Genomic DNA, 57671 nt, shown 5'->3' with positions numbered 1-57671 from the left:
GGTGAACCAAATCGTTGGCCGGATTGGGATACAACGCCAAAACGGAATCGGGTGTAAAGGTGTCGTTCCCCAATTGTGCTGTATTGTTGCGTGAAATAATTTCTCGTTTGGGATCGAATTGGACTCCTGTCACCAAAAAAGGAACGGGCACAATAAATTCTTCTCCGTCAAACGTATGCTCCAAAACAACCTCTAGTGATTGCCCTCCAGCACCCGTTAGACGAACCATCACAGGCATTTCAAAAAAGGAAACACTCGAATGCGATTGGGATTGGTTGATTGTAATTTTGGCTTGCCCACCGCCCCAGTTTTGAGCAATAACGCTGTAGGTTGGATACCCTTGATTATACACCCAATCGTTGAAAAATTCGGTCAAATCACTGCCGTGAACTGCCTCCAAATGACTTTTGAATTGCGCCGTTACAGCATAATTGAACGCCAAGGCGGGATCGGCCAAATAGTTGCGCAACGCCTGAAAATAATTGGCATCTCCCATGCGCCAACGCAACATGTGCAACACCATCGCGGCTTTGTTATAACTCAATCGACTGTTGAAAATACGACTCGAGTTGTTCGCTTCACTATCCGTAAGGTAAACAGCTCCTCCAGCTTGTGAGGTGATGTTATTGATTAATTGCGTTTTATTGGCAATAAAAGCGGTTTCGCCATCAAATTGTTCAATCACTAAGGACGACAAATACGTAGCAAATCCTTCATTCAACCAAATGTCTTTCCACGATCCACAGGTTACTTTGTTGCCAAACCATTGGTGCGCCAATTCGTGTGCAATGAGTCCCCGACTGAAATTATTCATAAACGACATCGTTGTATGCTCCATACCGCCACCCCAACCAAATTGGGCATGACCGTATTGCTCGTTACGGTACGGATAGGGTTCAAACAGCGTTTCGAAGTAATCCATGATGCTCAAGGTTTCCTCCATTTGGGCTTGAACCGTTGCATTGAAATTTTCGGGATATACATAGTTAATCACCGGGAAAGTATTGGGTGCAGTCCCCGCCGTTTGGGTATATACGGTGTAATTGGTTACGGCAAAACAAATCAAATACGCGGGGATCGGGTATCCGTGTTGAAAATGGGTTGTTTTGCTGCTCCCGTTAACAGTTTCCGATTGTTTCACACCATTGGCCACAGCAACATATTGCGAAGGCGCAGTAATAAAAATGTCAACATTGTTAATTTTGTCATTTAAATCTTGTTTACATGGCCACCAGTCGCGCGCTCCAAACGGTTGCGAAAGCGTCCACATTACAGGAACACCTGCATGTGTGCTCGCTTCAAAAGAGTCAAAACCGCTTACAGGTGGGGTTCCGGCATACGTAATTTCAACCGTTGCACTATTACCGGCCGTAACTTGTGATGGTAAGGTAATGACCAATTCTTCATTCGCATTTTGAGTAAAAGCCAAATTCTGCGTATTCATTTTTACCGAAGATACCGTCAATTCATTCATCAAATCAAAGGTAACGGTAGACATGTTTTGCAAGGCAGTAAACGTGGTGGTTACTTTTCCATTGACATTGGCTACTGAGGGATTAACGGTGAGCTCTATTTTATGATAAGTAACGTCGTAATTAGTAGTATTGGCATTAACTGTCACCGTCATCGTTGACGCAGCCGCTTTTCGTTCAGCTTGGCTAATGGATTCCAGTTCGTCAGCATTTTGTTGCGCATGACCCAAAAGCGCCATTCCTAGGCAAGAAAGTAGGTAGATTTTATTCATGGGAATCGTTGAATTTTTTGCGAATGTAAAAAAAAAATTCAGCATATTGTTGATAATCAATTGCTAAAATCTGTATAATTTATAAGATTTGCAATAGCCTGATGATGGGCATTTTGCCAGAAACGTATGGAGAATTATCGAAAGCATTTTGCTACCTTTGTCCACTGAATTTTAACACCCTACACCCATGTTACAGATTGCGGTTATTCGCGAAAATCCCGAACGAATTATTACAGCGTTGCAGCGCAAACATTTTGATGCTCGTGCTATTGTGATGGAGATTGTTGAATTGGATGAAAAACGGCGCAGTTCTCAAGCCGCGTTGGATAATGTATTGGCCGAATCAAATAAGCTTTCCAAAGACATTGGGATGTTGATGAAAAATGGTGAAAAAGCAAAAGCCGAAATCTTAAAGCAAAAGACAACAAATCTTCGCGATGAAAGCAAAGTGTTGTCAGAACAGTTGGAGGTTTTTGCCGCACAATTGACCGAAAAACTTTACCTGTTGCCCAACTTGCCTGCAGCTATAGTGCCCGAAGGAAAAACCGCCGATGAAAATTTAAATGAATTTCAAGAAGGTGATATTCCTGTGCTACACGAAGGCGCTTTACCACATTGGGAATTGGTTAAGAAATACGATATCATCGACTTCGAGTTGGGCGTAAAAATTACAGGCGCAGGATTTCCTGTTTACAAAGGAAAAGGCGCTCGATTGCAACGGGCGTTGATTTCTTATTTTTTGGATAAAAATACCGAAGCCGGCTATCAAGAATACCAAGTACCCCATTTGGTAAATGAAGCCTCTGGTTTTGGCACCGGGCAGTTGCCCGACAAAGAAGGGCAAATGTACCATGTAGGGTTGGATGACTTGTATTTGATTCCAACGGCGGAAGTACCGGTAACGAATTTATTCCGTGACGAATTGTTGAATGAAAATGAGTTGCCAATTTTGTGTACAGGCTACACCCCATGTTTCCGTCGTGAAGCGGGTTCGTATGGGGCGCATGTTCGAGGATTGAATCGTTTGCACCAATTTGATAAAGTCGAAATTGTGCGTATTGAGCATCCAGAAAAATCATATGAAGCTTTGGAAGGGATGGTCGAACATGTGAAAAATATCATGCGCGAACTAAAATTACCCTATCGAATTCTTCGTTTGTGTGGTGGCGATATGAGTTTTGCTTCGGCGCTAACCTATGATTTTGAAGTGTTTTCGACAGCGCAAGACCGTTGGTTGGAAATTTCTTCGGTGTCCAACTTCGAAACCTTCCAAGCCAATCGCTTAAAGTTGCGTTTCAAAGGAAAAGACGGGAAAACGCAATTGGCACATACCTTAAACGGGAGTTCATTAGCCTTACCTCGTGTGATGGCTGGAATCTTGGAAAATTACCAAACGCCCGAAGGAATTGTGATCCCTGAGGTATTGCGTCCCTACACCGGATTTGATATCATCAACTAATATTCGTTAAGAAACCCTAAACACATGTACTAGATAACCGCTATTTGTGTTATTTTAGTACATTGTTTTTTTATGATGAAGCGATTACTCTTTTTATTGTTCACCTGCATCGGAATGCTTGCCGCGGCTCAAAACGAGCAATTGGCACAGAATTACTTTGACCGTGGGGAATTTGAGAAAGCGTTAGTGAGCTATGAAGAATTGCTGAAATCGCAACCCCATAATTTCAATTTTTTTCAGCGAACGGTTGAATGTTACCAGCAATTGCAACAATTCGATAAGTCCGAAAAACTCATTCAAAATCGCTTAGACCAATACAAACAAGGGAGTTATTTGGTCGAGTTGGGGTACAATTTCCAGTTGCAAAAGGAGGCAGATAAAGCCAAAAAACACTACGAGCAAGCCTTGGATAAAATTCGAAAAAACCACAATGAAGTATACCAAATTGCCTATGGTTTTGATAAAAAAGGGCTTACAGATTATGCTATCCAAGCCTATGAATTGGCGGTGAGTATCGAACCCAAATACAACTTCAATTACCAAATGGCGTTACTCTACGGGCAAAAAGGGGATATGGATAACATGATCGAAAAGTTCTTGACCGAATCCTTCAACAATCCCCAAAGTTTAGTGATGATTCAAAACCAATTGTCGCGATTCATGAGCGAGGATGCTTCGGTAACTTTCAACGATGCTTTGCGCAAAGCCTTATTGGGACGCATTCAAAAAACCCAAGATTTGTTTTGGAATGATTATTTGAGTTGGTACTACGTACAACAAAAAGAGTACGGCAAGGCCTTTATACAACAAAAAGCAATTTACAAACGCAGTCCCGAGTCTTTTTCCAATATTGTCAATTTGGCGCAATTGGCCATGAGTGAAAACGACGAGGCGGCGGCCACCGAAATTCTCAACTTTATTCTTGAAAATACCCGTGATTTGGACTTACAAATCAAGGCCCATACCTACTTGATTGAATTGCAAATCAAAAAAGCACAACCTGCTGCTTATCCCGCCATTGCTGCCGAATTGGATACCCGTATCAAACAGTTTGGGGTGAGCCCGTATTCGTTGTCCTTACTGCAATTGAAAGCTAAATTTTCGGCTTTTCAGCAAAAAGACACCGAAACCGCAAAAATCATTTTAAAAAATGCCCTCGAAATGCCCTTGAAACGCGAGGAAATTGCCGAGGTAAAAATGGATTTGGCGGCCATATTGTTGTTGGAAGAAAAGTTCAATCAGGCCTTAATCTACTTCGCACAAGTTGAAAATGAAGGAGGGAACAATCCGTTGGGACAAGAAGCAAGTTTGCGGGTGGCAAAAACGAGTTATTACAAAGGCGATTTCAAATGGGCCGAACACCAATTGGGCGTCCTCAAGTCGGCCTCAACCCAATTAATCGCCAACGACGCTATGGATTTGTATTTGCTGATCAGCGACAATACGGTGGCCGATTCGACACAAACGGCCTTGAAAAAGTTTGCCCGCGCCGATTATTTACTGTACCAAAATAAAAAAGCCGAAGCCTTGCAAGCTTTTCAAGCCATTTTAAAAGAACACAAGGGGCAGGAAATCGAACCCGTAACGCTGTTGCGAATTGGGAAGTTGTGGGAAGAACAAAACAATTTTCCTGAAGCCATTGCCAGTTACCGCCAAATCATTGACCAACACAAAGAGTGCATCTATGTAGATGAGGCGACATATTTTGCGGCTGAATTATACCAAAAAACGGGGGAAGTGGAAAAGGCCAAAGCCCTGTATGAAGACATCATTCTTCATCGGGAAGACAGTATTTTTTATGTCGATGCGCAAAAGAAATTTCGACGTTTGCGCGGTGACAAAGAACTGTAATGAAATTATTATAAACGTTGAATTATAAATTTTAAATGGGAGTTTCCATTTAAGAATTTGAAAAGAATATATGATACTATACAATGTAACCATCAATATTCACGAAAGCGTCCACGATCAATGGATGCGTTGGATGCAAACCAAGCATATCAATGATGTCTTGGCTACCGGAAAGTTTTGTTCAGCCCGATTGGTAAAGGTCTTGGTCGAAGAAGAAATGGGCGGGGTAACCTATGCCGTACAATACACGACCGATAGCTTGGAAACCTTACAACGATATTACGATGAAGATGCCTCCCGCTTACGTGAAGAAGGTTATCAATTGTTTGGGGAGAAAATGTTGGCGTTTCGCACCGAACTGCAACTGATTTCAGAACATTTTCAAAATAACTAATACCATGGAAGTTCGTTTCACCACCAAAGAAGAAAGCAATGCCCGTCGACAAGCCGATTTTTTGAAGCTTTCCAAAACGGAGCGCGTACTGGCTTTTTTTGCCCTGTGTAGACGAATGAAATCCTTCCCAGTAAAACAAAATTCATCGCCAAAGAAAGATAATTTTTTAATTGTCATTACTGCCAAATGATTCGAAATTGGGAACATAATATCGATCAGTTTATAACCTCTGCAAAACGAAACGGGGTACGAATGCTCATGGTGGGCGGTGGAGCGGTAAATTTTCATGGTTACCAAAGGCATTCAGCTGATGTTGATTTTTGGATAGAAACCACACCAGAAAATTTCAATCGATTAGTCATTGTTTTCCAAGAACTTGGTTATGAAATCGATGCTTTTCCTCAATCGGTTTTGGATGGAAATCAAAATATTTCGATTAAGTTTTCACCCGAAGATTTAGATTTGGAATTGATTACTCGTTTTTCTGTCAATAAAACTTTTGAGGAAGCCTATCAATCTAGTGAGTTGGTGGTCGTTAATCAAAATGAATTTTTACAATGGAATGTGTTGTCACTTGATGATTTAATTACAAGCAAATTAAAAGCAGGGCGCCCAAAAGACTTACTCGATGTACATCAGTTACGTCAACTAAATCCTTGATATTTATTCTCATGAACCAAGTTAGAGCCAAAAAACATTTAGGGCAACATTTTTTAACCGACGAAACGATTGCCCGTCGTATTGGCGATACCTTGACGTTGGAAGGCTATGATACGGTATTGGAAATCGGACCCGGAATGGGGGTGTTGACCAAGTATTTGTTGGAAAAAGACATCGATACTCATGTGGTGGAAATTGACACCGAATCCGTAGCGTATTTGGAACAACATTATCCCAAATTGCACGGGAAAATCCTCTCCAAAGACTTTTTAAAACACGATTTTTACACCGAGTTTGAAGGAAAGCCTTTTGCCATAACGGGCAATTTTCCCTACAATATTTCGACACAAATTGTATTCAAAATGCTCGAAATGCGCGATCGTGTCCCTGAATTTTCTGGGATGTTTCAAAAAGAAGTAGCCGAACGTATTTGTGAAAAAAAAGGGAGTAAAACCTATGGTATTCTTTCGGTTTTGGTTCAAGCTTTTTATGAGGCTGAATACTTGTTTACCGTTGGCGAACACGTGTTTAATCCGCCACCAAAAGTGAAATCAGGCGTGCTGCGTTTGGTACGAAAATCCGATTATCGCTTAGCCTGTAATGAGAAAATGCTCTTCAATGTGGTAAAAACTGCCTTTAATCAACGCAGAAAAACGCTACGAAACAGTTTAAAATCCTTAAATTTGCCCGATCCTTTACGGGAAGATGCGGTATTTGATCTTCGTCCGGAACAATTGTCCACCGAAGATTTTATTGCATTGACCCAAAAAATCGAGGCGTATGCAGTTTAAAATCAGTAAAGAGTTACTGGATCAAATCAACAATTTGATTCTGCACAATAAGGAGCGTGAGTTACACGACCTCCTTAGCGAACTGCATTATGCTGATATCGCCGAGATCATGGAAGAACTCGACGATACACAAGCTTCCTATATCTTTAGCATTCTCGATTCTGAAAAAACAGCCGACGTGCTGATGGAGATCGATGAGGAACTTCGCGAAAAGATTCTGAAACGCATGTCGGCCAAAGAAATTGCCGAAGAAATTGACGAACTCGATACCGATGATGCGGCCGATATTATTGCCGAACTTCCCCAAAGCAAAAAAGAAGAGGTAATCTCTGAGCTGGAAGACGTTGAACACGCCAAAGACATTGTCGATTTGTTGCGCTACGACGAAGATACTGCCGGAGGTTTGATGGGGAAAGAATTGGTAAAAGTCAATGAAAATTGGAATGTATTGACTTGCGTCAAAGAAATGCGCTTGCAAGCCGAAAACGTTACCCGCGTGCATTCCATTTATGTAGTCGATGATGATAATCGGTTGAAAGGACGCTTGTCGTTGAAAGATTTATTGACCACTTCTACGAAAACGCCCATTAGTGAGGTATATATCAAAAAAGTAGATTACGTTCGTGTGAACACCTCCAATACCGAAGTGGCCCGAATCATGCAGAAATACGACTTGGAAGCCATTCCCGTCGTCGATGAAATGGGACGTTTGGTAGGACGAATTACGATTGACGATATCGTCGACGTGATTAAAGAAGAAGCCGACAAAGATTACCAGTTGGCGGCGGGGATCTCGCAAGACGTCGAGGCGGATGACAGTATTTTGGATTTGACCCGCGCGCGTCTGCCTTGGTTGGTTTTGGCTTTATTCGGCGGTTTTATCTCAGTAGAAATGCTGAGTTTGTTTGAAGGTGCCATGAAGGAACATTACAAATTATTCTTTTTTACGCCACTGATAGCAGCGATGGCTGGAAATGTAGGCGTACAATCTTCGGCGATTATCGTACAAGGTTTAGCCAATCAATCCATCAGTGGTTCCATTTTTAACCGCCTTCTCAAAGAAATTTCCCTTAGTTTACTCAACGGTATTATCCTAGCGGCGATATTGTTTTTGGGCAGTCATTTTTTATTGGGCGTTGAGATGAAAATAGGCGTAATTGTTACCATCGCCTTGATTTCTGTAATTATCACAGCCTCGCTCATTGGGACCTCTATCCCGTTAATCTTGGATAAATTTGGCATCGACCCAGCCCTAGCGACAGGTCCGTTTATCACCACTAGCAATGATATTTGTGGAATTTTGATCTACTTTACGATTGCCCGCATGATTTTGGGCTTCTAGTTCGTTTTCCCTTTTACTATCTTTGTTTTTCACCAATCTCAATTGTTTTGAAGACCAACGCCATTCGCATCCTTCATTTAGACACCAACCATCCGTTGCTTTGGGCGCAATTGGAAGCTGCCGGATTTATTAACGAAGCCGACTATACTTCTGATAAAGCTGCCGTTGAAGCCAAGATTAATCAGTATCACGGCATTGTAATCCGTAGTAGGTTTAACATTGACGCACAGTTTCTCGACGCCGCTACCCAATTGCAGTTTATAGCGCGTGTAGGAGCAGGTTTGGAAAGTATTGACGTTGAATATGCCGCTCAAAAAGGGGTGCAATTAATCGCAGCCCCCGAAGGCAATCGCAATGCAGTAGGCGAACACGCACTAGGCATGTTGTTGTCGCTCATGAATAACCTAAACCGTGCCGATCGTATGGTACGCCAAGGGCAATGGGTGCGTGAGGGCAATCGAGGCTATGAGTTGGAGGGAAAAACCATAGGAATCATTGGCTATGGCAATATGGGGAAGTCTTTTGCGCAAAAATTACGCGGATTTGAGGTGAATGTTCTATGCTATGATATTCAAGAAAATGTAGGAGATGCTTGCGCACGACAGGTCGATTTAGCGACACTGCAAGCCGAAGCCGATGTAGTGAGTTTGCATGTGCCTTGGACACCCGAGACGCATCAAATGGTCAATCGAGACTTCATTCAAGCTTTTGCCAAACCTTTTTGGTTGATTAATACCTCAAGAGGGAAAAATGTGGTAACAGCCGATTTGGTCGAAGCTTTGCAATCGGGAAAAGTTCTGGGCGCTGGATTGGATGTGTTGGAATATGAAAAATTGTCTTTTGAAAGCTTGTTTACCGACCAACGTCCTGAGGCGTTACAGTATTTATTGGATTCCGAAAAGGTGTTGTTAACCCCTCATATTGCTGGGTGGACGTATGAAAGTCATGAAAAATTAGCCCAAACCATTGTCGATAAAATCAAGCAGCAGTACGGTCTTTTCAATACAAATGAAAGTAGTATAAAAAAAGAGGCTGGCGTAACAGGTATTGGAGGGATATTTTTTAAATCAAAAGACCCAAAAGCACTGAAAACCTGGTATGCAACTCATTTGGACATTCCTGTCGATGACTACGGATGGTCGTTTTGGTGGAAAGACGCCAAAGGAAACGATGCGATGACCCAATGGGCACCGTTTGAGGCAGGCACCCGTTATTTTGAACCCAGCGATAAAGAATTTATGCTGAATTTTCGGGTACATAATCTCAAGCAACTCCTTACAGAATTAGCAGCACAAGGCGTTACAATTATTGGAGACCCAGAAACCTTTGACTATGGGACCTTTGCGTGGATTCTGGATCCTGAGGGAAATAAGATTGAACTTTGGGAGCCGATAGATACTGCATTTCAAGAAAAATAGTTATTTTTAAAACCAATAATTCAAAATCTAATCAACAAAAAAACAAAAATTATGGATTCACAAAAAGTAGACATGTTCATGATGGCCAATTCAAAATTCTTTGAAGCCCATCACTTACCCGCCATTCGCGAGCGTTTGTTAAGTTTGGATGAAGCAAAATGGGGAATGGTGCAAACCACACAATATAAAGACCCAACCACCAGTTTAATTATTTCTTTGTTGGCAGGTGGATTAGGAATCGATCGCTTTTATGTAGGCGATACTGGTTTAGGGATTGCAAAATTACTTACTTGTGGTGGATTAGGCATTTGGAATATCGTAGACTGGTTTTTGATCATGGGAGTTACTCGTGAGAAAAACATGGAAAATTTCCAAAACGCGATTTATTAATACGTACTGAAAAGTTATGACCCGAAACCGGCTATACACATGGGTGTTGCTGCTCTCCGTTTCGGGTTTTTTGTACCTAGTATATGCCCTTTTTGGCCCTTCGGATGCCCCTATACACGTTTGTGTTTTTAAGAACATTTCGGGTTATCCGTGTCCGTCATGTGGGACAACCCGGTCGATAATAGCCTTGTTTCACAGTAATTTTGCGGAAGCTATTTACTATAATCCTTTAGGCTATGTGATGGCTTTGGTCATCCTTACTGTTCCAATTTGGGTGCTCCGTGACATGATTACCCGAAAGACTGATTTTTTTATTTTTTATGGCAAAATAGAGGCTTTTTTTACCCAGCGTATACCGATGCTTTTGAGTATTGGCTTTATTTTTGCCTTGTGGATGTGGAATATTTATAAAGCATTATGATACAAACTGTTCAATTTCCCTACAAACCTTCTGAGCACGAGGCTGAAAAGGCTTCCAATAGTTATTTGATGTCTCTGGTGGCTTTGGTCGCCGGATTACCGCTGCCGATCATTAATTTAATTGCCACATTTTTCTTTTACATTGCCAATCGAAAAGGCACCTATTATGTGCGGTGGCATTGTACGCAAGCGTTATTTTCGCAAGCGGCGTTATTGTGTATGAATAGCTTTGGGTTCTGGTGGACCATCAATATTATTTTTTATAATCATCCGGTGAGTAGTACCTATTTTGCGTATTTATTTACGGTAATTATTTTTAACATCACCGAGTTTATTTCAACTATTTATTTGGCGGTCAACACCCGAAAAGGAAAGCATATCGAATTGTGGTTTTTTGGCCCATTAACCAATTTAATCTGTAGACCCGATGGCACAAAATAAAGTTATTTTACAAGGCGTATTATTACTCGCCCTCTTTTTTGGCCTCTTTTTTGGCTTGCGACAAATCGATTTTGTCAAGGTTTTTAATATTCGTCAAACGCAATTGAATACCGCGTCAAAGTTGGGAGACTTACTTTGGGAACAGGTCGAAGAAACCGAAGTTATCATTCATAACGATACGCTACAAAAAACGCTGGATTCATTGATGCAACCTTTATTGGAAGCCAACGACATTCCTAAAGATTCCATTCTTTTGCATTTTATCGAAAACGATGCTGTGAATGCATTTGCCATGCCCAACAACCATTTGGTGGTGTACACCGGTTTGATCAAAGCCTGTACCAAACAAGAGTCGGTGCAAGGCGTATTGGCGCATGAAGTGGCTCATATTCGTAAGAATCACGTAATGCAAAAGTTGTCGAAAGAAGTTGGATTGACAGTATTGCTCGGTGCCTCGGGTAATAATGGAGCGCTCATTCGCGAAATCATCAAAACCTTGTCCTCTACTGCCTATGATCGCGCTTTGGAAAAAGAAGCCGATTTGACCGCGGTTGATTATATGATCAAAGCGAAGATTAATCCACAGCCTCTGGCTGATTTTATGTACCAGTTAGCCCAAGAACGCTCCCTTCCCGACGGTTTTGGTTGGATCTCAACCCACCCCGAGTCGGAAGATCGTGCCGCCTACATCCTCGATTATGTGAAAGGAAAAAAACTAGGTAATCGCCAGGTGCTTAAACCCAACGATTGGGAGGCATTCAAACTTCATATAGAAGAAAATCATTAAAAAAAAACCTGATTTTTTTGGTCAGGTTTTTTTATTCAAGGTGCGGGATTCGGATGTAATTCTTGTATTTTCTGAATGCCTGTTAAAACATCATCAGTGAGTTCGACCGAAAAAGCATCAAGATTTTCCTTTAACTGGGTTAAACTTGTAGCCCCAACAATCGTTGAAGTTACAAAGGATTGTCGGTGTACAAACGCTTCCGCCATTTGAACTAAAGTCAGTCCGTGTGCTTCGGCTAATTCTTTATACAAACGTGTTGCCGTAAAACAGTTTTCGTTGGTGTAGCGCGTGAAATTGGGAAACAACTTCATTCGTGAATTTTCGGGATAGCCGTTTAAATATTTCCCTGATAAAAATCCGAAAGCCAAGGGTGAATAGGCCAATAAGCCCACCCCTTGACGGTAGCATAATTCGCTCAACCCTACTTCAAACAAACGATTCAATAAAGAATAGGGATTCTGGATGCTCACAATACGAGGTAATCCATGGCGCTCACTTTCTTGTAAAAAACGCATCACTCCAAATGGGTTTTCATTCGAAACACCGATATGCTTGATCTTCCCTTCTTTAATCAATCCATCAAAAACCTGCAATACTTCCCAAATATTGTCTTGCCATTGGAGGTCAAACTCTGTTAAACCCCGTTTCCCAAACATGTTCATCACACGTTCAGGCCAATGCATTTGGTACAAATCAATATAATCGGTTTGGAGGTTTTTCAAACTTAAATCAACTGCCTCATGCAAACTCTTTTTGGAAAAATCCAAGGGTTGACGAATGTATTCCATCCCGCGATTGGGTCCGGCAATTTTGGTCGCCAACACTAATTTTTCGCGTTCATTCGCTCCAATTTTCTTAATCCATGTCCCAATAAATCGTTCCGTACTTCCAAAAATTTCCGCATTTCCACCGATGGGATACATTTCTGCCGTATCGATAAAATTAATCCCATGTGCGATAGCGTAATCCAACTGATCGTGGGCTTCGGTTTCGGTATTTTGATTGCCAAACGTCATGGTGCCGAGGCAAACAGTACTAACATGTAAATCGGTATGGGGTAGTTGGGTGTAGGTCATCATGGGGGATTATAATTCTTCCAACATTTTAGAGATTTCATCCAATTTTGGGGTCAGGATGATTTCAATGCGTCGGTTTTTCGCTTTCCCTTCAGCGGTGGTATTAGGTTGCAAAGGCGCATACTCACCTCGACCGGCAGCGGTTAGATTTTGACGGTTAATGTCCTTATTTTCCGAAAGAATATTTACAATCGCTGTAGCACGTTTGGTCGATAAATCCCAGTTGTTTTCAATGCCGCCACCGAGATTACCCAAAATTTTATCATCATCCGTATGTCCTTCAATCAATACCGAAATTTCAGGGTTTTGTGCTAAAACTTTACCTAGCTCAACCACAGCTTTTTTTCCTTCAACCCCTACGGCCCAGCTTCCCGTTTGGAACAACAATTTGTTTTCCATGGACACATATACTTTACCGTTTTTCTGTTCAATAGTTAACCCTTTTCCCTCAAAGGCATTTAAGGCGCGGGAGAGGTTGTCTTTCAAGCGTTTCATATTGGCATCTTTGGCCGCAATGTAAGCCTCCAATTCATTGAGTCGTTTGGAGCTTGCTTCCAATTCAGCCCGTAATTTATTTAAACGTTCTTGCTCGGCAGCCATGGCTTTCTCCTTCGCTTCCAACTGCGCCAATAGCTCTCTGTTTTTATTGATATTGTTACTCAATGCCTCATTGCTGTCTTTTTCTAAAGCCGAATAAGCCGCTTGTAAATTCTTTAGGCTTTTTTCAGAGGCACTGAGTTCGCTTTGTAGTTTATCACGATCCGCTTTAAGTTTGTCATACTCTGCTTTCAGTTTGGCCGCGTCGGTTTCTAATTGCCCTTTTGCTTTTTGTAACTTTTCATTCTCATCTGAAATCTGACGATTTTCTTTTTTCAAATCGGCATATTTGCTCTCTAATTCGTTGTAAATTTTCTTAGAGACACAAGAGGTAGTTAAGGCAACTAAGGTAAAACCTAAAAACACTTTTTTTATCATAATCATTTATTTATGGAGTTTGTTTGTGTTCAATTTCGACAACAATGGGACAGTGGTCCGAGTGTTTGGCTTCGGGTAATATGACCGCACGTATTAAACGATCACGCAGCGGTTCACTCACCAAGTGATAGTCAATTCGCCATCCTTTGTTGTTATTACGGGCGTTGGCGCGGTAACTCCACCAACTGTATTGATGAGGTTCTTTGTTGAAATGGCGGAAACTATCGATAAATCCCGATTTCATAAAGGCATCTAGCCAAGCCCGTTCTTCGGGTAAAAATCCAGAAACGGTTGCATTTCGAATGGGATCATGGATATCAATGGCTTGGTGACAAATGTTGTAATCACCGCCAATCACTAAATTGGGAATAGTTTGTTTGAGCGTATTGATATAGGTTTGAAAATCGTCCATGTATTTGAACTTTTGGCCCAAACGTTCGCTATTGGTTCCCGAGGGCAAATACAAGCTCATCACCGAAAGATCGCCAAAATCGGCACGAAGGTTTCTTCCCTCAAAATCCATGTGGGCAATGCCTGTTCCATATACAACTGTATCGGGTTTGATTTTGGATAAAATTGCTACCCCACTATATCCCTTTTTTTGTGCTGGAAAATAGTATTGATACGGATAACCTGCCGCTGTAATGGCATCGATTGGAATTTGATCTTCAGTAGCTTTGATCTCCTGAAGGCAAATCACATCAGGGTTGGCGTGTTGCAACCAATCAAGAAATCCTTTGGTGATTGCTGCTCGAATTCCGTTGACGTTGTAAGAAATAATTTTCATGAATGGGTCAAAAATCGATTAGGAAAGTCGTTCCTTTTGTACTTTGTTCAAAAATAGACAATTCAAGGAAACTCTTTTAAGGGATGTGGAAAAATTATGATAAATGTTTAACCTTTTTGGGGAAAAGGGGATTTTTTAAAATGGGGATTCCGAAGAATTGTTATCTTTGTTTTTTTACAAAACAGATACAATAAAACAACTCCATGGGTTTAGTTACAGCGAAAGAAGTAGCCAAAGCAATTAATGCCGACAAATACGGAGTATTAGGGACATTTGCAGGATGGTTGTTGATGAAAGTTTTGAAAATTTCTACACTAAATAAAATCTACGATCGCAATAAACATTTAAGTGAGCTTGATTTTTTAAATGCGATTTTGGATGAGTTTGAAATCAAATTTGAAATTCCCGAAGAAGATTTAAAGCGATTGCCCAAAGACGGCGCTTACATAACCATTTCCAACCACCCACTGGGGGGGATTGACGGTATTTTGTTGTTGAAACTCATGCTGGAGCGTGAACCTAATTTCAAAATCATAGCCAACTTTTTATTGCACCGTATCGAACCGATGAAACCCTACATTATGCCGGTGAATCCGTTTGAAAATCATAAAGATGCCAAGTCGAGTGTGGTGGGAATCAAAGAAACGCTACGCCATTTAAGCGATGGAAAACCGTTGGGAATGTTTCCCGCAGGGGAAGTTTCAACCTACAAAGACGGGAAATTAGTGGTCGATAAAGAATGGGAGGAAGGCGCGATTAAAGTCATTCGAAAAGCCCAAGTGCCTGTGGTTCCTATTTATTTTCATGCACAAAACAGTAAGTTATTCTATTTACTTTCCAAAATTAGTGACACCTTACGAACCGCCAAATTGCCTTCGGAACTACTTACGCAAAAAGGACGTGTGATTAAAGTTCGTATCGGGAAACCCATTCCTGTAGCCGAGCAAAACGAACATGGGACAATAGAAGAATATTCCGAGTTTTTACGCCGAAAAACCTATATGTTGGCCAATTCTTTTGACGACGAAAGCAAGTTTCAATCCTTGCATGCCTTGAAGCCTGCCAAGAATGTCAAGCAAATTGCGCATCCAGCGAACCACGATAAAATTTTGGCTGAAATTGACGAGGTGCGTCGTGGCGATTACCGTTTGCTTCAAAGCAAAAACTATGAAGTCTTTTTGGTGTCAGCCGATAAGATTCCTAATATCCTTCATGAAATCGGGCGCCTTCGCGAGATTACTTTCCGTGAGGTGGGAGAAGGAACCAATGAATCCTTGGACTTAGATAAATTTGACAAGTATTACCAGCATATGTTTTTGTGGGATGAAGAAACCCAGCGCATTGCTGGAGCCTACCGAATGGGATTGGGAAGTGAAATATTTCCACAATACGGCATCGATGGGTTTTACTTAAACGATTTGTTTCGCTTTGAGCCCGAATTGTATCCAATGATGACCCAATCAATCGAAATGGGCCGCGCGTTTATCATCAAAGAGTACCAACAAAAGCCGATGCCTTTATTTTTATTGTGGAAAGGGATTGTGCATACTACTTTGCGTCACCCCGAGCATAGATATTTGATCGGCGGGGTGAGTATCAGTAATCAGTTTACCGAATTCTCGAAGTCGTTGATGATTGAGTTTATGAAGTCCCACTATTACGATCCGTATGTGGCGCAATACATTCATCCCAAAATGGAGTATAAGGTCAAATTGAAAGATGCCGATAAGGATTTTGTCTTCAATGAAGCGGAAGCCGACTTGAATAAATTTGATAAAATCATTGATGAAATCGAACCTGGGAATTTGCGCTTACCCGTTTTAATCAAAAAATACATCAAGCAAAATGCCCGCGTGATTGCGTTTAATGTCGATCCGCTGTTTAATAACGCCGTAGATGGGTTGATGTATATTCGTATCGCCGATTTGCCAGAGAGTACGGTCAAACCCGTGATGGAGGAATTCCAAGCGGAACTCGAACGAAAAATGGGGGAACGATAGTCCCCAAATTGTATAAAAAAAGCCCTTATTGAAAAGGGCTTTTTGATTTTTATTCGCGAATGATTTTCTCTGTATACCGTATACCATCTTTTTCTAGTTGCAAGAAATAGAGTCCAGGCGATAAGTTGCTGATGTCGATCGATTGAAGTGTGCTTTGCTCGGGTTGAATCGTTTGAATAATTTTCCCAGAAACATCCAAAAGCGTTAAAGCTTGAATCGCATATTGTTTTGGATTATTCAACACAACCATTCCGTGCGAAGGATTTGGCGCCACAGAAAGACCTAAAGCTGCAAAATTCTGCGAGCCCATCGAAGTATCCGTAATGCGGAACAACGACGATCCTCCTGTAATATATAATTCACCATTGACATCTTCGCCAAAAGAGGTAAAGAAGTTATTGCCATTGAAATATGGCGTATACGTAATAGCGCCTGTTGCAATATTGAGAATCCCCATACGATTTTGACATAAATCGGCAAAATAATATTTATTCAACATATTGGGATATAATGTTCCCGTGTATACATAACCACCCGTAATAGAACAACCCCCTGTGGCTGCATGACTGTATTCAGCAAAAGGGGCAATCATTCCCGAGGTATTGGTACAGGTAGAAAATACAGAAGTTCCTTCAAAGCATTTCCAGCCAAAATTCAAACCTGTATTGGGTAAAGGTGCTTGCACACGGTTGATTTCTTCCATAACATCTTGCCCCACATCGGCTATCCATAAATCGCCATTTAATCGGTTGAAGGAAAATTTCCAAGGATTACGTAATCCTAAGGCCCAAATTTCTTTTTTGCCGGATTCATTGATATAGGGGTTTGTTGGAGGGTAACCATAGTTTAACGAACCCGAAGTAGTATTTACATCGAGTCGTAACATTTTTCCCAGAAATACGCGAGAAGGATTGGCTAAATTAACGGTCATGTTTTGTGCAAAATTTTGGGGATCGCCACCACTACCGCCGTCACCCATACCAATATAGAGATAGCCGTCAGGACCAAACTTTAAGGTTCCGCCATTATGATTGTTGTACGGTTGATCAATAGTCAATAAAACAGTCCCCGTGGGATTGGCCACATTGGGGTTAGTACTGCTCACGGTATAGCGTGCAATAACTGTATCCCCCGAAAGATTGGTATAATTAATAAAAAACTGACCATTTGTTGCATAGTTTGGGTGAAAAGCAAGTCCGAGTAAACCTTGCTCGCCCGAACTAGTTGTCAAAGACGAAATGTTTAAAAAAGGCGTTGTCAGTAGCGCATTGTTTTGAATAATACGAATCAAGCCTCCTTGTTGTACCACAAATAATCGGTTATCCCCACAATGTGTAATTTCAACCGCACTATTAAGTCCGGTAACATAGGTTTGTAAGGCAATGGTTTGCGCTGAGGAGATACATCCCCATCCCATCAGCAGTGATAATAATATTTTTTTCATGGAGTATTTTATTTGCCGAAAGATACAAAAAAATGATAAGGGTATGATTGTCAATAAAAAATCCCGAGTTTCCCCGGGATTCTTGGCATAAAAATGTGTGTTTAGGTTAGGCTTATAAATTATCGATGATTTTATCTTTGGGATAGCGCACCTTGTAACTAATCCGTATTTTCTTGGACTCGTTGGGCGCCAATTTGAGTTCCCAGGTCATAAAGCCTGTTTCAGGATTGACCGATGCTTTTCCATCTTCCAACAATTCAATCGTAATGTCTTTGTCCGAACTCAATGGATATTGGTCTTTTAAAGTCAAATTGATTTCTTCTTTTTTGTTATTGCGAATCGTGATGTCATAGGTAAACGTTTGCTCTTTGTAGGAAGATAAAAACTTGGTGCCCGATTTATCGACGACTTTCTCGCGTTTGATGGAAATCTTTTTATCCCGACCCATACTCAAACTCAAGGTGTCGCCAGTTTGCTCGGGATTGATGAAGGTTTTACCCACATTCATTTCTTCAAAAACAATATTGGCTTCACCGGGTAACAAATTGTATTGGCCGTAGTTGTCAATTTTAGCCAACAAATAAGCTTCCTTCTCCAATCGCGGCGCACTATAGAATTTGTAGGTGGCCGGAATCTGAATTTCTTTCAACGATACACTGTGCATTTTTCCATTAGACAACACATCATACGGAATGTCAATGTCAAAAGTGACGTTGAGCTGCGATTCGGAGATTTCTACATAATCGTCGATACTATCATAACCATAATCAACATCTGTTGTGTCTACATTCTTATTTTCTTTTGATTTTGAAAACACATTACCTCTGTAGTAATTGAAATTATTTGAAGGAGTCTCATATAGAATATTTTTATCCCCATCTCTAAATTCTCGATACCTCAAAAACCACGCTTGTTGCAACGGCGCTTCATTGCTTTGATTGGGGTTGCCGCTCGACAAACTCATTTTGATTTTTTTCCAATCGATGCCGGTCGTTTGCCACACTTGGGCTTTGTATAGCAATTGAATGGGGTCTTTAATGCTGTTGGCGCGTAGGTCATACATCGGTTTCCAACCTGCGCTGTTGGTGATGTACGAAAAATTCAAGGTAACAGTACCAGCCACTTCGTTCAAGACTTGTAACACCAATTTCCCTTTCGACATTTTTTCCTCTTTGGCGGTATTCAATTGCAAACGCGCAGTTAAGTTGGCCAAGGTTTTATTCCACTTGGTTTCTTTTTCCTTAAAAGCTTCAATTTGATTGTCCAATTCGATGCGTTTCGCCTTATAATACTCCACCATTTTTATCAATTCGGCGGTGTTCATGCCCGAATTGGCGCCGCCTACTTGTTGATTGTTGTCTAGGAGTCCGATGGTTTGTTGGTGGGTGTAGATTTGAATTTGAACTTTCTTTATCTCTTTTTTTACCAGCTCAATACTGTCCCGCACCTTTTTAATGGCGGGATTGCTTTCGTCAATTTCGTATTCAGAAATATAATTTTTGGTAAACTGAACGGACATTACGGTGACTGATTTGGGGGCTTTGATTTGTAAGGTACTTTCGTTGATGTAGTCGGCTACATTTTTAATTACAACTTCGCTATTCCCCACAGGCAAATTCAATTGGGCCGAATGTTGAAGTTCTGCGCCGCTAAAGTATACCGTGGCGCCTTGTGTTTTGGCGTTGGTAAACAAGGGTTTTTGAGCGAGGAGGCTTGCAGGAACTAGGAGCAGCCAGAGAATATTTTTCATACTTGGTTTTCGGTTGGTTGTATTTATAAACGACGGTTTCATAGGGTCTATTGTTTAGAATCTTATCTTTTTAACTGGAAATAATACTCTTTTCGGTGGTACCAACTTGATTGATTACCATTCGGATAACTGTGCACATAGCGCAAACAGATGCGATTGTCGCGTAACGAAAAGACCACCCATTTGCCATTGTAAGGTGCGCCGCGGGCTTCCGAAAGCATGTTCGCTAGGAGCGGATTGTCACTGTAAGTTAACTCCGCTTGATAGGGTGATTTTGTAAAATCCAATAGGGTTTGACCCGCGATGGTGTTTCCAGGAGTGCCCACATAAATTTCTGAAATATCCATTCGTTGGTTGGGATGGTGTTCATGCCATCCCGAATGATAAAAATAGAGGAGTTCCCATTGGCTTTGGGGTGTGATTTTTTGATCGCTTTCTTTTTTAGGATTGGAATTCCAAACCGCAAGAGTCGCCAAATCCCGTTTGATGATTTCAGGGTCGGTAATACGGGTTAAATATTTCTCCAAAGGATTTTCGCTTTGGGTAAAACTCCAAAGGATAACACATACTGGCAGAAAGAGCATTTTTTTCATACAATGGCTTTTCAACAAAGAGGAGCCATTTAGGAAAAAGGTTGGAAAGATCTTTTATTTTTCTTTTTCCAACGAAATTCCAAGCGCAATAATGTTGGGGAAATACGGAAATTCAAAAGTGTTTTTTAGGGTAAATGTGTACGTTCCAGCTTCGAACGGTTTTCCTGTAAATAACGCTTGTTTGACATCGCAAACATCCCCGGTACAATCGCCCAATTCTTCCCCTTTTTCATTTTTCAGCGCCAGCGAAAGGGTGCCGTTTTCATTCCGGTTGGTTCCCGTCAGTTCCCATGTCATAGGCAAACTTGGAAATTGTGACCCATAAATGACACTTCCTTCAACAAAAGCAGAATAAGTTCCGGCTTCTTTGAGCGTTAGGGTTAGTTTTTTAGCATCATTTTGTACCCACTGACGGCTTTCAGGAAAATCAATCATTTCCCGAGCCCCTTTATTTTGTTGGCAAGCGGCAGTAATTAAAAGCAAAAAGGTGAGGAGTCCAAAGGTTGTTTTCATAGTGAAGCTATTTAGTATATTACTAACGCAAACGGCCTTGAAATCGTATAGTTTAGAATTCAAATTCATCCCACCGTAGACTGTCCATAACGACCGTGTCACGTATTTTGGATTGAAGGCGTTCTCTAGCGGGACCTATAACTTGTAGCGGTTGACGGTAGCCTAGCGTGTCGTTTGGGGTAATCAGTTGGCGGCGCAACATCAATCGGGTGAGGAAATCAAATTGTTGTTGGGCAAACTTTTTGGGCTGTTGTGCCCCATCAAAGCGATACATAAATCCTTTGGGTTTGGGAATAATAGTCGCCAAAAACAAGCATTCTTTAAACGTCAGCTCTGAAGGTTTTTTTTGAAAATAATACGATGCTGCTTCCCCAATTCCGTAAACATCGGGTCCCCATTCAATAATGTTGAAATAGACTTCAAGCATCCGTTCTTTGGTGGCAATGCGTTGGTTTTCTAAAATATACACCAAAAGAATTTCTTCCAATTTGCGTGAAAGCGTTTTCTCACGGGTAAGGAACACATTTTTCACTAATTGCATACTAATGGTACTTGCCCCACGAGCAAATTTTTTGGTACGAATGTTTTTGGCTATTGATTGTTTAAAGGCTTCATTGATGAATCCACGGTGCCGCATGAATGAAGGGTCTTCACTGGTCAAAACGCATTTTTGTAGATAGGGTGAAATTTCTAAAAGTGGGGTGTACAATGAATTGCCGCTTCCAATGAGAATCGGGCGTTGCGGGACGCCTTTTTCGATGGCTCTATACACAAATTCGGTATTTATTTTCCCTAAATCGGCCGCGCCATAGTGTGTGATTTGCAATTTTTCGGGTTGAAGTTTACTTTCAAAAACAAGGGCATTAGGATTTTTATCATTGAATCTAAAGTCCACTTGATAGCTAAAATTTCCAGTGGCAGTCATGCCTTCAAAATGCGAAAACAAGCCTTTGGGTAGGGCATTAATAAAGTCTTGTGCTTTGGTTTTGGGAATTTGTAATTTCAACGCATAGGTTTTCCCTTCTTCATTTTGATAAAAAAGATAAGGACGGCATTGGAGTTTGCCGAGGGTGAGTAACGAACTTGAATCGAGGGCGATGCTGCGTTCCCCGATTATCCAATGAAAGTCCACACGGGCTTGGGCTACTTCAACATCTTTAGAAGCAATTTTTGGGTGATTGAGCACCAATTTTTGAATGGAAGCAAACCCGTCGGCATGAAAATCGCCCCCGCTCAACCCCATAGCATCGATGTGAAAAGCCGCCGATTGAAAAGCCGTCTTTAGTCGAAATTTATGACGTAAATACGGCAAAACGAGGGTGTCATTTTTTTGGGATTTAAAAATCAAATCAGCTTTTCGGTTGCGTGGATCGGCAATACCCGAAAGCTGCCATTGCTGTTGTATTTTCCCTTCGGTTAATTGTATGGCTGTGGTGAGTTGCTGTTCCTGCAATGTTAATTGGGTAAAATCGAGTTGGACTTTATGGCCTTGATCATTGATTTTTAGTGCAAACCCTTTGACATTCATTTGCGTTGGAATCAGGTTGAGAAAACGAGAAGTCAACCGATTGGCGAGCTCGGCATAATCTACCGTTGTTCCTGTATTTTCTTTTTCTTTTTTTCGGAGGAAGGTGTCAAAATTGGAACCGTTTTTGGATTTTATCCCTTGAATATAACCGCCATTGATTTCTAAATCGGTGATTTGGAGCGTTCCAGTGATTAGTTTCCAAAAGTTAAAACCAGTTCGAACTTGTCCCAACTGTACCAGCGTGTCGGCATGATGTGGGGTGAGACTCATACCGTCGATTGCAATGTGTTCTAGTCCCTCAAAATGTGGATTTTCGACGACCAATTCGCATTGGTACTCGGATTTCATTTTCACGGCAGCTTTGGCGATAATTTGTTCTAAAATTGATTGACGAAAGGCAAAAATCAATACAATACCTAAGACCAGAAGTCCAAGGATCCAGAATCCAATGGTTTTGATTTTTTTGCGCGAAAAGTTCAATCGTTTCATCCAAATAATTCACTAACAACTTCTTCAATTTTGGACACCAAAACGACTCTAATATTGAGATTAGGTAAGGTTACTTTGTTGTATTTGGACACAAAAATGGTGGTAAAGCCTAATTTTTCAGCTTCTTGTATACGTTGTTCTATGCGGTTGACAGGACGAATTTCGCCCGACAAGCCTACTTCTCCCGCAAAACAAACTTCTTTTCCAACAGCAATATCTTCGTTGGACGAGAGAATAGCGCCCACCACGGCCAAATCTATGGCAGGATCGTCTACCGAAATGCCGCCTGTGACGTTTAAAAACACGTCTTTGGTGCCCAAACGGAATCCGGCCCGTTTTTCCAATACGGCCAAAATCATGTTTAATCGTTTGGCATTGTATCCGGTCGTGCTGCGCTGCGGTGTTCCGTAAACAGCTGTGGAAACCAGCGCTTGAATTTCAATCATCAACGGGCGCATCCCTTCTAAAGTTGAAGCAATGGCCGTGCCCGAGAGCTCTTCTTCGCGGTGAGAAATCAATATTTCGGAGGGATTGGTGACTTCGCGTAAACCTGAACCTTGCATTTCATAAATTCCCAATTCGGCCGTTGAACCAAAGCGGTTTTTTAAGGCGCGCAAAATGCGGTACACATGATTACGGTCGCCTTCAAATTGTAGTACCGTGTCCACCATGTGCTCGAGAATCTTGGGCCCAGCGATATTCCCGTCTTTGGTGATGTGGCCAATTAAAATGACGGGAACATTCGTTTCTTTGGCAAATTTGATCAATTCGGCAGTGCATTCTCGAATTTGAGAAATGCTCCCCGCAGTCGATTCGATGTAGTCGGTATGAAGTGTTTGGATCGAGTCTATGATTAAGATTTCAGGGTCGACCTCTTGAATTTGACGAAAGATGTTTTGCGTTTTGGTTTCGGTAAGTACAAAACAACTTTCATTATTCGGGTTGATACGTTCGGCACGCATTTTAATTTGCTTCTGACTTTCCTCACCCGACACATAAAGCGTTTTGTAGGGTAACATCAGCGAAAGTTGCAATAAGAGCGTACTTTTCCCGATGCCCGGTTCGCCTCCTAATAAAATAACCGATCCTGGTACGATACCACCTCCCAAGACTCGATTGAGTTCGCCGTCTCCCGTGTTCAAACGAATTTCTTGCGCGGAATCAATTTCTTTTATCTTTAAAGGTTTTGGCGCTTTTTTTACTTCAACAGTTCCTTTCCAAGCTACTTTTTCCTCTTTCTGAATGATTTCTTCAACAATGGTATTCCATGCTTTGCAAGCATTACATTGTCCTTGCCATTTGGCATATTGAGCGCCACAATTTTGACAGAAAAAAGTTGTTTTAAGTTTCGCCATTGGGGGTAAAGAGGGATTATTTTTTCTTGACTTGAGGTTTAAGTTCTTCCATTTTCTCCAACATCATTTCCTTGGTTAAGTCGCCAATTTCTTGCAGTTGTAAAGCATTTTGATAATGTTTCAATGCCATTCTTAAATCGTCATTGTTTTCATAGAAACGTGCCATATGGTAATCGAATAACATAGATCGGGGATAGGCTTTGCGGGATAACTGGGCGAGTTGTTCAAATTCGTTGAAGGCTTTGTTTTTGATAATGGCTGCTTCAATGGCTTTGAAGTCATTGAACCGAATATTCATTTTTATGCCCAATGCTTTTTCGACCATATCGTACTTGTTTTTCAAATATTCGACATAACCCGACTGTAAGACCACAATTTTTTCTTGAAATTCATTGGACGAAATGGGTTGGTATACCGAAAAAAACTGATACAAAGCACTAGGAATTGCAAAAGGAACCAATGAATAGTGGGAACACCCTTTGAACTCATCATAACGGTAGTTTACTTTGGTTAAGTTGGCCGCTTTCATTTGTGTATCCAAGGTTACTACTTTATCTTTTATCGATTTGATGTCGCCATCTGCAGACGCCAAATAATAAAACATGTTAGTTTGAAACGTCGCCAATCGTTCGGGAATCCGCGTTTCCATTTCCAAGGGCATCGCCGGACTCAAGGAGATATAGGCATTGAAAACCGGATTGTCTTTGTATAAGTAAAAATTCATAAACCCTGCGGTGACATCGTGTCCTGCGACAATTTTGAAAGGGGCAATACGCAGGTTTTTTTGCAAATAAGGGAGGAGTTCACCCCCTATAAACTCAAAAAACGATTCTCCCATGCCCTCGGGAAGTCCCGTGGTTTCATCGACTTTACACTCTTCGTCGCGTTCGGTATCGGTGGTGTGGTTCAATCCGACCAAAATGACTTCGGGCAAATCATCCCAATAATAAGCGTATTTTAAAGTGCCTTGAATAGGATCAAACAAATAATCTCCATCCAAAGCCAAAAGCAGCGGATAGGCACGTTTAGCGTCTTTTCCGTAAGAAGGGGGCAATGAAATGGAAAGGTAACGGTATTTGTCCAAGCGATTGGAAAAAATACTGTCTTTAATGACTTGTCCAAATCCGTTTAGACTCAGGGCAAGTACTAAAAGCAGGATTATTTTTTTCATGTTTTATATGGGTTAGGTTGCAGTAAGCGACTACCAATATAGGAATTATTTTCGATTTAGTAGGGGTAACAAAAGATAAGATAGCATACCTAAAAACAGGGTGAGAAGCGTTTGCGAAGTCCAAACCAACCAACCAAATGCAGTGGCTGTTTCATTGGGAATACCATACAATCCGAAGATTAAGGCGATTGAAAACGGATAGGCGCCGATGCCTCCATTGGTAAACCCGATGGCTAAACTGCCAAAGATAAAGCCCATAATAATGACGTCAAAACCGACGGCATGCGTTTCTTTTAGCGCAAAAATGGGAATATAAAACATGACCAGATAGCATCCCCAAATCAGAAAAGAATGCCCAATATAGTGCCATTTTTTTTCCATTTTATAAACGCTAAGCAAGCCTTCAGTAAGTCCAGAAAATTTAAGCTTAAGTTTTTGAATAATAGGCCACTCGGCATAAATCCAAATCAGGACAAAAAGCACCATCACTGCCAAAAACCCTACACTGATTAAAAGTAGAGATTGAAATCCGATATTTTGTTCCTGTAAAAAACCGTAGAGGGTGTCAAATTGTAAGGCAAATCCAATGATGACAAAAAGAAAAAACAGTGCTAAGTCCACAATCCTCTCGGCAACGATGGTGCCAAAAGCCTTGTCAAAAGGAACGTCCTCATATTTTTTAAGTAACACTGCACGGGTTACTTCTCCCGATCGAGGGATGGTCAAATTAACTAAATAGGAAACACTTACGGTTAAAAAGCTATTTTGCGTTTTTGGATAGTATCCCAAGTGATTCAAAGCATATTTCCATCGGTAGGCGCGTAGCCAATGCCCTAGAGTGGCCACTAATAGTGAGAGTGCCACATAGAAATAATTGGCCTTCCACAAGCTGGTTTTGATATTTTGAAGGGCTTCTGGAGAGAGCGATTGGTATTGGTAATAGATTATTCCACAACCTAAAAGTAATGGAATGATAATCAACAATACATTTTTGATTTGCTTGTTCACAAAGGTTATTTCAACAAGTTGGTGGTTTCATCGGGGAACACCAACCAAGGGGTAAACGATTTGGCCGCCTCAAATTCGAGGGTAGCATAAGCAATAATAATGATGATGTCGCCCGATTGAACTTTTCGAGCTGCGGGTCCGTTTAAGGTGATTTCACCCGATTGACGCGCTCCTTTAATCACGTAGGTTTCAAAGCGTTCGCCATTGTTGATATTTACAATGGATACTTTTTCACCTTCAATAATATTGGAGGCTTCCATCAACGCTTCGTCGATGGTGATACTACCGATGTAATTCAAATCGGCACCGGTAACTTTTACGCGGTGAATCTTGGATTTAACTACTTGAATTTGCATGGGGCAAAGGTAAATTAATTTAATGAAATGGTATCAATGAGTCGCACATTGTTTGCAAAAACAGCAATAAAAGCACGGTATTTTCTGTTTTTTTGTTTTCTCAGCGCTGGTTTTAACGTGGTTTCTTCGGCAATTTCAAAGTATTCCAGTTGAAAAAGCGGGGTTTTGGCAAAGATGTCTACGACCATTTGTCGGGTTTTTGCTATGGATTGTTTGGAGAATTGTCTGGCTGTTTTTTGTAAGGTAGCATAAATTATAGCGGCTTCTTTGCGTTCCGTTGTACTCAAACGTTCATTGCGCGAACTCATGGCTAGGCCATTGGCCTCTCTAAATACAGGGCAACCTACTATATCTACAGGAAGTTGCTCTTTGGTAACCAGTTTTTTGACGATTTGGAGTTGTTGAAAATCTTTCTCTCCAAAATAGGCTTTCGTAGGGGTTACAATTTCAAAAAGTTTTTTCACTACGGTTCCTACACCATCAAAGTGTCCTGGTCTATATTTCCCTTCCATTTGGTGTTCCAAGCCTTCAAAAGAATATGACTTGGATTCGGTTTTTCCGTTGTAAATATCCGAAACAGTAGGCGCGTAAATAAGAATGTCGGGTGAAATCGTTCCTACTTTTTGAATGTCGCTTTCCAATGTGCGGGGGTATTTTTCCAAATCTTCTGGATTATTAAATTGCGTTGGATTGACAAAAATACTAATCACCGTAATGTCATTTTCATCCACTGACTGTGCCAACAAAGAGAGATGGCCTTGATGTAACGCGCCCATCGTTGGTACAAAACCTAAAGTAGTTTTGGGTTGCCTAAGTGTGTCTAAATGATGCGAAAGTGCGTCTTTTTTGTCAAAAACCAACATGAAATTGTTTTGAAATTTGCGGTACAAACTTAGTTGGTTTCGTGTAAAACACCATATTTTTTTGTAATTTTGCCTGTTTTTTAAACAACAGTAAAACCAAAACCAATCAAGAATCAACCTATGGAAGACAAGAGGATATTATATGTGTCGTCTGAAGTGGTGCCTTATTTAGCCGAAAATGAGGTTTCGTTAATGTCGTATGACGTACCCAAAATGATAAACGATCAAGGCGGACAAATACGAATTTTTATGCCTCGTTATGGGAACATCAATGAACGAAGACACCAGTTACATGAAGTGATTCGTCTTTCGGGAATGAATTTAGTGGTGAATGATGTGGATATGCCTTTAATTATCAAGGTAGCTTCCATTCCTAAAGAGCGTATTCAGGTTTATTTTATTGATAATGACGAGTATTTCAAACGGAAATCAACGTTTACAGATGAAGAAGGTGTTTTATACCCTGATAACGATGAGCGTGCCATATTTTTTGCCAAAGGTGTTGTAGAAACAGTCAAAAAATTAAATTGGGTGCCAGATATTATTCATGTTCACGGCTGGTTAGCTTCGATGTTGCCCGTGTACATGAAGCACTTTTACAAGCACGAAGCTTTGTTTTCCGACACCAAAATTGTAACCTCAGTTTATAATTCCGGTTTCGAAGGGTTATTAGATAAAGAAGCTATTGAAAAAATTAAGTTTGACGGGGTTCCTGCTGAATCGTTGGCGCCACTTGCGGAACCCAATTATCAGAATTGGATGCAGGTTGCTATTGCGCATTCCGATGGAATTATCGTGGGCTCAGAAGATTTGGATGGAGGTTTAACAAAAATTATAGCATCATCCGGAAAACCTTTTTTACCTTTCACCCCAAAAGAAGCGTTTGCAGAAGCCTATACTTCTTTTTACAAGCAAATGTTATAATAAAGCATATGAATTTTTCAAGTTTTTTACGATTCTTAGGCGTAGTGTCTTTAGTGACTTTGGTTTCTTGTGACAAAGATTTTACCAATGTAGGAATCGATTTAGTAGGGGAAGATCACTATGGGTTAGACCAAACCTACTTTGATGTTATGGCTTACAACCAAAATACAGGCGCAGTGCAAGCCAACGATATGGCGGTAAATTCTTTAGGGTATTACAATAATCCCGTGTTTGGGAAAACCAAAGCCAGTATTGTTACTCAGTTGGAATTAGCCGCAACCAACCCCATTTTTTATGCCAACGATATTACCATTGACTCGGTATACATGCATGTACCTTACTTTGCTACATTGACTGATGTTGATGAAACTACAGGGGATCCGATTTATCGATTGGATTCCATTTTACCGGCCCACCAAGCGGGAGCCACTTTGCCTAAAATCAAATTGAGCGTCTACGAATCGGGCTATGCCATTCAAGATTTTGATCCGTCTTCAGGTTTGCAACAACCGCAATATTATTATTCCAATCAGTTGGCAGAATTTGAAGGGAATTTAGCCAATGGCGGTCAGCGAATCAATACCGATAATACCAATGCTGACACCCCTGCAACTACTGATTTTAGTCAAAACGACCAATTTGTATTTCGGGATAAGGAATTAAAAATAGTACGACCAAGTGGTACGGTTAAAGAGCGATTGGCGCCCGGTATTTATTTAAATTTAAATAAAACATTTTTCGAGAATAAAATTATCAATGCACCCTCAGGTGTACTTTTGAATAATAATACCTTTAGGAATTATTTCAGAGGCTTGTTGTTTAAAGCCGAAGCGGCTTCCGGTTTTGAAAATCAAGGAGCAATGGCACGATTGAATTTTTCAAGAGGCACGATTACAATCTTATACAAAGATTTTGCCTCCAGTTCAGGAACTGAAAAAGTTCGTAAAAAAATGGTGCTTAATTTTGGCCCCCGAACCATTAACTTCTTTGAAACGGATTATGTCAACCCAATTTCAACCCCCGATGTGGTCAACGGCGATCAACGTCTTTATTTGAAAGGTGGGCAAGGTTCAATGGCTGTGCTAAATTTATTCAATCCTACCGATAATATTAGTTTTGATGTCAATGGGAATGAAGTGAACACGCCCAATGGAATTTCCGATGAACTCGATCGATTACGCAACCCCGCCGATGGAAAAAAATGGTTGGTGAACGAAGCCAACCTTGTTTTTCATATTGACAAAGATCAAATGCAACTTCCTACAGACATTAATGGAAAAAAAGCGCCCGAGCCCAACCGCATTTTATTGTATGATTTGAACAATAATCGTCCCTTGGTGGATTATTCTGCCGATTTATCGACGAGTGCTTCAGTCAAAAACAATAAGTTTGTTCATGGTGGAATTATTTCCAAAGACAGCGATGGGCGTGGGGAATTTTACAAGATTCGTTTGACCCGTCATATCCAAAATCTTATCTACAACGATTCGACCAACGTACGGCTTGGATTGGTGGTGACCGAGAACATTAATAACGTGAATCGTGCCTTTTTACGCAACCCATTTTCTTTTGCCAATCGCATCAATAAATATATCCCGGCTATGGCTGTGGTAAATCCATTGGGAACTATCTTGTATGGAGGTCACCCCAATGTGCCTGAAAATAAAAGAATTCGTTTACAAGTATATTATACCAAACCCGATTAAACAAACAAAGTTATGTGTGGAATTGTAGGCTACATTGGGCATCGCGAAGCGTATCCTATTGTAATAAAAGGCTTAAAACGTCTAGAATACAGAGGGTACGATAGTGCCGGTGTGATGCTGTATGACGGTACGGATTTAAAAATCAGTAAAACTAAAGGAAAAGTTTCCGATTTGGAAGCGCGTTCCCAACATGAAATTACCACCAACGGAACCATTGGGATGGGACATACACGTTGGGCTACCCATGGAGTACCCAATGATGTCAACTCCCACCCCCATTTGTCCAATTCGGGTAATTTGGCGATTATACATAATGGGATTATTGAAAATTATGAGCCTTTAAAAAAAGAGCTTATTAAACGTGGATACACATTTACTTCTGATACGGATACTGAAGTCTTGGTCAATTTGATTGAAGATGTTCAGAAAAAAGATGGATTAAAATTAGGGAAAGCTGTGCAAGTAGCCTTAAACCAAGTGGTAGGGGCGTATGCCATTTGCGTGTTTGACAAAAATAAACCTGATGAGATTGTAGTAGCTCGTTTAGGGAGTCCTTTGGCCATTGGAGTGGGTGAAAACGAGTATTTTATTGCTTCTGATGCTTCGCCATTTATTGAATATACCTCTAATGCCATCTATCTTGAGGATGAAGAAATGGCGATAGTACGTTTACACAAGCCGTTAAAAATTCGCAAAATTAAAGATGATTCTCTGGTTGACCCGTATGTTCAAGAGTTGCAAATGAATTTGGAGCAAATTGAAAAAGGGGGTTACGATCACTTTATGTTAAAAGAAATTTACGAGCAGCCCAATGTTATCAAAGACACCTACCGCGGACGTCTTCATGCCTCTACAGGTTTGATTCAAATGGCAGGCGTGGAAGATAATTTAGAGAAATTTTTGAATGCCGATCGCATTTTGATTATAGCTTGTGGTACTTCTTGGCATGCTGGATTAGTAGCTGAATATGTTATTGAAGAATTTGCTCGAATTCCTGTTGAAGTCGAATACGCTTCCGAGTTCCGCTATCGCAATCCAATCATTACACCCAAAGATGTAGTGATTGCTATTTCTCAATCGGGGGAAACGGCCGATACCTTAGCAGCCATTAAATTGGCTAAAGAAAAAGGGGCATTCGTATTTGGGGTGTGTAATGTGGTAGGTTCGTCTATTTCTCGTGAAACAAATGGTGGTGCTTACACGCACGCTGGACCTGAAATTGGAGTGGCTTCTACCAAGGCTTTTACCACACAGATTACCGTACTTACGATGATTGCTTTGCGTTTGGCGAAAGCAAAAGGAACTCTTTCTAATTCGGATTATTTCCGTTATTTGCAAGAGTTGGAATTGATTCCTGAAAAAGTAGCCGAGGCACTAAATTCAAATACTATTTCTAAAGAAATTGCTGAAATCTATAAAGATGCCCCCAACTGTTTGTACTTAGGTCGTGGGTATAATTTCCCTGTCGCTTTAGAAGGTGCACTTAAGTTAAAAGAGATTTCATACATCCACGCTGAGGGGTATCCTGCTGCCGAAATGAAGCACGGGCCAATCGCTTTGATTGATGAAAAAATGCCCGTGGTAGTTATTGCCCCAAAACAAGGACATTACGACAAAATTGTAAGTAATATTCAAGAAATCAAATCCCGAAGTGGTAAGATTATTGCGATTGTAACCAAAGGAGATACTCAGGTCAAAGAATTGGCCGATCACGTAATCGAAATTCCAGAAACCTCCGATGCGCTATCACCGCTCATTACGACTATTCCATTGCAGTTATTATCCTATCATATCGCCGTTTTACGCGGATGCAATGTCGATCAACCGCGTAATTTAGCAAAGTCTGTGACCGTTGAGTAGCTAATTTTATACAAATAAAACAAATTTTAAAAGCAGGGCCTAAACCCTGCTTTTTTTGTTTTCATGATAAATCAAAGAAAACGTTGTAGATTCTTCATTCATTCGCAGATTAATGCTGCTAAAAATTAAAATTGCTTAACGACATTGGGTAAAAATGTCCCAATAAATTGAAGTTTTTTAAAAATTATGTATGCATAATTTATAATATCAAAATTATTCGTATTTTGGCTACTTAAACCAACAAAATATAATCAAATGAGGATTTATCATCTTTTTGTAACGCTGTTGTTCTGTGCGATGACTTTTGCACAAACAACCATTACAGGTTCGGTAAAAGACAGTAAAAACGAACCCATACCTGGGGCAAATGTTAAGGTGGCTGGAGAGTCAGCCGCTGCAGTAACAGATGCTGACGGTAAGTTTACCTTGAAAACGTCCAAAAAACCTCCTTTTACCCTTGAGATCTCTAGCATTGGTTTTGCCACGCAAAAGGTTCAAGTAACATCTGCTTCACAAAAAGTGGATGCTGTGTTGCAAAATGAGGATACAAGATTGGATGAAATTGTAATTTCTGCTTCGAGAACGCCTGAGCGTATTCGGGAATCGCCAGTGACTATTGAGCGTATGACCGTGAAAGACATCAAACGTTCGGCATCGCCCACTTTTTATGACGGTTTAGAAAACTTGAAAGAGGTGCATATGAATACGAGTAGTATGTCGTTTAAGTCAATCAACACACGTGGTTTTGCAACGGTAGCCAACACGCGTTTCATGCAATTAGTAGATGGAATGGACAACTCTTCTCCATTGTTGAACTTTGTATTAGGGAACTTGATTGGGATCTCTGAAATCGATGTGCAAAGCGTAGAATTACTTCCAGGTGCTTCTTCAGCATTGTATGGAGCTAACGCGTTCAACGGGATTTTATTTATGACCAGTAAAAGTCCTTTTACCAGTCAGGGTGTTTCAGCATATGTTAAGTATGGTCAAACCAGTCAACGTGCTGCAGGAACCAATGAATATGCGGACTATGGTGTACGCGTTGCGCATGCATTTAATAAGAATTTTGCTGCCAAAGCCAACTTTTCGTTTATGACAGGAACCGATTGGTTTGCAACAGACTACCGCGATAGAGATTTAGTAAACAATGTAGGTTTAGATCGTTCTTTTCACAACTACAATGGTATTAATGTTTACGGCGATGAGGCCTCTACTAATTTACGTGGTGTGGCTACTGGACTTTTAAATGCAGGAGCAATTACACCTGCCCAATTTGCGGTTTTCCAACAAATCTTACCAAATTATAATGTAAGTCGTACAGGGTACAACGAAGTTGATTTGACCGATAACAAAGTGAAAAATGCTAAAGTTGATTTCTCTTTGCATTTCAAACCTTGGGGCGATGATAACGAAATCATTTGGCAAAGTAAATTTGGTTTTGGAAATACAGTTTATCAAGGAGCGAATCGTTACTATTTGAATGGTTTCTTCATGCAACAACATAAATTAGAATTTAAAGGGAAAAACTATTTCGTGCGTGGATATTTCACAACGGAAGATGGTGGAAACTCTTATGATATGTTGTTTACTGGATTAAACGTAAACCGTCAGTGGAAACCAGATGCTACATGGTTTGGTCAATATGCTGGTGCTTATGTACAATCTACATTAGCGGGAGCGACACCTGCTCAAGCCCATGCTGCGGCACGCGGTGTAGCTGATACGGGGCGTTTGATTCCAGGTACACCTGAATTCCAAGCAGCATTTAACCGTGTTATTGCTGACCCAAATGTACTTACAGGGTCACGATTAGTGGATGACTCCAAATTATATCACTCTGACGCCAACTATAATTTCAAAGACGTAGTCAAGTTTGCAGAAATTCAAGTGGGTGGATCCTTCCGTATGTATGAATTGAACTCCTTGGGTCGTATTTATACCGATAAAGGAACGGATATTTTATACCGTGAATACGGAATTTATACGCAAGTACAAAAGAAATTTATGGATGACCGTTTGAAGTTTACAGGATCTATTCGTTATGATAAATCACAAAACTTTAATGGGGATTATTCACCACGTTTGTCTTTGGTGTACTCGGCGGGTGAGCAACGTAATCACAACTTCCGTGCTTCATTCCAAACGGGTTTCCGTAACCCAACTACCCAAGATCAATACATTGGGTTCAACGTAGGTAGTGCGGTTTTGTTAGGTTCTGCTCCTGACAACTTAGACCGATATACGGAAACATTACCGATTACTTCTGCTTCAGGGCAAGCCATCGTAGGTGGTACCTCTACAACAATCAACGGTAATAATGCATACTTCAATTCGTATACTGCTGCTTCAGCAGCTCAATTTGCAGCCTTAGCGGGAACCGATCCAATTGCAGCTTCCGCTTTGTTGCGAAGAGCTAACGTAAATTTGGTACAACCAGAAACGGTAAAAGCCTTTGAATTGGGTTACCGTGGTCAAATTAAGAATTTGTCGTATGATATTACAGGATACTATAACATCTATAACGACTTTATTGGAAACGTTAACGTTGTAACTCCATTGTACGGGGTGGCACAAGACGCTCCCAATCCATTAGCAGGGCCTACCAACACAGGAGCGCAGTCTATTGATGCATTGGTAACAGGTAATACACGTGTTTTCCAATTGTATACAAATACAGGTGTTGAAGTTCGTTCTCTAGGTTTTGGAGCAGGATTTAACTACCGTTTGCCTAAAAACTTTGAGTTTAGTGCCAACTACAACTTTGCAGAGTTTGATTATGATCAAGATCAAGATCCTGGATTTGAAGCGGGATTCAATACGCCGAAACACCGTGTAAAAGCAAGTATCAGCAATGATAATTTGTTTAAAAACTTCGGATTTAGCATCAGTGGACGTTGGAATACGGGTTACCGATGGGAATCAACTTTCGTGGACGGATGGATTGACGAAGCTACTGTGTTTGACGCACAAATCAACTACAATTTACCGAAGTTGAAATCGGTTCTAAAAATCGGAGCTACTAATATCTTAGGTAACGAATACCAACAAGTATTAGGTGCCGGATTTATCGGAAGTCAATATTTTGCTTCTTTAACCATCAATCCTTAATTTTAATAAAAACATTCGATCTCATGATAAAGAATTATAAATGGTTGTTTTTGGTAGCACTTACCTTGACAGCATGTAGTAGCGACGATGATCCAGTGGCCGATGCCAATTCATCGGATGGACTTCCTTTAACGGCTGGAACGGCTAATTTTTCAAAGTTTGTAGCTTTAGGAAATTCGCTCACAGCAGGATTTTCTGATAATGCCTTGTTTATCGAAGGGCAAAAAGGTTCTTATCCCAACTTGATGGCTCAAAAATTTGCTTTAGTGGGCGGTGGAGAGTTTAAAGTGCCTTATATGAATGATAATGTGGGTGGTCTTTTATTAGGCGGAACCCCCATTCAAGGAACACGTCTGTTCTTCAACGGTATGGCTCCAGTAAATGTATCTGGAGTGCCTTCTACAGAGGTTACCAATGTGTTAACAGGCCCATTCAACAACATGGGAGTTCCTGGCGCCAAAAGTTTCCATTTGTTAGCCAACGGTTACGGGAACGCAGCAGGCGTACTTTCAGGTCAAGCCAATCCTTATTATGTGCGTTTTGCAAGTAGTCCTTCTGCAAATCTTTTGGCGGATGCTGTAGCGCAAAGTCCAACATTTTTCTCATTATGGATTGGAAACAATGATGTCTTAGCTTATGCTACTTCTGGCGGTTCAGGAGTTAATCAAACAGGAAACTTAAATCCAGCTACCTATGGAAGTAACGACATTACAGATCCTACGGTTTTCAATAGTGTTTACACCACATTGGTTGATGGTCTTACCACAAGTGGTGCTAAAGGGGTTGTGGCCAATATTCCTGATGTTACTGCTGTACCCTTTTTCACAACTGTTCCCACCAATCCAATACCAGGATTACCCGCGGCTAGTGCTGGACAATTGAATTTGTTATTTGGAGCGGTGAATCAAATTACCACAGCTATCGGGCAACCCAACCGTTTCCAAACGTTAGTGGCAGATGACGGAAATGCATCAACCGTTGAAAATAATCCGTTGTTGATTCAAGATGAATCGCTTGTCGATTTGTCGGCAGCCATCACTAATGCTTTAACTCCAGTTCTTGGGCCAACGACAGCAACGTTTGTTGGAGGCTTGTATGGTAGAGCACGTCATGCTAGAAATACAACGGGTTCACGTGATTTTATTTTACTATCTGCTCGAGGTGTAATTGGTACCACTTCCACAAGTGCTCCAGCACCTTTCAATACGGTGGGGGTTTCTTTCCCAATGCAAGATAATACAACATTGACCGCTGCTGAAGCTGCTGAGGTAAAAACAGCTACTACTGCATTCAATAATTCGATTGCGGCTATTGCTTCTTCCAAAGGGTTAGCTTTTGTAGATGCCAATACACTGCTTAACCAAGTAGCAACTACTGGAATTTCACGAGACGGATTCACAGTGCGTTCAACTTACGTTACTGGGGGTGGATTTTCATTGGATGGCGTACACCCAAGTCCAAGAGGATATGGTTTAATTGCTAACGAATTTTTAAAAGCAATTAACACTACATATGGCTCCAATTTTAAGGGGTATAATCTCGGTGATTTCCGAATTTTATTCCCAGCGAGTTTGTAGTCTCAAACCCAAAACAAATCAAAACCATCGGTATTCCCGGTGGTTTTTTGTTTTCTGTTGAATTAATTATGGTTCGGGCAATGCACTTCGAAAAAATCAAAAAAGGGTTAAAAAAATCGCTTTTTTGTATTGATTTTCTATTTGTAAAACCTATCTTTGCACTCGAAAAAAAACCGACGTTTTTTCAAATCTAATTCGCTATTAAATAAATACATAAGCAATGTCAAACGCAATAGGAAAAGTTTCACAGATCATCGGTCCGGTTGTTGACGTGGTGTTCAATACAAAAGAACATGAGTTACCTAAAATTTATGATTCTTTGGAAATTGTAAAACAAGACGGCTCTAAGTTAATCCTTGAGGTTCAGTCACATATCGGAGAAGATTCCGTTCGAACCATCTCTATGGATTCAACTGACGGATTGAGCCGAGGAACAACAGTTCAAGCTACTGGGGCGCCGATTCAAATGCCTATTGGTTCTGATATTTATGGTCGTTTATTTAATGTAGTTGGGGATGCAATTGATGGTTTGGGAGATTTGCCAAAAGAAGGGGCAAATGGAATGCCAATCCACAAAGCAGCTCCTAAATTTGACGAACTATCTACTTCAACGGAAGTATTGTTCACAGGGATTAAAGTAATTGACTTGATTGAGCCGTACGCAAAAGGAGGTAAAATCGGTTTGTTCGGAGGTGCCGGTGTAGGTAAAACCGTATTGATCCAAGAATTGATTAACAACATCGCAAAAGGTCACGGAGGTCTATCTGTATTTGCTGGTGTAGGGGAACGTACCCGTGAAGGAAACGACTTATTACGTGAGATGTTGGAGTCGGGAATTATTAAATATGGTGACGATTTCATGCACTCTATGGAAAATGGAGGATGGGATTTGTCAAAAGTAGATAAAGCAGGAATGCGCGAATCCAAAGCGACATTCGTATTCGGTCAGATGAACGAACCACCAGGAGCCCGTGCTCGTGTGGCGTTGTCAGGTCTTTCTATCGCTGAGTATTTCCGTGATGGTGCCGGTTCTGATCAAGGAAAAGACGTATTGTTCTTCGTAGATAACATCTTCCGTTTTACACAAGCGGGTTCTGAGGTGTCTGCATTGTTAGGACGTATGCCTTCTGCGGTAGGGTACCAACCTACATTAGCTACTGAAATGGGTGTGATGCAAGAGCGTATTACCTCAACAAAAAAAGGTTCGATTACTTCCGTACAAGCGGTTTATGTTCCTGCGGATGACTTAACGGATCCAGCGCCTGCAACAACGTTTGCCCACTTGGATGCTACCACCGTATTGTCTCGTAAAATTGCTGAGTTAGGGATTTACCCTGCGGTAGACCCTCTAGATTCAACCTCACGTATTTTAACTCCACTAATCTTAGGTGATGAGCACTACAACTGTGCGCAACGCGTGAAAGAGATTCTTCAAAAATACAAACAATTGCAAGACATCATCGCTATCTTAGGTTTGGAGGAGTTGTCTGAAGATGATAAATTGGCGGTATCACGTGCACGTCGTGTACAACGTTTCTTGTCACAGCCGTTCCACGTAGCAGAGCAGTTTACCGGTATCCCAGGAGTATTGGTAGATATTAAGGATACCATCAAAGGATTTAACATGATTATTGACGGTGAATTAGACCACTTACCCGAAGCGGCTTTCAACTTGAAAGGAACTATCGAGGACGTGATCGAAGCGGGTCAAAAAATGTTAGCAGAAGCATAATTCAACTATTTTAAATTATAAATTTTGAATTATAAATTAATTTAAAATCTAAAATTTAAAAATTTAAAATAATATCTAATGATTTTAGAAATAGTATCACCCGAAGCTACGTTGTTTAAAGGAGAAGTTACTTCTGTATCGCTTCCTGGTGTAGATGGATCCTTCCAACTCTTAAATAACCACGCTCCTATCGTTTCTATTTTGAAAGACGGTGCTGTGAAAATTACAGCGAGTTCCTTCAATTTTGACGAAACTGTAAAAGGTCGCTTTACCAAAATTAACGACCAAAACTATAGTCTAGCCATTAACTCGGGAACGATCGAAATGAAAGACAATAAAGTCATAGTTTTAGCCGATTAATTCCGACTAATTCAAAATAAACAAAACCCGATGCATTCTTGTGTCGGGTTTTTTATTTGGAGTCCTTCCAGCCGCCAGGTATTCCGGCTCTCCGCTGTACTTCTCTACCTTGGGTAGGTCTCCCTTCTAACGTCGGGAGGATGCCGCTGCGACCTTACTGCCGAAATGAGGAAGTTCCGGGCTAAATCCCTTATATTTGAACGATGAAATTTCCAGAAAAGCTGCAGCATAAGTTACAACAACGCCAAGCCGAAAATGCCTTGCGCCTCTTGCCCGTTTATGCAAATAGGGAAGATTTTTCCTCCAACGATTACCTGGGATTTACGCGCAATGAAGCGCTTTTTGATGCCGTACATGATTTTCTTACCATACGGAATTTCAAGTTCAATGGCGCAACAGGTTCGCGCCTCATCTCTGGTAATCATGCCTTGTATACCGAAACGGAAACTCGAATCGCCCAATTTCATCAAGCCGAATCGGCCCTGATTTTTAATTCGGGCTATGATGCTAATGTCGGGTTTTTTAGCGCCGTGCCCCAACGCGGCGATGTTATTTTATATGACGAACTCTGTCATGCGTCTATACGGGACGGACTCCAATTGAGTAACGCCAAATCCTATAAATTTAACCATAACGATCCCGAAGATCTACAACAAGCTCTTGAAAAATGGAGTGAAAAACGAACCGCTGATCATAACTTCGAAATCTATGTAGCGCTTGAAACGGTCTATTCGATGGATGGCGACACACCACCGCTGGAAGAAATTGTACAATTGTGTGAATACTATAACGCCTTGCTAGTAGTTGATGAAGCGCATGCTCTAGGAATCATGGGTGAATATGGTGAAGGCGTCACTCAGTATTTACAATTGCATTCACGTATTTTTGCCCGAATCGTAACCTTTGGAAAAGGCTTGGGCTGTCATGGTGCTGCAGTATTGGGAAGTCACGATTTACAAACCTACTTGGTCAATTTCGCCCGAAGTTTTATTTATACTACCGGATTGTCACCGCATGCTGTGGCTACAATCTATGTGGCGTATCAGTTTTTGCAACAAGAAAAGGCCACTGTCAAAGCCTTGCAATCCCGCATTGTGCACATGAATCAGGAGATTAAGCGTCTCGGACTCCAACCGCTATTTGTGTATTCTAAGTCGGCGATTCACTGCGCTATTGTGCCAGGGAATGGAAAAGTTCGTCACTTAGCCCAAACGCTACAAGCGGCAGGTTTTGAGGTGAAACCCATTTTGTCACCTACCGTTCCTGAAGGACAAGAACGCCTGCGCTTTTGTTTGCATGTGTATACACCATTGGAATCCATTACTGCTGTGCTGGAGCTTTTGGCGAGCACACTGTTTCAGCAAGAGCAGGAATTGCGGTAGAGACCTACCTTTCGGCAGGCAGGTAGTAGCGAAGTGCCCTGCCAGACGCAAGGAAAGTCGGCACTGCGGATAGCCCGGGCCGAAGGTACCGCCCAAATTAATAAGCTTTCGTTAAAATTTGATGGGAATTTCCGTTCACTTCCCGAACTTTGCCAAAAATGAATGGAATGAAATTATTTATTACAGGTATTGGAACCGATGTAGGGAAAACTGTAGTGGCGGCCATTGTAACTGAAGCGTTGGAAGCCGATTATTGGAAGCCAGTTCAAGCGGGTGATTTGGAAGACAGTGACACACATAAAGTCAAACGACGTGTGTCCAACACCAAAACGCAATTTCACCCCAATGCCTATGCGTTACATACGCCTGCGAGTCCGCATCTAGCGGCAGCAATCGATCACATCACGATAGATATTGCGCAAATTCAAGAACCAAAAACCGAGAATCATTTGGTGATTGAAGGGGCGGGTGGCGTTTTTGTACCGTTAAATGCTAACGATTGTGTCATCGATTTGATTCGTCCCGATTATCAAGTGATTGTGGTTTCGCGCCATTATTTGGGTAGCATCAATCATACGTTGTTGACGATTGAAGCGTTGCACGCGCGAAAGGTAAAAATAGCAGGAATAATTTTTTCAGGGGATGAACATGAGCCGACGGAATCCATTATTTTACAAAAAACAGGAATTCCCTTTTTAGGAAGAATCAATAACGAACCGTATTTTGACCAAAACGTAGTACGCGATTATGCCGAGCAATTGCGCGAGTCCTTGTTGAAATTGGAATAAGTAAAGAAAAAAGAGGAAAGAAGCAAGAAGAAAGAGTGATGCCGATCAGTCTTTCCTGTTGTTGTTTTCTACTTTACGCTATAGTATATGAATTTATCCGAAAAAGACCAGCTCTATAACTGGCATCCGTATACACAACACCAAACGGTAGGTTTGTTACCCGCCATTGTCAAAGGACAAGGGGCTGTGCTGTGGGATGAACATGGAAAAGAATATTTGGATGCCATTGCTTCTTGGTGGGTGAATCCGTATGGGCATTCCAATCCGGTGATGGCGGAGGCGATTTACAAACAATTGACCACACTCGAACACGTTTTGTTTGGCGGTTTTACCAATAAACCTGCCGTAGAATTGGCCGAGAAGTTAATTTCACTTTTGCCTTCCAATCAAAAAAAGCTTTTCTTTTCCGATAACGGTTCGACCGCTGTGGAGGTAGCACTTAAAGCGGCTATGCAGTTTTTTTATAATAAAAAGGAGGTTAGACGCCGTATTCTCGCTTTTGACGATGCCTTTCATGGAGACACTTTTGGGGCAATGGCCTCGAGTGGAATCACTTTTTTTACCGAAGCATTTCAGGGTTCACTCGTTGATGTATACCGTATTCCCGTGCCGGTGGAAGGGCAAGAAGTTCATGCCTTACAAGTGTTGGAAGAGCAATTACAAACGGGTGAATATGCGGCATTTATCTTCGAACCCTTATGCCAAGGGGCTGCTGGGATGGTTATGTATTCAGCCCAAGTTTTGGATAAAATGATCCTGTTGTGTCGCAAATATGGTGTCTTTACGATTGCCGATGAAGTGATGACCGGTTTTGGGAAAACGGGTAAGAACTTTGCCTGTGATTATTTGACAGAACATCCCGATATGCTTTGTTTGTCTAAAGCCTTAACGGGAGGAACGATTCCGATGGCCATTACGTCGTTTACCCAAGAAATCTTCGACGGTTTTTTAGATACTGATGTGAATAAAGCCTTGTTTCACGGACATACGTTCACAGCGAATCCCACGGGTTGTGCGGCTGCATTAGCCAGTATCGAATTGCTAGAATCTGTGGAGATGCAAGCCAATATACAACGGATTCATCATAAACATATGGTTTTCGCTAAAAAAATGAACGCACATCCGCGGGTAAAAACGACACGCGTTTTGGGGGTGATTTTTGCGTTGGAAATTTTGCGTGAAGGCGTGGAAAGTTATTACGGTACTTTTCGAAACCGCTTGTATCAATTCTTTATTGCAAACGGGGTGATTTTGCGTCCCGTTGGAAATATCATCTATATTTTACCGCCGTATATTATGACGGATGCACAATTGGAAAAAGTGTATGAAGTAGTAGAAGCGGCTTTAGAAATCGACTAACTTTACAGCCTTAAAATTTTCATTTGAAACATCGCATTTCCATAAACGCTATAGCTACTGTTTCGCCCTTGGGGTCGAACCCCAATGCCATTCGTGAGGCCTATTCTTCAAAAGCCACGGCGATTCAAAAAAAGTGTTTTGGAACCCAAGAATACTGGGTTGCTCCTTTAATGGAAACCGATCAAACACGTTTAGCGGTCATTCGTCGTTCGGACTCCAAGTATAAAAACTTAGATCCTTCAGTGATTATGGGTTTGGATGTGAGTCGGAGGGTTCTAACTCAAGCGGGTTGGCAAAAAGGCGATGCGATAGGAATCAATATTGGTTCGTCACGTGGTGCCACGCATTTATGGGAGCAATTTCACCGCGAATTTATCGCGACTGGTAAAACGGCGACCTTGAGTTCGCCCACCACCACTTTGGGAAATCTCTCGAGTTGGGTTGCCCATGATTTAAAATCGGCCGGACCCGAAATTTCCCATTCCATCACCTGTTCCACAGCGTTGCACGCCCTTTTGAATGCGGTGGCATGGTTGGAAGCCGGTATGGCGGATAAATTTATTGTGGGTGGAAGCGAGGCGCCTTTGACCCCTTTTACATTAGCGCAAATGCAAGCGTTAAAAATCTATTCGCGCGAAACGAAAGGGTATCCGTGTAAGACCATGGATTTGGATAAACTTCGCAATACGATGGTGTTGGGTGAGGGAGCTGGGGTAGTGGCGTTGGGGCGAGACAAGGTCAATGCTTTGGCGTACATCACTGGAGTGGGCTACGCTACCGACGAATTGGAACATAACATTTCCATATCGGATGAGGCCATTTGTTTCCAAAAATCGATGAAAATGGCCATAGGGGATTTATCCTTGGCTGAAATTGACGCCATCGTGATGCATGCGCCTGGGACGGTCAAAGGCGATTTGTCCGAATATAAAGCGATTCAAAAAGTATTTGGTGAAAATGTACCGATGTTGACCACAAACAAGTGGAAAATGGGTCATACCTTTGGAGCTTCGGGAATTTTCAGCTTGGAATTGGCCCTTTTGATGCTTCAAGAGCAAACTTTTTTTGGCACTCCTTTCAGTAAAATTTTTACAGCAAAAAAACCCATACAACATATTCTGATTAATGCGGTTGGGTTTGGGGGTAATGCGGTGACGATTCGCATTTCTAAATAAAAAAACCGCCTCGCTAGAGACGGCTCTTTTTTGGTTAATAAAAAGCCCAATTTTTAATTAACGTATTATTTTTTCTGTGACTACACTTTCGTCAGATAAGGTAATGCGAACTATGTAAATCTGATTCGAAAAGGGAAGGAATTCCGACTGGAATGCAGTGCGGTTAATTCCCTTTTGGCTGAACACTTTTTTTCCTAATAAATCAAACATCTCAATGTTTGCAATGGATTCCCGTGAACTCGTAATGTGTAATTTTCCCTCTTTTATAAAGGCCATTACGGTATTGTCAAGCGTGAAATTTCCTGTTTGTAATGCATTTCCATTGGTAAAACGTAACTCAAAACGGTTGTTATTCGTTCCCGCTTGAGCGATGGTAAACGTAAAGGCACCCGCTTTTAAATCATGATAGGTTTGCGTGGTTGCGTCGTATAAGTATACATTTTGATTTTGAAACAAGCCGTCGAAATTGCTCAAACGAATTTGAAACGTTCCCGTAAGGGTCGATTGGAATCCTAGTAGCACTCGATCATCATCTTGGAAAGGAAGCGCTCGCCCCTGTATCGCCAACTCCGTAGCATTCAACAAGGAGTAAAACGAGATTACGTTCCCCGCAGGAAGGGTTCTTCCATCATATTTAGAGTCCATACCTTGGGTAGCCCCTGTGATATACCCTACTAAGAGTTCACTGTAAGCTCCTTGGGAATTGCTCAAGGTTAACCATACCCGGTGTTTTTCCAAAACGGTACTCTGTGTAGTTACTCCTGATGTTCTAAAAAACTGATTGTTTTCACCCTTGATACGCATGCTGTTGTTAAAGCGCGCAGTGTAGGTTCCAGCCGTTAGTACGTTATTGGCTTCGATAAAAAATCCTTGTCCTGAGGCAATTCTGCCATTTGGGGGAGTACCTCCAGTAATCGATGGATTTGCGGTTTGAACGCCACCGGTTAAGTTGTATTTAGCATAGTCGTCACTCGTATACACATAGATATTGGTTCCACTTACATTGGCAATAGCTGTGTTGTGTGTCCAAAGATAAATGGTTCCATTTACAATAGGGTCGTTGGCAGGATCCATCAAAAAGGCATCAATATCTATTGCTGAAGGGTAAGGATTTCCTATTAAGTTAAACGTTGTGCCCGTTCCTTTCACGATGGTCGTGGGAACAATTCCATTGGTGGGCGTTCCGTTGAGGGATACACCAAAAATTTGGGGGGTGTTGAAGTTAAGCGTGTTTGGAGCTCGGAAAATAAACCCTCTTCCTGAAGTCATTACTGTGTTTACATTTTCCAAATTCCAATTGTTAATGTTTGGATTAAAGGAGTAAAACATAGATTGGGGCGCCAGTTGCCCTAATGTTGTGCTTTGAATGGGACTCGAAAAGTAGGTGTAATCAAATTGTTTTAGCGGAGTGGTGTTTCGTTTGAAGGTAATCGAGCCTGAATTGATAGCGGCATCGTTTACTTGTACCAAGCTTCCATTGTTTTCTACGATAAGTCCGCCCGTAGCATTTACTTCAATTTCCTGTTGTGTTCGAAGTGTTCGTCCTGCGGGAATGGTCAAGGTGGCATTGGCACCTATTTGACAAGAGCAAGCCTCCAAATCGGAAGTCAACGTATAGTTTGAGGCAATGAGTATCGGTGTTTTTTCGGTTGGGGTTCCATTCCATGTGCCATTGTAAACAACGGTGTCTGGAACTACAATTGCAAGGGGAGCTGTGTTGGCTGCCAAACAATTTCCATTTTGAACCACGGCACGGAAATAGCGTGTGGTGGCGAATGTGCCAATTTGTGCAGTGGATAAACTAGTATTCGAGACTGCAATGTCGGTTACACCAGTAGTAAATGCGGCATCAAAGGCATATTGCCATTTGACTACCGAACCCGTGTTACCTGTTAAGGTAATTTCAGAAACAGTAGCGTTTTTACAAATGGTTGTTGTAGGAGACGAAAGATTTCCGGCTACCGTGGTGGAGTGGATTGTAACTGTGGTAGTGGCCGCAGTAGTAGTTACCCAACAAATGCTGTCGACTCTTCTAGTCCAGTACGTCGTAGTTGTTGTGGGCGAAATTGTGAGCGTGGCACTCGTTGCGCCTGCAATAATGTTTGAACCTACGATAGTTCCAGTTCCCCATTGAAAAGCACCCGTGGTTCCCATTATTCCTCCAGTAGCCGTTAGTGTAGTTGAAGTGCCTTCACAAAGAACAGTAGTTCCTGTAATGGCCGTTGGAGCTGTGGAGGGGATATTCGTATTGGTAAAGGTAACGCTGATGTTGGAGAGTCCCCCGTTTTCGCGGTTACGAATTTCAACCGTAGAGGTAGAGTCTAAGTAGTAGGTTCCAATAATTACATTAAAGTTTCCATTACCACTCCAGGAATTAGCCGACCAAACGAGCGTGTTATTGATGTATAATTGCGCTACATCATCCCAGTTTTGCATGGCTACCGTATAGTTTCCACAAGGAAATCCGCGGCGTTTTGCAGTAAAAGTGTGGTTTTCGGCGGGAATAGGACAGCCGTTCCAACCTGAAGCGCTAGAAGGCGAAGTATTGTTTGCCCAACTATTGGTTCCGGTTTGAGTGTTGAAATTTAATGTATTGGTGGTGTAAAATCCGAGGTAAGTAGTAGTTCCTAAAGTAATATCGGCGCCTGAGTAGCCATAGACATTCCATGTGTTGGCTCCAAAAAGAGCTGGATTTCCCGGTGCTACTGCTGTGGGAAGTGTGAATGTAATCCCTGCGGTAAAGGCATTACACGAAGGATCGAAGCGACGAACCCAGTAGGTTGTTGTAGTGCTAGGGCTTACGGTAATACTTGCGCCCGTTTGTCCACTGATAACATTTGACCCGATGGTTGTTCCCGTTCCCCACTGAAAGGTTGACCCCGAGAGGGCTGTTCCTCCTGAAGCGGTCAAGGTTACGCTGTTTCCGGGACAGATAGAAGTTGTTGAAGGAGTTATGGTTGTTGGTGCTGTCGAACTTGGATTAACATTAACCGTAGTTGTAATGTGTCCCGAGTTGTTTGCTGGACAAGGCGCTGGATCTACACGACGAACCCAATAGCCTGTTTGCGACGTTGGACTTACGGTGATTGAACTTCCTGTTGCGCCCGCGATGACATTGACACCAGCATTATACCCCGTCCCCCATTCATAAACGGCTCCCGTTCCATGGGTGCCCCCAGAAACAGTGAGCGTTGTGCTTTGTCCTGCACAAAGGGTTGTCGTGCCGCTGATAGTGGAGGGTATGGTTGAAGGAGTGTTTACGGAAATAGTGGTGCTAACACCAGAAGTGACTACAGCACAAGGCGCTGGATCGATGCGACGAACCCAATAGGTAGTAGTAGCTGTTGGATTCACATAAAGTGAGTTTCCGGAGGTGGTTGTAATGATGTTTGTGCCCACAGCGCCCGTACCCCATTGAAAAACGGCTCCAGATCCATGCGTTCCTCCTTGGGCAACCAATGCTGTTCCGCCTGCATTTTGACATAAGGCAGTTGGGGCATTAATAGCGGTTGGTGCTGTTGAGCTTGCGCAGGTGTTAAACGAATAACTTACTCTTGAAAGTCCAAATTTTTCATAATATTCTAAGACAATATTTACAGGACCATCCAAATAGACAACAGCACTTGTAGTTGTTCCATACGAGCGGTCACTCCAATGATTGATAATAAACGTTGTTCCACCATCCAAACTCAAACGGTATCCATCGTCGCCACCAACTGTGAAGGTATAGTTGCCAGGAGCGAAAGTCCGTTGCATACGCATGCGAATGGCGAAGGTGTCACTATAAATTCCACAAATGTTAGGTCCAGAAAGAGAACCACTGGCCAAATCATTATTAAAGGTTTCGGGTAAGGTAAAAAAACCACGGTACGTAGCAAACGGATTTGCGGGTGGATTTCCTATGTCAGTGTAAGAATACACATACGCTCTCCATGAACCTGAACCATATATGGCCGGATTTCCTGGAGGTGTTGGGCATTGAGCAACAAGATTAAAGTTTAAAAAAAGAGTTAAGAATAATGACCAAAGCGATAAGTCTGTTTGAATTCCTTTTGTTTTCATGAGTGTTTAAAGCATTTTTGATTTTGACGTACTTTTTAAAAAGTCGACCAAAACTAGACATAGTATCGACGAAATGCACAAAATAATCGACGAAATGCATACGTACTTCAAAACAACGAAAACGTTTTCGTGGTTATAAAATTGACGTAATGATTTGAAAATGAAATAAAAATAAACTTTAAGGCATAAAATTATTAAGGCATAAAAGCCAAGTAAAAACTTACAAGTGAAGTTGTAGGAAAATTAAACATTCTGCTCGTGAAGCCAATCCATAATTCGAGAATGTTCCCATCCTTTTCGTGCTAGGAAATCACAAAATTTCTTTTTTTTCTTCAATAAGTTTGTCTCACGGATAGATTCCCAATTTTGAGAAGCTAATTGTTCGAAAGTACTTTCGTAGGTTTCGGAGGGAATTGTTTTAAGTGCTTTTTGTATTAATAGTTCGTTTACTTGGCGACTTTTTAATTCATTTTTGATACGTATTTTTCCCCATTTTTTTTGGTGAAATTTACTTTGTGCAAAAACCAACGCAAAGCGTTCTTCATTCAAGAAGTTTTTTTGAATCAAGGCCACTATAATTTCGTCTTTTTCCTGTGATAAAAGGGTGAATTCTTGAAGCTTTTGCCATACCTCTGCGTGGCACCGTTCTTGATAGGCGCAGTAGTATTCGAGTTTGGCCAATACGTCTTGAACGGAAAGTCCTGATTTTGAGTGCAAAGCCACGTAAAGTAACAATTGATTTGTTGATAAATTAGTAATACAAAGCTATTGAAATCCTGTGAATTAGGCGTAGTTTTGTAAGTTGGAAAAAGATAAAAAAATGATTTGTCAAAAAGTGACTTTAAAGAGCTTTAAAATTTTATTGGTTTTGTTGTTTTTGAGTATGAATACTTGGGGGCAATCTCTATTTACTAATCCAATTACAGGTACAAATCCTAATACAACAAATCCCTATACAACTGGTCAAGTCATAGATCCAAATATAACTGTTAGTGGTATTGGCAGAGGTTCAGGTATAGCTGGTTCAAATGCTAATAATAGGTATAATGCATCTGGATTTAATTCAGCACTACTAGATTCGAATGATTATTTTGAATTTGTTTTAACTCCAGCTTCAAGTTATAGGATTGATTTTGTGAGTTTTGTTTATACTGGCCAGGCTTCAGGAACAGGTCCAATATCTTATTCATTCCGATCAAGTATTGACGGTTTTTCATCAGATATAGGGGTTGCAACTGTTGCTGGAACAACAATTTCACTTGCAGCCGCTGGGTTTCAAAATATTACTACTCCTATAACATTTAGGTTTTATGCTTGGGGCGCAAGTGCTGCGGGTGGTACATTTAGTATAAACGATTTCACTTTTAATGGTACAGTAACACTAGCTTGCACCCCACCCGCCAACCCAACAGGCTCTATTACAGGAACCACGCCTGCGTGTTCGACGACTACCTTAACCTACACAGGAACTGCTACGGCACCGGTAGTCAATTATTGGCAAACAACACCAACAGGCACTTCCACAGCAAACAATGCGGCAACACCTTTGAACGTAACCACTAGCGGAACGTATTATGTGCGTGCGTTTAATTCCGCTACATCTTGTTGGTCCACTGGAAATGTAGCTTCCGCTGCCATTACCATAGTTCCTGCGGTAAATATTACTACACAGCCCGCCAGTCAAACCGTTCAATCGTTAACCAATACGGTGTTTACGGTTGCTGCTTCCAATGCCGTTTCGTATCAATGGCAAGTGTCAACCGACGGGGGAACCACTTGGACGAATTTAACCAATGTGCTTCCCTATGCTAATGTGACCAATCCTACCCTGAATATTAATGCTACTCCATCTTCATTGAATGGGTATCGCTATCGTTGTGTGGTAACAGGAACGGCGCCCTGTGCTGCTGTTAATTCTAATGCAGCCATACTAACTGTAGCCACACCAATCGTAGCTTTAGCCAATATGGGAACACAAGTTCCGGCAGCCTTTGTTTCTCAAGGCACGGTGGATCATGTTTTACACCGTTTTCAACTTACCGTAAGCAGTTCCAATGCGACGCTTAACGGACTTCAAGCGATTCCTATTACAGGGACATACGCTGCTGCCGATATTGTGAATCTTAAAGTTCGCTACTCCTTGGATAACGTTTTGGATGCAGGCGATGCAACTTTATGTACCTTGACTGCTCCTGGAGTGGCAGGAAATAAAAACTTTACACCCTTTACGTCAACCGTAATCAATGCAGGAACAGTTGGCTATTTATTTATTACCGCTGATTTTTCAGCAACAGCTACTCTTGGGAATACCATTGGAGTGAATGGATTTACTAATGTGGGGGCGAACTTGATTTTCTTCGGAGGTGTCGCGCGAAGTGGCAATACAACCAATAGCGGTTTGCAAACCATTGCCCCTTCCGCACCCAATCTTCCTGCCACTTTTTCACGGGGTTGTTCAAGCAATACGACTCAAGTCTTGAATTGGTCAGCCCCGCTAACCGGTCCTTTCGATGGGTATATGATCGTTGCACGACAAGGGGGATTAAATCCCCACGCTGTGACTAGTTTAGTGGCCTCAACACAACCCTTCAACACCGATTTTTCGTTGGCACCCACCTATGGTAGCACGGCACCACTTTCGCGCGTCGTCTATATCGGCACTGGGACTACAGCCACGATTACTGGGTTGACACCGGGGGCTACGTATGTTTATGAAATTTATACGTACCGAAATAATGGACCAACCAACACTGTTTTTTCAACGAGTCCACGTTCGCTCACCCAAATAGCGGCTTTAAGTAATGTCAATAACGCTATCGCAACACCAGGAAACACCACGGGATTAATCGGTTGGGCCAATCCCAATGCGCTTTGTTTTGACCAAGTTTTGGTAGTGGTGACCGCTGCTTCTGGCATTACATTTGCCCCAAATGGCGATGGAAGTGCCTACACGGCCAACCCAGCTTTTGCAGCGTTCAATCAAGTAGTGTATGCCTCCAGCGGAAACAATGTAAACATTACAGGGTTAACTAATGGAGTGACGTATTATATCGAGATATTTGTGCGTAGTGGTGCCGATTGGAGTTCGGGTATTGAAGTCACTTGCACGCCCCAGAATATAGTGCCCACTGTTTTTAAAACAGGTGATTTATTGTTGATTGCCTACAATAACAATGCAGCAGGAGGTGACGATGATATTCGCTTAGTTACCTTGGTAGATGTTAACCCAGGGACAAGTTTTTTATGGACTAACGGAACGTATGAAACAGGCGGTTCTCCTGCAGCAAATGTTCGAACCAATAAATGGTTTGAATGTCGTGCGGATATTACACCTACTGGAAATGTACCCTATTTAGAATTTACTTATAATGGGTCAACTGCTATTCCAGCGGGTTCTGTTTTTTGTATTACTACTGACAATGGAGGTACAGCAACCACAATTTCCTGTGTTTCACCTTTAGGAGTTTCTTTATCTCCGTTTAGCGTTTCAGGTAAATCAGCGGATGGCAATAATTTACTAAGTCATACTTTTGTCAATGTTTCAACTTCAAATCCTGATTCCATGTTTTTGATGCAGGGCTATTTCAATTATAATGTTACAGGTTCTACATTTACCGGTACGGTACTTTCAGGAGTTCAAGATGGTGGGCTATGGTATTCTTTGGCCGATGATTTGAGTGGAGTAGTTTCGCCATCGGCTAATCTAAGAAGGTCGAGAAAACATCCGGCATTAGAGTGTGCATCATTACAAGCCAACACCAGTACTGGAACCTATGCACGAAGTTATACTGTTTCACCAGCAGCTACTTATACTATCGGAAATCGCGCTTATTTGATTGGAAATATTGTGAATTATACTGCCAATTGGACCAATACTTTTGGGACTTGTCCGTCTCCCTCTCCCTTTGTGATTACTGCTTCAGATCCTTTCAATAAATGGACAGGAGCATTGAATACCAACTGGTTTGACTGTAATAATTGGGCACTTTTGACGGTTCCCGATGAGTTAACCGATGTTGTGATTGATGCTACTGCAGGAAATGATGCTATTATTGATTATACTGCTCCCAATTCGGATACTTTTTCTGATATCGCCAAGTGTAAAGATTTGACCATTTCAGGGCGTCGTATCCAACTGCAAGGAAATGCTTTAAATCGACTAGAGGTTTATGGAAATCATAGTCTTTCAGGCGCTGGGATTTTGGATATGGATGACAGTAATTCGAGTACCACAGATGGGAATTTAATCCTTTATGGTAATTGGACCAATGCGGCTTCAGCGGCACAATTTCAAGAAGGAAACGGAACGGTTCGTTTTGTGGGAAGTGCTCCGCAAATTATCAACGGGAATGTACATGCCAATGTTGAACAGTTTTATAATGTAGTGTTGGACAATGATTTTAATACGAATACCTCCAATAATTTATTCGCCCAAGGAAACCTAGAAGTGAAGTTGAATAAAATTCTGACCATCGGTGCTAATGATTATGTTTTTGCGTTTAATAAACTAACGTTAGACGGAATTTTAAACCTCAACAATACAGGGCAACTGATTCAAATCAATGAGACAGATACCAACAATGGAGATTATTCAGGGACAAAATTCCGAATGGATCGTACCACTTTAGCCCGTAATTTTGATTATGTGTATTGGAGTGCTCCAACGGAGAATGTAGCCGTAAATTCCTTACCCAATGCGTTGCGTTACGAATGGAATCCAACCTTTGCAAATACCAATGGAACATTTGGAAATTGGGTAGGAGCTGCGGGAACGATGGTGCGTGGAAAAGGCTACATCGCTCGTGCGTCCAATGGTGCTGCAACGGCAGTTCCTTTAACGGCTACCTTTACCGGAAAACCACATAACGGACAGTTTATATCTCCTATTTCACGTGGAAACTATGATGGTGCCGATTTCGATGCAGATCTCACGAATCCCGATAATTTTGACACTACCCGTTTTGATGACAATTGGAATTTAGTTGGAAATCCATACCCTTCAGCGATTGATGCAGAAGAGTTTTTGGTCTTGAATCAGACGAAAATTGAGGGTTCAATTTGGGTTTGGAAACACGGTTTGGCGCCAACCTCGACAACCAGTCCGTTTTATAACAATTTCCAATACAATTATTGGGCTTCAGACTATATCAAGTATAACGGTTTGGGTTCGACCGAGCCCGATTCTTTTGCTGGAAAAATTGGAGCAGGGCAAGGATTTATGGTCAATATGTTGCATACAGCATCTACGCCGAATACCCTTGCTTTCGAAAATAGTCTTCGCGCCGATGCCTTGTTGATGCCGTATGACAACACTGATTTTTATCGAAATGCACAATGGTTTTCCAATCAGAAACACCGAATTTGGCTGGATATCGTCAATACAACCAACGGAAATTCAGAACGTACCTTGGTAGGGTATGCAAGTCAAGCCACCAACGGTCGGGACCATTTGTATGATTGTATTCACAAAATAACAGGCGAATTAAGTATCTACTCTATATTGCAAAATGAACCCTATTCTATTCAAGGAAAAGGGCTGCCTTTTACAGGAAATGACCGCATTCCACTTGGAGTTTACGTTAACACAGCTGGAACGTATGCGATTGCGTTATATAAAACGGATGGATTGTTTGCGGGGCAGCAACCTATTTATTTGGAAGATAAGGTTGCCGGGGTATTTCATAATTTGAAAAATAGTCCTTACACGGTAACATTACCTAAAGGGGAATTAAACACTCGTTTTGAATTACGTTATGCGATTCCAGGAAACCCTAATCTAAATATCGATTCTTTGGCGTATGAGGCGACAATAAAGGTAGTAGCGCAACAAAGAGTTGTTTCAGTGCAAGCCGAAGAGACTATTAAAGAGGTTATGGTTTATGATTTACAAGGGCGATTACTAACTCATTTAACAGCGGTTCATGATGTAAAAGCGCAAACCAGTCCAATTGAAGTCGAACAACAAGCGTTGATAGTCAAAGTCGTATTGGAAACCGGCGCTGTAATTACGCAAAAGGTAGTATTATAAATTTATACTATAGAAACAAAAAGTCCCGAGTTTATCGGGACTTTTTTTGTTATTTACCTTTGATAGAAGCTTTAACGTTGCGTTCTATATTATGTCCTGGACGCGACCATTTCGGTTTTTCACCCAGCGTTTGATATTGCGAATCTTCTGCTTCTACGGTCTGTGGTTGCATAAGTTTGATAAACGGTTTTTGGGGTTGTAATCCGAGGGTTTCAAACATTTTCATGTCCTCATTAACATCCGGATTGGGTGTAGTCAATAATTTATCTCCCGCGAAAATTGAGTTCGCACCCGCAAAGAAGCACATGGCCTGACCCTCACGTGACATTTCAGTTCGTCCCGCCGATAAGCGTACTTGCGTTTCAGGCATGACAATACGTGTAGTGGCTACCATACGAATCATTTCCCAAATTTCTACTGGTTTTTGATCTTCCAAAGGCGTTCCTTCTACAGCGACAAGCACATTGATTGGCACGGATTCAGGTTGCGGATTCAAACGAGCAAGTGCCACCAACATACCCGCTCGGTCTTCTACACTTTCGCCCATTCCAATAATACCGCCACTGCAAACCGTTACGTTGGTTTTTCGTACGTTTTCAATCGTTTTCAATCGGTCTTCAAAGCCTCGTGTCGAAATGACTTCTTTATAATATTCTTCAGAGGTGTCTAAATTATGGTTGTAGGCATAGAGTCCGGCTTCCGCCAAACGCAATGCTTGATTTTCCGTAAGCATTCCCAAGGTACAACACACTTCCATGTCCAATTTATTGATGGTACGCACCATTTCCAATACTTGGTCAAATTCGGCACCGTCTTTCACATTACGCCAAGCGGCTCCCATGCAAACACGAGAAGAGCCCGCGGCTTTTGCACGAAGGGCTTGCGCTTTTACTTGAGTGACGCTCATCAAATCATTTCCTTCAATATCGGTATGATACCGCGCTGCTTGGGGGCAATAGCCACAATCTTCAGGGCAACCACCCGTTTTTATGGATAATAAGGTTGAAACTTGAACCACATTAGGATCGTGATGTTTGCGATGCACGGTGGCCGCTTCATACATCAAATCCATGAAAGGTTTATGGTAAATGGCCAAAATTTCTTCTTTGGTCCAATTGTGTCTTATTTCACTCATAGCATGACGGAATTAGAATTCAAAAGTAACGATTTCCCTTCATTGGGCAATAGCTATTTCGGAAGGTTTTGGAAGTACGCAATAGCCTGCTCTTTGTCGTTGATAATCTGATTTTTAAGTGCGTCTAGCGATTCGAAACGTTGTTCTTCTCGGAGGAATTTTAGAAATTCCAACGAAAGTTTGGCATCGTATATTTCTTGGGAAAAATCAAAAAGATGTACTTCGATGGTACGAGTAGCGCCCGAAACGGTAGGTCGATTACCAATATTTAAAACGCCCGAATAGCAACGGTTGTCATAAGAGACGCGCACTACATAAACTCCATTTTTTGGAATAAGTTTTTCTTCACAACAAGGCTGTAAATTGGCTGTAGGAAATCCCAAGGTGCGACCTAACTGTTGACCTTTCACTACGGTGCCAGAAAGGGTGTATGGATGACCCAAGTAGTCTTGGGCAGCACTACAATTGCCAGTTTCCAATGCTTTGCGAATCTTGGTGGAGCTAATCGTAATTGCATTGACTTCTTCTGCTGTAATTTGGACTACTTCAAAACCGAATTCCGCTCCAAATCGAGTTAAATCATCAATATTTGCCGTTCGATTTTTTCCAAAACGATGGTCGTACCCGATGACAATTTTTTTGAGATTAAATTTTTTGACCAAAATATCAGTAACAAATTCCTCGGCAGTTAATTGTGAGAACGCTTTGTCAAAGGGATGAATAACGAGATGGTCTATCCCCGCATTACTAATCAAGTTCGACTTTTCATCGATGCAACTGAGTAAGTGCATGGGAGTATCTGTTTGTAACACCGATCGCGGATGCGGATGGAAGGTAAGTACGACACTCTCCAAATCCATAATTTTTGCAGCTTCTGTTATTTTATTTAGAATCTTAGTATGGCCCAAATGTACTCCATCAAAAGTACCCAGTGTAAGCACTGTGCCTATGGTTTTGGGAAAATCAGCGATGTTGGAATAGGTTTTCAAGTGCTATAAAATCGGGACAAAGGTAGTTGATTTTTACGTTTAACAACTAAAACCCGTTGAATTCACATTTGGAATATCAAATTCGCAAAAAATCGTTTATATTTGTTAGCTATTATAACCAATCTATTTAAAATGAAAAAAATTTTATTACTTTCTATTTTTTTCCTTGGCTTAGCGGGAATGAATGCGCAAACTGGTCGTTATTGGTCAGCAGCGGAACCCCGTAAGGATTTAGAACGAGCTAAAGGAACATTCAGAAGTACATTTCCTACGCAGTATGATTTGTATACGCTGAATTTTGACCAATTAAAAAACAGATTGATGACGATTGTCGATCAACCTGGTGCCACTTGTGTAATTACACTTCCTAATTCACAAGGGAAATTAGAAGATTTTGTGGTGAATGAAGCGTCCAACTTTGAGGCTGATTTGCAAGCACAATTTCCAGATATCCGTGCTTTTTCAGGTAAAAGTACCGTTGACCCAACAGCCTACATGAAATTGAGTATTGGTATAAGAGGTATAAAAACGGTTGTATTTAGAGCAGGAACAACCAGTGAATTTATGGAGCCTTTTTCAGCCGATGGAACGATTTATGTTGTTTATAATAAAGCCAATAACGGTCCGAAACCCGCTTGGAAATGTGATGTGTTGGAAGATGAATTTGGTGGTTTAGCCAATCCTTCCAATAGAAATTCTGGAGGGAATGTTGTGTTGGCCAGCAATGGTGTTTTGAAAACAATGCGATTGGCACAATCGTGTACAGCAGAGTACTCCAATTATTTTGGAGCGACTAGTGCGGCTCAAGTTAACTTGGTTATTGACGCCTTTAATGAAACCATGTCGCGCGCCAACGGATGTTATGAAAAAGATTTAGGCGTTCACCTTAATATTATTACTGAATCAACAAATGTAATTTTCTACAACGCCGCTACCGATCCTTATTCTGCAGCAGCAGCAGGTTCTGCAGGGGCTTGGAATGCTGAATTACAAAACACGTTGAGTACGCGATTGACAGGTACGGGTACGACATTGGCAGCCAACAATGCGGCGTATGATATCGGACACTTATTCGGAGCTTCCGGAGGTGGAGGGAATGCAGGCTGTATTGGTTGCGTTTGTACCGATGACACTGCGAGTACTACCGACCGAAACAAAGGAAGTGGATATACGTCTCCAGGTGATGGTATTCCAGAAGGAGATACATTTGATATCGACTATGTAGTACACGAAGTAGGTCACCAATTAGGCGCAAACCACACCTTTACGCATGCGAATGAAGGTTCTGGAGTAAATGTTGAAGTGGGTTCTGGTGTTACCATCATGGGTTATGCTGGAATCACGAATTTTAATGCGGCAACCAATTCTATAGATTCCTATCACGCACTATCTATTTCACAGATTCAAAGCAATTTGAATAACAAAACTTGTCCAGTGTCTGTCCCTCTTGCAGGAGTTAATGCAACACCAACTGCCAATTCTGGCGGTAATTTTACAATCCCAAGAAGTACTCCTTTTATGTTAATCGGTTCAGGAACTGATGCCGATGGGGATGCATTAACGTACAGTTGGGAGCAGGTTAATGTGGATACCGCAGGAGCTTTTACGAATGCAAATAGTGTTGCTTCAGTTGGTAAGACAGGAGGGCCAAATTGGATTTCCTATTCTCCTTCTACTTCACCCATCCGTTATTGTCCTGTACTTCCCACAGTTTTTGCGGGTGCTCAAACTACTGCTGGAAGTGCAGGTATCAATGTTGAAGCATTGAGTTCTGTTGGTCGAAACTTAGTTTTTCGTTTAACAGTAAGAGATAATGCCACTTATGTTCCAAATGTAAAAGTTGGTCAAACAAACATTGCCAATGCAACTATTACCGTGGAT

Annotated in this window: 43 protein-coding genes and 1 pseudogene (1 of these 44 running past the window's edge); 26 read left to right on the top strand and 18 right to left on the bottom strand. The window is 41.5% G+C overall.

All coding sequences use genetic code 11. The features are described 5' to 3' along the window. Positions 1-1744, bottom strand: the 5' portion of a protein-coding gene (locus Q0037_RS03085) for a M1 family aminopeptidase (protein WP_297515293.1). It extends 182 nt beyond the left edge of the window; only the first 1744 of its 1926 coding nucleotides appear in the window; its start codon is at positions 1742-1744; its stop codon lies beyond the left edge, outside the window. A 187-nt stretch (positions 1745-1931) separates the two neighbouring features. Here Q0037_RS03085 and serS point away from each other — a divergent pair, with 187 nt between their 5' ends. The 12 genes and pseudogenes from serS (at position 1932) to Q0037_RS03025 (ending at position 11697) form a co-directional block, all read left to right on the top strand. Next, positions 1932-3203 (top strand): serine--tRNA ligase, encoded by a 1272-nt coding sequence (serS, locus tag Q0037_RS03080; RefSeq protein ID WP_297515290.1) that lies wholly within the window; start codon positions 1932-1934, stop codon positions 3201-3203. Positions 3204-3275: 72 nt separating this feature from the next. Beyond that, on the top strand, positions 3276-5054 hold the full coding sequence (locus tag Q0037_RS03075) for a tetratricopeptide repeat protein (RefSeq protein ID WP_367274074.1): 1779 nt from the start codon (positions 3276-3278) through the stop codon (positions 5052-5054). A gap of 70 nt (positions 5055-5124) precedes the next feature. Then, complete coding sequence (locus Q0037_RS03070) at positions 5125-5448, top strand: DUF4286 family protein (RefSeq protein WP_297515287.1); 324 nt, start codon at positions 5125-5127, stop codon at positions 5446-5448. 4 nt (positions 5449-5452) lie between these two features. Continuing rightward, positions 5453-5638: a hypothetical protein gene (locus Q0037_RS03065; RefSeq protein ID WP_287781682.1), complete on the top strand. Its 186-nt coding sequence runs from the start codon at positions 5453-5455 to the stop codon at positions 5636-5638. Continuing rightward, positions 5635-6108: a nucleotidyltransferase gene (locus Q0037_RS03060; RefSeq protein ID WP_297515282.1), complete on the top strand. Its 474-nt coding sequence runs from the start codon at positions 5635-5637 to the stop codon at positions 6106-6108. Before Q0037_RS03065 ends, Q0037_RS03060 begins: the two co-directional genes overlap by 4 nt. An 11-nt stretch (positions 6109-6119) precedes the next feature. Beyond that, positions 6120-6899, top strand: coding sequence for a 16S rRNA (adenine(1518)-N(6)/adenine(1519)-N(6))-dimethyltransferase RsmA (gene rsmA / locus Q0037_RS03055; protein ID WP_073360649.1), 780 nt, complete (start codon positions 6120-6122; stop codon positions 6897-6899). Beyond that, the gene (mgtE, locus tag Q0037_RS03050; RefSeq protein ID WP_297515274.1) at positions 6889-8241 is read left to right on the top strand and encodes a magnesium transporter; all 1353 of its coding nucleotides are present in this window, start codon (positions 6889-6891) and stop codon (positions 8239-8241) included. Before rsmA ends, mgtE begins: the two co-directional genes overlap by 11 nt. 47 nt (positions 8242-8288) lie before the next feature. Continuing rightward, positions 8289-9233, top strand: a pseudogene (locus Q0037_RS03045) (2-hydroxyacid dehydrogenase); the annotation flags it as partial. A gap of 477 nt (positions 9234-9710) precedes the next feature. Further along, positions 9711-10049 carry a TM2 domain-containing protein gene (locus Q0037_RS03040; protein ID WP_297515271.1) on the top strand — a complete coding sequence of 113 codons (339 nt, stop codon included), beginning with the start codon at positions 9711-9713 and terminating at the stop codon, positions 10047-10049. A 16-nt stretch (positions 10050-10065) separates the two neighbouring features. Then, complete coding sequence (locus Q0037_RS03035; protein ID WP_297515269.1) at positions 10066-10470, top strand: DUF2752 domain-containing protein; 405 nt, start codon at positions 10066-10068, stop codon at positions 10468-10470. Then, positions 10467-10910, top strand: a complete 444-nt coding sequence (locus Q0037_RS03030) for a hypothetical protein (protein ID WP_297515266.1) — start codon at positions 10467-10469, stop codon at positions 10908-10910. The genes Q0037_RS03035 and Q0037_RS03030 overlap by 4 nt, the downstream gene beginning before the upstream one ends. After that, complete coding sequence (locus Q0037_RS03025; protein ID WP_297515264.1) at positions 10897-11697, top strand: M48 family metallopeptidase; 801 nt, start codon at positions 10897-10899, stop codon at positions 11695-11697. Before Q0037_RS03030 ends, Q0037_RS03025 begins: the two co-directional genes overlap by 14 nt. A 35-nt stretch (positions 11698-11732) precedes the next feature. Here the strand turns inward: Q0037_RS03025 and Q0037_RS03020 are convergent, their stop codons facing one another. From Q0037_RS03020 to Q0037_RS03010, 3 genes are read right to left on the bottom strand one after another with little or no spacing between them, the layout of a single operon-like run. Then, positions 11733-12773 carry an aldo/keto reductase gene (locus Q0037_RS03020; protein ID WP_297515400.1) on the bottom strand — a complete coding sequence of 347 codons (1041 nt, stop codon included), beginning with the start codon at positions 12771-12773 and terminating at the stop codon, positions 11733-11735. A 9-nt stretch (positions 12774-12782) separates the two neighbouring features. Beyond that, positions 12783-13748 (bottom strand): OmpA family protein, encoded by a 966-nt coding sequence (locus tag Q0037_RS03015; RefSeq protein ID WP_297515262.1) that lies wholly within the window; start codon positions 13746-13748, stop codon positions 12783-12785. Between the two features lie 10 nt (positions 13749-13758). After that, positions 13759-14535, bottom strand: a complete 777-nt coding sequence (locus Q0037_RS03010; protein WP_297515259.1) for an exodeoxyribonuclease III — start codon at positions 14533-14535, stop codon at positions 13759-13761. 203 nt (positions 14536-14738) lie between these two features. Here Q0037_RS03010 and Q0037_RS03005 point away from each other — a divergent pair, with 203 nt between their 5' ends. Next, the gene (locus Q0037_RS03005) at positions 14739-16535 is read left to right on the top strand and encodes a lysophospholipid acyltransferase family protein (protein ID WP_297515256.1); all 1797 of its coding nucleotides are present in this window, start codon (positions 14739-14741) and stop codon (positions 16533-16535) included. Positions 16536-16584: 49 nt separating this feature from the next. On the opposite strand, the gene Q0037_RS03000 is transcribed toward Q0037_RS03005, so the two are convergent. From Q0037_RS03000 to panC, 10 genes are all read right to left on the bottom strand, one after another. Next, positions 16585-17979 (bottom strand): PQQ-dependent sugar dehydrogenase, encoded by a 1395-nt coding sequence (locus tag Q0037_RS03000; RefSeq protein ID WP_297515253.1) that lies wholly within the window; start codon positions 17977-17979, stop codon positions 16585-16587. A 112-nt stretch (positions 17980-18091) separates the two neighbouring features. Beyond that, entirely contained in the window at positions 18092-19729 is a 1638-nt protein-coding gene (locus Q0037_RS02995; protein ID WP_297515251.1) for a DUF4139 domain-containing protein, read from the bottom strand. A 62-nt stretch (positions 19730-19791) separates the two neighbouring features. Continuing rightward, on the bottom strand, positions 19792-20322 hold the full coding sequence (locus Q0037_RS02990; protein WP_297515248.1) for a hypothetical protein: 531 nt from the start codon (positions 20320-20322) through the stop codon (positions 19792-19794). Positions 20323-20376: 54 nt separating this feature from the next. After that, positions 20377-20835 (bottom strand): hypothetical protein, encoded by a 459-nt coding sequence (locus tag Q0037_RS02985; RefSeq protein ID WP_297515245.1) that lies wholly within the window; start codon positions 20833-20835, stop codon positions 20377-20379. Positions 20836-20887: 52 nt separating this feature from the next. Next, on the bottom strand, positions 20888-22852 hold the full coding sequence (locus Q0037_RS02980) for a transglycosylase domain-containing protein (protein WP_297515242.1): 1965 nt from the start codon (positions 22850-22852) through the stop codon (positions 20888-20890). Further along, positions 22849-24207, bottom strand: coding sequence for a DNA repair protein RadA (gene radA / locus Q0037_RS02975; protein ID WP_297515238.1), 1359 nt, complete (start codon positions 24205-24207; stop codon positions 22849-22851). Before radA ends, Q0037_RS02980 begins: the two co-directional genes overlap by 4 nt. Before the next feature lie 16 nt (positions 24208-24223). Then, positions 24224-25378 carry an alpha/beta hydrolase-fold protein gene (locus Q0037_RS02970; RefSeq protein ID WP_297515235.1) on the bottom strand — a complete coding sequence of 385 codons (1155 nt, stop codon included), beginning with the start codon at positions 25376-25378 and terminating at the stop codon, positions 24224-24226. A gap of 45 nt (positions 25379-25423) precedes the next feature. After that, positions 25424-26386, bottom strand: a complete 963-nt coding sequence (locus Q0037_RS02965; RefSeq protein WP_297515232.1) for a lysylphosphatidylglycerol synthase transmembrane domain-containing protein — start codon at positions 26384-26386, stop codon at positions 25424-25426. 5 nt (positions 26387-26391) lie between these two features. Continuing rightward, positions 26392-26742, bottom strand: coding sequence for an aspartate 1-decarboxylase (panD, locus tag Q0037_RS02960; protein WP_297515230.1), 351 nt, complete (start codon positions 26740-26742; stop codon positions 26392-26394). Between the two features lie 14 nt (positions 26743-26756). Further along, on the bottom strand, positions 26757-27605 hold the full coding sequence (gene panC, locus Q0037_RS02955) for a pantoate--beta-alanine ligase (RefSeq protein ID WP_297515227.1): 849 nt from the start codon (positions 27603-27605) through the stop codon (positions 26757-26759). A 120-nt stretch (positions 27606-27725) separates the two neighbouring features. On the opposite strand from panC, the gene Q0037_RS02950 reads away from it, so the two are divergent. The 11 genes from Q0037_RS02950 to Q0037_RS02900 all read left to right on the top strand — a co-directional run bounded on the left by Q0037_RS02950 (position 27726) and on the right by Q0037_RS02900 (position 43576). Then, on the top strand, positions 27726-28529 hold the full coding sequence (locus Q0037_RS02950) for a glycogen/starch synthase (protein WP_297515224.1): 804 nt from the start codon (positions 27726-27728) through the stop codon (positions 28527-28529). A gap of 8 nt (positions 28530-28537) precedes the next feature. Continuing rightward, the gene (locus Q0037_RS02945) at positions 28538-30235 is read left to right on the top strand and encodes a DUF4270 domain-containing protein (RefSeq protein WP_297515221.1); all 1698 of its coding nucleotides are present in this window, start codon (positions 28538-28540) and stop codon (positions 30233-30235) included. 12 nt (positions 30236-30247) lie between these two features. After that, entirely contained in the window at positions 30248-32095 is a 1848-nt protein-coding gene (gene glmS, locus Q0037_RS02940) for a glutamine--fructose-6-phosphate transaminase (isomerizing) (RefSeq protein WP_297515218.1), read from the top strand. Positions 32096-32350: 255 nt separating this feature from the next. Continuing rightward, a complete protein-coding gene (locus Q0037_RS02935; RefSeq protein ID WP_297515216.1) occupies positions 32351-35203 on the top strand; it encodes a TonB-dependent receptor in 2853 nt (950 codons plus the stop codon). Between the two features lie 23 nt (positions 35204-35226). Further along, complete coding sequence (locus tag Q0037_RS02930; protein ID WP_297515213.1) at positions 35227-36780, top strand: G-D-S-L family lipolytic protein; 1554 nt, start codon at positions 35227-35229, stop codon at positions 36778-36780. A gap of 220 nt (positions 36781-37000) precedes the next feature. Beyond that, positions 37001-38512: a F0F1 ATP synthase subunit beta gene (atpD, locus tag Q0037_RS02925; protein WP_297515210.1), complete on the top strand. Its 1512-nt coding sequence runs from the start codon at positions 37001-37003 to the stop codon at positions 38510-38512. Positions 38513-38590: 78 nt separating this feature from the next. Continuing rightward, entirely contained in the window at positions 38591-38872 is a 282-nt protein-coding gene (locus Q0037_RS02920) for a F0F1 ATP synthase subunit epsilon (protein WP_297515207.1), read from the top strand. A gap of 203 nt (positions 38873-39075) precedes the next feature. Further along, complete coding sequence (locus tag Q0037_RS02915; protein WP_297515204.1) at positions 39076-40254, top strand: 8-amino-7-oxononanoate synthase; 1179 nt, start codon at positions 39076-39078, stop codon at positions 40252-40254. Positions 40255-40421: 167 nt separating this feature from the next. Next, positions 40422-41042, top strand: coding sequence for a dethiobiotin synthase (bioD, locus tag Q0037_RS02910; RefSeq protein WP_297515201.1), 621 nt, complete (start codon positions 40422-40424; stop codon positions 41040-41042). Positions 41043-41129: 87 nt separating this feature from the next. Then, positions 41130-42401 (top strand): adenosylmethionine--8-amino-7-oxononanoate transaminase, encoded by a 1272-nt coding sequence (gene bioA / locus Q0037_RS02905; protein WP_297515198.1) that lies wholly within the window; start codon positions 41130-41132, stop codon positions 42399-42401. A gap of 23 nt (positions 42402-42424) precedes the next feature. Continuing rightward, complete coding sequence (locus Q0037_RS02900) at positions 42425-43576, top strand: beta-ketoacyl synthase N-terminal-like domain-containing protein (RefSeq protein ID WP_297515195.1); 1152 nt, start codon at positions 42425-42427, stop codon at positions 43574-43576. Between the two features lie 57 nt (positions 43577-43633). Here the strand turns inward: Q0037_RS02900 and Q0037_RS02895 are convergent, their stop codons facing one another. Together Q0037_RS02895 and Q0037_RS02890 are read right to left on the bottom strand one after the other, a co-directional pair. After that, on the bottom strand, positions 43634-47638 hold the full coding sequence (locus Q0037_RS02895) for a hypothetical protein (protein WP_297515191.1): 4005 nt from the start codon (positions 47636-47638) through the stop codon (positions 43634-43636). A gap of 243 nt (positions 47639-47881) precedes the next feature. Then, a complete protein-coding gene (locus tag Q0037_RS02890) occupies positions 47882-48361 on the bottom strand; it encodes a RecX family transcriptional regulator (protein WP_297515187.1) in 480 nt (159 codons plus the stop codon). Between the two features lie 97 nt (positions 48362-48458). On the opposite strand from Q0037_RS02890, the gene Q0037_RS02885 reads away from it, so the two are divergent. Continuing rightward, on the top strand, positions 48459-53666 hold the full coding sequence (locus tag Q0037_RS02885; protein WP_297515184.1) for a hypothetical protein: 5208 nt from the start codon (positions 48459-48461) through the stop codon (positions 53664-53666). A 49-nt stretch (positions 53667-53715) separates the two neighbouring features. Here Q0037_RS02885 and bioB read toward each other — a convergent pair whose 3' ends face one another. Beyond that, positions 53716-54801, bottom strand: coding sequence for a biotin synthase BioB (gene bioB, locus Q0037_RS02880; protein WP_297515180.1), 1086 nt, complete (start codon positions 54799-54801; stop codon positions 53716-53718). A 53-nt stretch (positions 54802-54854) separates the two neighbouring features. Next, positions 54855-55790 (bottom strand): bifunctional riboflavin kinase/FAD synthetase, encoded by a 936-nt coding sequence (locus Q0037_RS02875; RefSeq protein ID WP_297515176.1) that lies wholly within the window; start codon positions 55788-55790, stop codon positions 54855-54857. Positions 55791-55922: 132 nt separating this feature from the next. Between Q0037_RS02875 and Q0037_RS02870 the strand changes: the two genes are divergently transcribed. Beyond that, positions 55923-57671, top strand: a 1749-nt coding sequence (locus tag Q0037_RS02870; protein WP_297515173.1) for a reprolysin-like metallopeptidase, incomplete at its 3' end; no start/stop codon positions are given.

This window comes from Flavobacterium sp. (genome assembly GCF_027482425.1).
GTDB lineage: Bacteria > Bacteroidota > Bacteroidia > Flavobacteriales > Flavobacteriaceae > Flavobacterium.
The sequence above is the reverse complement of the archived record's forward strand: the minus strand, read 5'-3'. Positions and strand labels throughout refer to the sequence as shown.

What these genes read in the sequence shown, in the direction of transcription:
- Q0037_RS02930 (WP_297515213.1), top strand. Translation starts at nt 35,227, where the DNA reads ATGATAAAGAATTATAAATGGTTGTTTTTGGTAGCACTTACCTTGACA.
- mgtE (WP_297515274.1), top strand. Translation starts at nt 6,889, where the DNA reads ATGCAGTTTAAAATCAGTAAAGAGTTACTGGATCAAATCAACAATTTG.
- Q0037_RS02950 (WP_297515224.1), top strand. Translation starts at nt 27,726, where the DNA reads ATGGAAGACAAGAGGATATTATATGTGTCGTCTGAAGTGGTGCCTTAT.
- Q0037_RS02990 (WP_297515248.1), bottom strand. Translation starts at nt 20,322, where the DNA reads ATGAAAAAAATGCTCTTTCTGCCAGTATGTGTTATCCTTTGGAGTTTT.
- Q0037_RS02970 (WP_297515235.1), bottom strand. Translation starts at nt 25,378, where the DNA reads ATGAAAAAAATAATCCTGCTTTTAGTACTTGCCCTGAGTCTAAACGGA.
- bioB (WP_297515180.1), bottom strand. Translation starts at nt 54,801, where the DNA reads ATGAGTGAAATAAGACACAATTGGACCAAAGAAGAAATTTTGGCCATT.
- Q0037_RS03005 (WP_297515256.1), top strand. Translation starts at nt 14,739, where the DNA reads ATGGGTTTAGTTACAGCGAAAGAAGTAGCCAAAGCAATTAATGCCGAC.
- Q0037_RS03025 (WP_297515264.1), top strand. Translation starts at nt 10,897, where the DNA reads ATGGCACAAAATAAAGTTATTTTACAAGGCGTATTATTACTCGCCCTC.
- panD (WP_297515230.1), bottom strand. Translation starts at nt 26,742, where the DNA reads ATGCAAATTCAAGTAGTTAAATCCAAGATTCACCGCGTAAAAGTTACC.
- Q0037_RS03010 (WP_297515259.1), bottom strand. Translation starts at nt 14,535, where the DNA reads ATGAAAATTATTTCTTACAACGTCAACGGAATTCGAGCAGCAATCACC.
- Q0037_RS02920 (WP_297515207.1), top strand. Translation starts at nt 38,591, where the DNA reads ATGATTTTAGAAATAGTATCACCCGAAGCTACGTTGTTTAAAGGAGAA.
- bioD (WP_297515201.1), top strand. Translation starts at nt 40,422, where the DNA reads ATGAAATTATTTATTACAGGTATTGGAACCGATGTAGGGAAAACTGTA.
- Q0037_RS02995 (WP_297515251.1), bottom strand. Translation starts at nt 19,729, where the DNA reads ATGAAAAATATTCTCTGGCTGCTCCTAGTTCCTGCAAGCCTCCTCGCT.
- Q0037_RS02985 (WP_297515245.1), bottom strand. Translation starts at nt 20,835, where the DNA reads ATGAAAACAACCTTTGGACTCCTCACCTTTTTGCTTTTAATTACTGCC.
- Q0037_RS03070 (WP_297515287.1), top strand. Translation starts at nt 5,125, where the DNA reads ATGATACTATACAATGTAACCATCAATATTCACGAAAGCGTCCACGAT.
- Q0037_RS03000 (WP_297515253.1), bottom strand. Translation starts at nt 17,979, where the DNA reads ATGAAAAAAATATTATTATCACTGCTGATGGGATGGGGATGTATCTCC.
- Q0037_RS03035 (WP_297515269.1), top strand. Translation starts at nt 10,066, where the DNA reads ATGACCCGAAACCGGCTATACACATGGGTGTTGCTGCTCTCCGTTTCG.
- Q0037_RS02945 (WP_297515221.1), top strand. Translation starts at nt 28,538, where the DNA reads ATGAATTTTTCAAGTTTTTTACGATTCTTAGGCGTAGTGTCTTTAGTG.
- radA (WP_297515238.1), bottom strand. Translation starts at nt 24,207, where the DNA reads ATGGCGAAACTTAAAACAACTTTTTTCTGTCAAAATTGTGGCGCTCAA.
- Q0037_RS02895 (WP_297515191.1), bottom strand. Translation starts at nt 47,638, where the DNA reads ATGAAAACAAAAGGAATTCAAACAGACTTATCGCTTTGGTCATTATTC.
- Q0037_RS02980 (WP_297515242.1), bottom strand. Translation starts at nt 22,852, where the DNA reads ATGAAACGATTGAACTTTTCGCGCAAAAAAATCAAAACCATTGGATTC.
- Q0037_RS03040 (WP_297515271.1), top strand. Translation starts at nt 9,711, where the DNA reads ATGGATTCACAAAAAGTAGACATGTTCATGATGGCCAATTCAAAATTC.
- Q0037_RS03015 (WP_297515262.1), bottom strand. Translation starts at nt 13,748, where the DNA reads ATGATAAAAAAAGTGTTTTTAGGTTTTACCTTAGTTGCCTTAACTACC.
- bioA (WP_297515198.1), top strand. Translation starts at nt 41,130, where the DNA reads ATGAATTTATCCGAAAAAGACCAGCTCTATAACTGGCATCCGTATACA.
- serS (WP_297515290.1), top strand. Translation starts at nt 1,932, where the DNA reads ATGTTACAGATTGCGGTTATTCGCGAAAATCCCGAACGAATTATTACA.
- Q0037_RS03075 (WP_367274074.1), top strand. Translation starts at nt 3,276, where the DNA reads ATGATGAAGCGATTACTCTTTTTATTGTTCACCTGCATCGGAATGCTT.
- rsmA (WP_073360649.1), top strand. Translation starts at nt 6,120, where the DNA reads ATGAACCAAGTTAGAGCCAAAAAACATTTAGGGCAACATTTTTTAACC.
- Q0037_RS03020 (WP_297515400.1), bottom strand. Translation starts at nt 12,773, where the DNA reads ATGACCTACACCCAACTACCCCATACCGATTTACATGTTAGTACTGTT.
- Q0037_RS02915 (WP_297515204.1), top strand. Translation starts at nt 39,076, where the DNA reads ATGAAATTTCCAGAAAAGCTGCAGCATAAGTTACAACAACGCCAAGCC.
- glmS (WP_297515218.1), top strand. Translation starts at nt 30,248, where the DNA reads ATGTGTGGAATTGTAGGCTACATTGGGCATCGCGAAGCGTATCCTATT.
- atpD (WP_297515210.1), top strand. Translation starts at nt 37,001, where the DNA reads ATGTCAAACGCAATAGGAAAAGTTTCACAGATCATCGGTCCGGTTGTT.
- Q0037_RS03030 (WP_297515266.1), top strand. Translation starts at nt 10,467, where the DNA reads ATGATACAAACTGTTCAATTTCCCTACAAACCTTCTGAGCACGAGGCT.
- Q0037_RS03065 (WP_287781682.1), top strand. Translation starts at nt 5,453, where the DNA reads ATGGAAGTTCGTTTCACCACCAAAGAAGAAAGCAATGCCCGTCGACAA.
- panC (WP_297515227.1), bottom strand. Translation starts at nt 27,605, where the DNA reads ATGTTGGTTTTTGACAAAAAAGACGCACTTTCGCATCATTTAGACACA.
- Q0037_RS02885 (WP_297515184.1), top strand. Translation starts at nt 48,459, where the DNA reads ATGATTTGTCAAAAAGTGACTTTAAAGAGCTTTAAAATTTTATTGGTT.
- Q0037_RS02935 (WP_297515216.1), top strand. Translation starts at nt 32,351, where the DNA reads ATGAGGATTTATCATCTTTTTGTAACGCTGTTGTTCTGTGCGATGACT.
- Q0037_RS03060 (WP_297515282.1), top strand. Translation starts at nt 5,635, where the DNA reads ATGATTCGAAATTGGGAACATAATATCGATCAGTTTATAACCTCTGCA.